The organism is Akkermansiaceae bacterium, assembly GCA_017798145.1.
GTDB lineage: Bacteria > Verrucomicrobiota > Verrucomicrobiia > Verrucomicrobiales > Akkermansiaceae > Luteolibacter.
In genome coordinates, this window is record CP059069.1 from 3,682,645 (window position 1) to 3,739,378 (window position 56,734).

54 protein-coding genes (2 of these 54 running past the window's edge) are annotated in these 56,734 nt (G+C 61.8%); 17 read left to right on the plus strand and 37 right to left on the minus strand.

What is annotated here, in order from left to right; all coding sequences use genetic code 11:
* Positions 1-456 carry the 3' portion of a hypothetical protein gene (locus HZ994_15795; protein ID QTN33711.1) on the plus strand. Its footprint begins 27 nt before the window's first position, so the window shows 456 of its 483 coding nt (coding positions 28-483); the start codon falls outside the window, past its left edge; its stop codon occupies positions 454-456.
* Here HZ994_15795 and HZ994_15800 read toward each other — a convergent pair.
* From HZ994_15800 to rpsN, 5 genes are all read right to left on the minus strand, one after another.
* Positions 392-1,738, minus strand: a complete 1,347-nt coding sequence (locus tag HZ994_15800) for an MATE family efflux transporter (protein QTN33712.1) — start codon at positions 1,736-1,738, stop codon at positions 392-394. The two genes, HZ994_15795 and HZ994_15800, sit on opposite strands and share 65 nt — an antisense overlap.
* A gap of 41 nt (positions 1,739-1,779) precedes the next feature.
* On the minus strand, positions 1,780-2,406 hold the full coding sequence (locus tag HZ994_15805) for a DUF4126 domain-containing protein (GenBank protein QTN33713.1): 627 nt from the start codon (positions 2,404-2,406) through the stop codon (positions 1,780-1,782).
* 448 nt (positions 2,407-2,854) lie between these two features.
* Positions 2,855-4,291, minus strand: coding sequence for an HlyC/CorC family transporter (locus HZ994_15810; protein ID QTN33714.1), 1,437 nt, complete (start codon positions 4,289-4,291; stop codon positions 2,855-2,857).
* 7 nt (positions 4,292-4,298) lie between these two features.
* Positions 4,299-4,559, minus strand: a complete 261-nt coding sequence (locus tag HZ994_15815) for a zinc ribbon domain-containing protein (GenBank protein ID QTN33715.1) — start codon at positions 4,557-4,559, stop codon at positions 4,299-4,301.
* A gap of 75 nt (positions 4,560-4,634) precedes the next feature.
* Entirely contained in the window at positions 4,635-4,904 is a 270-nt protein-coding gene (gene rpsN, locus HZ994_15820) for a 30S ribosomal protein S14 (GenBank protein ID QTN33716.1), read from the minus strand.
* Between the two features lie 159 nt (positions 4,905-5,063).
* Between rpsN and HZ994_15825 the strand changes: the two genes are divergently transcribed.
* The 3 genes from HZ994_15825 (at position 5,064) to HZ994_15835 (ending at position 8,726) form a co-directional block, all read left to right on the plus strand.
* A complete protein-coding gene (locus HZ994_15825) occupies positions 5,064-6,239 on the plus strand; it encodes a VWA domain-containing protein (GenBank protein ID QTN33717.1) in 1,176 nt (391 codons plus the stop codon).
* A gap of 73 nt (positions 6,240-6,312) precedes the next feature.
* Complete coding sequence (locus tag HZ994_15830) at positions 6,313-7,014, plus strand: response regulator transcription factor (protein QTN34424.1); 702 nt, start codon at positions 6,313-6,315, stop codon at positions 7,012-7,014.
* Entirely contained in the window at positions 7,011-8,726 is a 1,716-nt protein-coding gene (locus tag HZ994_15835) for a HAMP domain-containing histidine kinase (protein ID QTN33718.1), read from the plus strand. The genes HZ994_15830 and HZ994_15835 overlap by 4 nt, the downstream gene beginning before the upstream one ends.
* A 134-nt stretch (positions 8,727-8,860) precedes the next feature.
* Here HZ994_15835 and prfB read toward each other — a convergent pair.
* A protein-coding gene (gene prfB / locus HZ994_15840; protein QTN33719.1) for a peptide chain release factor 2 occupies positions 8,861-10,001 on the minus strand; the annotation gives its coding sequence in 2 pieces (ribosomal slippage) (positions 8,861-9,916 and positions 9,918-10,001; 1,140 coding nt in all).
* 446 nt (positions 10,002-10,447) lie between these two features.
* Here prfB and HZ994_15845 point away from each other — a divergent pair.
* The 3 genes from HZ994_15845 to HZ994_15855 are packed head-to-tail and all read left to right on the plus strand — an operon-like array spanning position 10,448 to position 13,213.
* Complete coding sequence (locus HZ994_15845) at positions 10,448-10,714, plus strand: HPr family phosphocarrier protein (GenBank protein ID QTN33720.1); 267 nt, start codon at positions 10,448-10,450, stop codon at positions 10,712-10,714.
* Positions 10,715-10,730: 16 nt separating this feature from the next.
* Positions 10,731-11,825 (plus strand): 3-isopropylmalate dehydrogenase, encoded by a 1,095-nt coding sequence (gene leuB / locus HZ994_15850; GenBank protein ID QTN33721.1) that lies wholly within the window; start codon positions 10,731-10,733, stop codon positions 11,823-11,825.
* A gap of 56 nt (positions 11,826-11,881) precedes the next feature.
* Positions 11,882-13,213, plus strand: coding sequence for an efflux transporter outer membrane subunit (locus HZ994_15855; protein QTN33722.1), 1,332 nt, complete (start codon positions 11,882-11,884; stop codon positions 13,211-13,213).
* Between the two features lie 141 nt (positions 13,214-13,354).
* Here the strand turns inward: HZ994_15855 and HZ994_15860 are convergent, their stop codons facing one another.
* From HZ994_15860 to HZ994_15910, 11 genes are all read right to left on the minus strand, one after another.
* Positions 13,355-14,311: a hypothetical protein gene (locus HZ994_15860; GenBank protein QTN33723.1), complete on the minus strand. Its 957-nt coding sequence runs from the start codon at positions 14,309-14,311 to the stop codon at positions 13,355-13,357.
* 9 nt (positions 14,312-14,320) lie between these two features.
* Positions 14,321-15,559, minus strand: a complete 1,239-nt coding sequence (locus HZ994_15865; GenBank protein QTN33724.1) for a VCBS repeat-containing protein — start codon at positions 15,557-15,559, stop codon at positions 14,321-14,323.
* A 39-nt stretch (positions 15,560-15,598) separates the two neighbouring features.
* A complete protein-coding gene (locus tag HZ994_15870) occupies positions 15,599-16,552 on the minus strand; it encodes a hypothetical protein (protein ID QTN33725.1) in 954 nt (317 codons plus the stop codon).
* A 56-nt stretch (positions 16,553-16,608) separates the two neighbouring features.
* A complete protein-coding gene (locus tag HZ994_15875) occupies positions 16,609-17,034 on the minus strand; it encodes a transcriptional repressor (GenBank protein ID QTN33726.1) in 426 nt (141 codons plus the stop codon).
* A gap of 52 nt (positions 17,035-17,086) precedes the next feature.
* Positions 17,087-18,268 carry a hypothetical protein gene (locus HZ994_15880; GenBank protein ID QTN33727.1) on the minus strand — a complete coding sequence of 394 codons (1,182 nt, stop codon included), beginning with the start codon at positions 18,266-18,268 and terminating at the stop codon, positions 17,087-17,089.
* A gap of 13 nt (positions 18,269-18,281) precedes the next feature.
* The gene (gene ruvB, locus HZ994_15885; GenBank protein ID QTN33728.1) at positions 18,282-19,310 is read right to left on the minus strand and encodes a Holliday junction branch migration DNA helicase RuvB; all 1,029 of its coding nucleotides are present in this window, start codon (positions 19,308-19,310) and stop codon (positions 18,282-18,284) included.
* A 44-nt stretch (positions 19,311-19,354) separates the two neighbouring features.
* Positions 19,355-19,741: a globin gene (locus HZ994_15890; GenBank protein ID QTN33729.1), complete on the minus strand. Its 387-nt coding sequence runs from the start codon at positions 19,739-19,741 to the stop codon at positions 19,355-19,357.
* 70 nt (positions 19,742-19,811) lie between these two features.
* Positions 19,812-20,558: a DUF2071 domain-containing protein gene (locus HZ994_15895; GenBank protein QTN33730.1), complete on the minus strand. Its 747-nt coding sequence runs from the start codon at positions 20,556-20,558 to the stop codon at positions 19,812-19,814.
* Between the two features lie 70 nt (positions 20,559-20,628).
* On the minus strand, positions 20,629-21,660 hold the full coding sequence (locus HZ994_15900) for a stilbene synthase (GenBank protein ID QTN33731.1): 1,032 nt from the start codon (positions 21,658-21,660) through the stop codon (positions 20,629-20,631).
* A gap of 26 nt (positions 21,661-21,686) precedes the next feature.
* Complete coding sequence (locus HZ994_15905) at positions 21,687-22,688, minus strand: hypothetical protein (GenBank protein QTN33732.1); 1,002 nt, start codon at positions 22,686-22,688, stop codon at positions 21,687-21,689.
* Between the two features lie 38 nt (positions 22,689-22,726).
* On the minus strand, positions 22,727-23,368 hold the full coding sequence (locus HZ994_15910; GenBank protein QTN33733.1) for a hypothetical protein: 642 nt from the start codon (positions 23,366-23,368) through the stop codon (positions 22,727-22,729).
* A 50-nt stretch (positions 23,369-23,418) separates the two neighbouring features.
* Here HZ994_15910 and HZ994_15915 point away from each other — a divergent pair, with 50 nt between their 5' ends.
* A complete protein-coding gene (locus HZ994_15915) occupies positions 23,419-24,021 on the plus strand; it encodes an MBL fold metallo-hydrolase (protein QTN33734.1) in 603 nt (200 codons plus the stop codon).
* A gap of 10 nt (positions 24,022-24,031) precedes the next feature.
* Here HZ994_15915 and HZ994_15920 read toward each other — a convergent pair whose 3' ends face one another.
* The 10 genes from HZ994_15920 to HZ994_15965 form a co-directional block, all read right to left on the minus strand.
* Positions 24,032-26,509 carry a hypothetical protein gene (locus HZ994_15920; protein ID QTN33735.1) on the minus strand — a complete coding sequence of 826 codons (2,478 nt, stop codon included), beginning with the start codon at positions 26,507-26,509 and terminating at the stop codon, positions 24,032-24,034.
* A 15-nt stretch (positions 26,510-26,524) separates the two neighbouring features.
* A complete protein-coding gene (gene radC / locus HZ994_15925; protein QTN33736.1) occupies positions 26,525-27,217 on the minus strand; it encodes a DNA repair protein RadC in 693 nt (230 codons plus the stop codon).
* Between the two features lie 97 nt (positions 27,218-27,314).
* Complete coding sequence (locus HZ994_15930; protein ID QTN33737.1) at positions 27,315-28,196, minus strand: YicC family protein; 882 nt, start codon at positions 28,194-28,196, stop codon at positions 27,315-27,317.
* Positions 28,197-28,253: 57 nt separating this feature from the next.
* A complete protein-coding gene (gene recJ, locus HZ994_15935) occupies positions 28,254-29,951 on the minus strand; it encodes a single-stranded-DNA-specific exonuclease RecJ (GenBank protein ID QTN33738.1) in 1,698 nt (565 codons plus the stop codon).
* Between the two features lie 54 nt (positions 29,952-30,005).
* Positions 30,006-30,326, minus strand: a complete 321-nt coding sequence (gene nuoK / locus HZ994_15940; GenBank protein QTN33739.1) for an NADH-quinone oxidoreductase subunit NuoK — start codon at positions 30,324-30,326, stop codon at positions 30,006-30,008.
* A gap of 3 nt (positions 30,327-30,329) precedes the next feature.
* Entirely contained in the window at positions 30,330-30,896 is a 567-nt protein-coding gene (locus HZ994_15945) for an NADH-quinone oxidoreductase subunit J (GenBank protein ID QTN33740.1), read from the minus strand.
* A gap of 26 nt (positions 30,897-30,922) precedes the next feature.
* Positions 30,923-31,336, minus strand: coding sequence for a four helix bundle protein (locus HZ994_15950; GenBank protein QTN33741.1), 414 nt, complete (start codon positions 31,334-31,336; stop codon positions 30,923-30,925).
* 34 nt (positions 31,337-31,370) lie between these two features.
* Positions 31,371-31,937, minus strand: a complete 567-nt coding sequence (locus HZ994_15955) for an NADH-quinone oxidoreductase subunit I (GenBank protein ID QTN33742.1) — start codon at positions 31,935-31,937, stop codon at positions 31,371-31,373.
* Positions 31,938-31,982: 45 nt separating this feature from the next.
* Positions 31,983-33,248 carry an NADH-quinone oxidoreductase subunit H gene (locus HZ994_15960; protein QTN33743.1) on the minus strand — a complete coding sequence of 422 codons (1,266 nt, stop codon included), beginning with the start codon at positions 33,246-33,248 and terminating at the stop codon, positions 31,983-31,985.
* Between the two features lie 34 nt (positions 33,249-33,282).
* Complete coding sequence (locus tag HZ994_15965; GenBank protein QTN33744.1) at positions 33,283-35,040, minus strand: molybdopterin-dependent oxidoreductase; 1,758 nt, start codon at positions 35,038-35,040, stop codon at positions 33,283-33,285.
* Between the two features lie 235 nt (positions 35,041-35,275).
* On the opposite strand from HZ994_15965, the gene HZ994_15970 reads away from it, so the two are divergent.
* Entirely contained in the window at positions 35,276-37,081 is a 1,806-nt protein-coding gene (locus HZ994_15970) for a DUF4139 domain-containing protein (protein ID QTN33745.1), read from the plus strand.
* 458 nt (positions 37,082-37,539) lie between these two features.
* Here the strand turns inward: HZ994_15970 and HZ994_15975 are convergent, their stop codons facing one another.
* Positions 37,540-37,881: a hypothetical protein gene (locus HZ994_15975; protein QTN33746.1), complete on the minus strand. Its 342-nt coding sequence runs from the start codon at positions 37,879-37,881 to the stop codon at positions 37,540-37,542.
* Positions 37,882-37,978: 97 nt separating this feature from the next.
* On the opposite strand from HZ994_15975, the gene HZ994_15980 reads away from it, so the two are divergent.
* The 5 genes from HZ994_15980 (at position 37,979) to HZ994_16000 (ending at position 41,274) form a co-directional block, all read left to right on the plus strand.
* A complete protein-coding gene (locus HZ994_15980) occupies positions 37,979-38,716 on the plus strand; it encodes a TlyA family RNA methyltransferase (protein QTN33747.1) in 738 nt (245 codons plus the stop codon).
* 98 nt (positions 38,717-38,814) lie between these two features.
* Entirely contained in the window at positions 38,815-39,339 is a 525-nt protein-coding gene (locus tag HZ994_15985; protein ID QTN33748.1) for a hypothetical protein, read from the plus strand.
* A gap of 182 nt (positions 39,340-39,521) precedes the next feature.
* Positions 39,522-40,055 carry an RNA polymerase sigma factor gene (locus tag HZ994_15990; GenBank protein QTN33749.1) on the plus strand — a complete coding sequence of 178 codons (534 nt, stop codon included), beginning with the start codon at positions 39,522-39,524 and terminating at the stop codon, positions 40,053-40,055.
* A gap of 37 nt (positions 40,056-40,092) precedes the next feature.
* Entirely contained in the window at positions 40,093-40,518 is a 426-nt protein-coding gene (locus tag HZ994_15995) for a hypothetical protein (GenBank protein ID QTN33750.1), read from the plus strand.
* A 6-nt stretch (positions 40,519-40,524) separates the two neighbouring features.
* A complete protein-coding gene (locus HZ994_16000) occupies positions 40,525-41,274 on the plus strand; it encodes a PDZ domain-containing protein (GenBank protein QTN33751.1) in 750 nt (249 codons plus the stop codon).
* A gap of 21 nt (positions 41,275-41,295) precedes the next feature.
* Here the strand turns inward: HZ994_16000 and HZ994_16005 are convergent, their stop codons facing one another.
* The 4 genes from HZ994_16005 to lipA form a co-directional block, all read right to left on the minus strand.
* Positions 41,296-43,368 carry a hypothetical protein gene (locus tag HZ994_16005; GenBank protein ID QTN33752.1) on the minus strand — a complete coding sequence of 691 codons (2,073 nt, stop codon included), beginning with the start codon at positions 43,366-43,368 and terminating at the stop codon, positions 41,296-41,298.
* A gap of 48 nt (positions 43,369-43,416) precedes the next feature.
* Entirely contained in the window at positions 43,417-44,202 is a 786-nt protein-coding gene (locus HZ994_16010) for a hypothetical protein (protein ID QTN33753.1), read from the minus strand.
* A 118-nt stretch (positions 44,203-44,320) separates the two neighbouring features.
* Positions 44,321-44,782, minus strand: a complete 462-nt coding sequence (locus tag HZ994_16015; protein QTN33754.1) for an EVE domain-containing protein — start codon at positions 44,780-44,782, stop codon at positions 44,321-44,323.
* 71 nt (positions 44,783-44,853) lie between these two features.
* The gene (lipA, locus tag HZ994_16020) at positions 44,854-45,861 is read right to left on the minus strand and encodes a lipoyl synthase (protein QTN33755.1); all 1,008 of its coding nucleotides are present in this window, start codon (positions 45,859-45,861) and stop codon (positions 44,854-44,856) included.
* Positions 45,862-45,963: 102 nt separating this feature from the next.
* On the opposite strand from lipA, the gene HZ994_16025 reads away from it, so the two are divergent.
* Together HZ994_16025 and HZ994_16030 are read left to right on the plus strand one after the other, a co-directional pair.
* Complete coding sequence (locus tag HZ994_16025) at positions 45,964-46,776, plus strand: glutamate racemase (protein ID QTN33756.1); 813 nt, start codon at positions 45,964-45,966, stop codon at positions 46,774-46,776.
* A complete protein-coding gene (locus tag HZ994_16030) occupies positions 46,773-47,282 on the plus strand; it encodes a hypothetical protein (protein QTN33757.1) in 510 nt (169 codons plus the stop codon). Before HZ994_16025 ends, HZ994_16030 begins: the two co-directional genes overlap by 4 nt.
* Before the next feature lie 57 nt (positions 47,283-47,339).
* On the opposite strand, the gene HZ994_16035 is transcribed toward HZ994_16030, so the two are convergent.
* The 3 genes from HZ994_16035 to HZ994_16045 all read right to left on the minus strand — a co-directional run bounded on the left by HZ994_16035 (position 47,340) and on the right by HZ994_16045 (position 51,065).
* Complete coding sequence (locus tag HZ994_16035; GenBank protein QTN33758.1) at positions 47,340-49,262, minus strand: amidophosphoribosyltransferase; 1,923 nt, start codon at positions 49,260-49,262, stop codon at positions 47,340-47,342.
* A 36-nt stretch (positions 49,263-49,298) separates the two neighbouring features.
* Positions 49,299-50,294 (minus strand): phosphoribosylformylglycinamidine cyclo-ligase, encoded by a 996-nt coding sequence (purM, locus tag HZ994_16040; protein ID QTN33759.1) that lies wholly within the window; start codon positions 50,292-50,294, stop codon positions 49,299-49,301.
* Positions 50,295-50,438: 144 nt separating this feature from the next.
* Positions 50,439-51,065, minus strand: coding sequence for a TIGR04282 family arsenosugar biosynthesis glycosyltransferase (locus HZ994_16045; protein QTN33760.1), 627 nt, complete (start codon positions 51,063-51,065; stop codon positions 50,439-50,441).
* 166 nt (positions 51,066-51,231) lie between these two features.
* On the opposite strand from HZ994_16045, the gene HZ994_16050 reads away from it, so the two are divergent.
* Positions 51,232-54,378, plus strand: a complete 3,147-nt coding sequence (locus HZ994_16050; protein QTN34425.1) for an efflux RND transporter permease subunit — start codon at positions 51,232-51,234, stop codon at positions 54,376-54,378.
* A gap of 24 nt (positions 54,379-54,402) precedes the next feature.
* Here HZ994_16050 and HZ994_16055 read toward each other — a convergent pair whose 3' ends face one another.
* Both HZ994_16055 and HZ994_16060 read right to left on the minus strand, forming a co-directional pair.
* The gene (locus tag HZ994_16055) at positions 54,403-55,659 is read right to left on the minus strand and encodes a DUF1552 domain-containing protein (GenBank protein ID QTN33761.1); all 1,257 of its coding nucleotides are present in this window, start codon (positions 55,657-55,659) and stop codon (positions 54,403-54,405) included.
* 18 nt (positions 55,660-55,677) lie between these two features.
* A protein-coding gene (locus HZ994_16060; GenBank protein QTN33762.1) for a DUF1592 domain-containing protein crosses the window boundary here: on the minus strand, positions 55,678-56,734 show its end. Its footprint extends 1,346 nt past the window's final position; only the last 1,057 of its 2,403 coding nucleotides appear in the window; its start codon lies beyond the right edge, outside the window; it ends in the stop codon at positions 55,678-55,680.

Genomic DNA, 56,734 nt, shown 5'->3' on the forward strand with positions numbered 1-56,734 from the left:
GCACGGTTCGAGCGCGGCGAGATCGACCGAATGGAATTCCAGGCGCTGATGTCCATCCACCAGCGCGAGCTGCTCCGCGAGATCGACGAGGATCATCAAAATCCCCTCGCAGCATGGCTGGAATCCAGGCTCGCGAAGGCATCGGTGAAAAAACTCCTGATAAACCACACCGCTTTCCAGATCCGCGAGGTGCTCGTCGCACTGTCGGAGGCCGAAAATTTCCCGCTGGCAAAATACATCTGGAACGCCGCCCACCCGGATATCCCGCTGCACTGCTTTTTCAGAATCCGCAGGGATCCGGTTTTCCAAATCCTCTCAATCAGCAGCGAGGGCGACACGGTGGAAGTCCATCTTGAAATCCATCGCACCCGCAACCGCGAGCGAATCACCCTCACGCGGGATGAGCGGTGGCGGCTCTTGGCGCCGTCTTTCCCCAAAGCCGCGGCCCGAGGGTGATGCAGGCGACGAGCAGCCCAACCGCAAGCCCGCACCAGACGCCGACGGCACCGAAATCGAATTTCATGGAAAGCAGCACCGCCACCGGCAGGCCGATGATCCAGTAGGCCACAAATCCCATGAGCGCAGGCACGTGCGCATCGTGCAAGCCCCTGAGCATTGAGACCGATCCGACCTGAAGGCTGTCGAAAAGTTGGAACACGCCGACCACGATCAGGATTTTCGCGGAGAGAGCGATCACCGGTGCCTCGTCGATGAAAAGCGAGGATACCCATGTCCCGAGAATCAGGAAAAACGCCGCGCCGATCGCCGCCCAGCATGCGCCGAGCCACCAACCGGAAACCACGATCTTGCGCAGCCTGTGATGCTGGCCGGCGCCGTTTGCGGAGCCGATGCGGACGCTCAGCGCCATGGAAAGCCCGAGCGGGACCATGAATGCCGTCGCCGCGCACATCAGCGCGACCTGATGCGCGGCCATCGCCGTCTCGCCGAAGCGCCCCATCATCAGGCCTGCGGCGGAGAATGCGGAAACCTCGCAAATCATCTGGATGCTCGCGGGGAAACCGATGCCGAGGAATTTCCGGATCTCGGCAAGCACAGGCGGCTTGAACCAGTGGAACGGCGTCCATTCCCTCATGCCTTTTCCCCGGTAGAGCCATACGAACATCCCGATCAGGATCGCGGTCCGCGAGATGAACGTGGCCCATGCCGCGCCCTCCAGCCCCATCGCCGGGCAACCGAGTTTTCCGAAGATCATCACCCAGTTCAGGAACACATTCAGGACCACGCCCCACAGGAAAATCCAGAAGGGCGGCCACGGCCTGTCGAGGGCGTCTGCATGGTTTTTCAATGCCATCGACATCAGGCCGGGGATCATGGAGAGCATGATAATGCGGAAATACCCGCCCGTTTTTTCCACCACGTCTTCCGGCTGGCCGAAGCCTCCGAGGTTCAGCGAAACGGCGGACATCAGCAGGAAAAGGAGAATGCCAAGTGCGGTCGCGACATACATCCCGTGGCGGCAGCTTGCCCGCCCGGCCGCATGATCGCCCGCGCCGCTTGCACCTGCAGTGAAAACCGAGACAGATGTGAGCACACCGATCCCGAACACGAAGGGAACGTAGAAAAGCGAGTTCGCGAAGGTCAGCACCGCCATTTCCGTGACGCCGAGGCGGCCTATCATCATGGTGTCCGCCACGCCCAGCAGCATCTGGCTCACCTGCCCGATCACCAGCGGGAAAGCCAGCTTCAGGGTCAGGCGGGATTCGTTGAGGAGAGACATGCCGCCATGCCCTTAGCCCCGGCTCGGTGCGTTGTCACCCGTTATGACGGAGTTGGGTCCGGATCGCCGGGGCGTCTCCGGTTCCGGAAATTTCTCCAAACCGCCCGCAGGCTGCCGAAGGTTCTCCGGATGATCACGATCGCGATGGCCAGCACGATCACAAAAACGAAGAGCGCTGCCACAGGAGCCAGCGCCGTCAGCGTCAGCCCGCCGAGCACCAGCCCATCCTCCGCGACACTCGCGACACTGTTGGAAACCGGCTCCGGCGACATGTTGACGAGCAGCCGTGTCCCCGCCTTCGCACCGTGCATGGTCAGCGAGGCTACGCCGGAAAGCAGTCCGCCGATGGCGAGCAGGGCCGGATTCATCTCCCCGAGAGCCGCCATGCCGAGCAGGATGCCACCCACAGGCCGCAGCACCGTGTGCACCGCATCCCAGGCGCTGTCCAGCCACGGCACCTTGTCCGCCAAAAACTCGATCACCATCAGCACGCCCGCCACGCCAAGCACCCATTCGTTGCCCAGCACCGCCAGGCCTTCGTGCGCGGCGGAAAGCTCGATCCAGTTGAAACGGATCGCCAGCCCGGCGACGAAGGCAGTCAGGTAAAGGTTGATCCCCGCCAGCGATGCCAGGCCGAGAGCGGTGCCGAGGTGTCCAAAAATTTCCATTCCCCGCCAATATGCAGCTACCCCGGCGGGACGCGAGCCGAAACCGTATCAGCATACCGGATGAACATGGCCATGTTCACGGTTGGCCGATTTTCCGATGGCTACGAATCGCCGGATCCCACCCACGGTTTGTTCAATTCCTTCCCGCGCCACAACATTACGAAGGCGAGGAGCGCTCCGCAAGCTGCGGCAAGCCCCATTTTCCGGGCGGAATGTTTCACTCGGATGAGATGGCCGACCTCTGCGCTATTTGCCTGATTCCTCAGATATTGGACGTTATCCCGGCTCGTTCAGACATCTTCGGAGTATTCCACGAACACATCCATCGTTGCACCCGGCGGCACCGCCGTGCTCAGATAATATCCATGCGCCGCAAGACAAGCGTCCGAAACCATCGCCGCACCGGGCCTCATTCCAATCCTCATTTTCCCGATCCCTCGGTCAACATCTACGCCACCTCAACCTCGGCTTCGCCACTCTCGGCGTTATCCTCCTCTTCCTCAAGCTTGCGGAAATGGATCTGGCCAACGCGGCGGCCGTCCGTGCTGGTGACCTTGGCCTCGTAGCCTAGGATTTCCAACGTCTCGCCGACCTCGGGGAAACGCTCGAGCTGCTGGGTGATGTAGCCGCCGACCGTGGTGACCTCGCCGCTCTCCAGGTATAGCTCCTCCACGTGGCCTTCTAGGTCGTTGAGCGTCATCGATCCCTCGACGACGAATTCCTCGTCGTTGACTCGGATGAACGAGGAATGCTCGTTGTCGAACTCGTCCTGGATGTCGCCGACGAGCTCCTCCATCACATTGTCGAGGAAAACCAGGCCGACCGGCGTGCCGAACTCATCGACGGCCATGGCAAGGTGGGCGTGCTCCTTGAGGAAAAATTTCAGCAACGAATCGAGCGGCATGGTGTCGGGCACCATTTTCAGCTCCCGCTTGATCCGCATCAGGTCGGGATCGGGGTCGTTCATCAGCTTGAAGAGATCCTTGATGTGGATCAGGCCGATGGCCTGGTCGAGGTGCCCCTTGACCAGCGGGAAACGCGTGTGCTTGCTGCGTATCGCGATATCGAGGGTTTTCTCGAAAGGCTCGTCCGCATCCAGCACGATGACCTCGTTGCGCGGGGTCATCACGTCTCGTACCCAGAGTTCGTTGAGCTCCAGCGCGTTGATCAGGATTTCGCGCTCGGTGTCGGTCACTTCCTTGAATTTCCCGGAATGGGTGACAAGGATCGCAAGCTCCTCGGCGGAATGGACATGCTCGCCCTCGCTGATCGGATCGATGCGGAAAATGTTCTTCAGCAGCATGTTGGCCGTTCCTTGGAAAAACCGGATGACCAGGTAGAAGGTCTTGTAGAAAACGTGGAGCGGCCCGACCAGCAGCATGGTGGTGCCGAGCGAGCGGCGGATCGCGATGGATTTGGGCAGAAGCTCGCCGACGACGACGTGGAGGAAGGTGAAGGAGGCGATGGCCAGGACAAACGAGATGACAGAGACCGGGCTGAACGTGAGCCCGATGAACGAGGCTTTCTCCGGCATGCCCATCATGAATAGCAGTGGCGAAATCATCGCCTCCACGAACGGCTCCCCGAGGAACCCGAGCGCCAGGGATGCGATCGTGATCCCGAGCTGGTTCGCCGAAAGGTAGCCGTCGAGGTTTTTCACGACGTGCACGGCACGCGCGGTGTCCGCGCCGGTTTCCTTGCCGTGGGTCTCAAGCTGGCTCGGGCGGACTTTCACGATGGCGAATTCGGAAGCCACGAAAAACGCGTTGAGCAGAAGGAAGAAAACGATACCCAGGAGGTAAAAGAGCGCCTGCCCGAAACTCGGGAAATCGTGGGAGGCGGCCGCGCTGGCGATCAGCGGGGAGATGGGGAAAAGTTCGCTCATCGGATGGTCACAGCTTTTCGTAAACCCCTTGGTCGCGCTTCTCCAGCACGGTGAATCCCGCCTTTTTCGCGTCCGAAACCGAAAGCGGTTTCGAAACCCGCGGGGTGTTGACCTGCGAGATCACCTTTTTCACGGGGTTCTTGCAAATCAGGCACTTCACGAGCGCCTCACGATCCGAAGGACGCCTCAGCTCGAATCCGCGCCTGCAGATCCGGCAAGATCGCTCGGGATCGTCGGGGGCTTCGGAAACGTATTCGTAGATTGGCATTTGGTGGACGCAGGGATCGGGTGGTTTCCGACCCGCGTCATGGTCAAGCGGCAAGCATAGCCGCAGACCGGCTGCTTACCAGCTCGATTTCGTCACTCCCGGAAGCAGCCCTGCGGAGGCGTATTCGCGGAATGTGATACGGGAAAGGCGGAAGCGGCGGAGGAACGCACGGCGGCGGCCGGTGATCTCGCAGCGGTTCACGATTCGGGTAGGGCTGGCATCGCGCGGAAGCATCGAGAGACCGACGTAATCCTTCTCTGCCTTCAGCTTGTGCCTCAGGTCTGCATATTTCTCGACGGTCTTTGCTTTGCGCTTGTTGCGGGCGATCCAACTTTTCTTAGCCATAATTCGGGGCGCGGTAGATATCCCACCCAGCCCCCATTGCAAGCCCAAACTTGCCATTTCCCCCAAAAACAACAGCAAAGGCGCGGTTTCGGGGCAATATCGGTTTTTACAGTGGCTTTACGGACAAGGGGCAGGAGGTGGGGTTATCAAGGTTCCGTCATGAAAACACCAGCATACCTCGCCCTCGCGGCGCTAACCACATTCACCACGTTCAGCGCCGCAAAGCCAGCCCCGGATCCGCGCATCCCCGAGAAACCGCAGGTTGACCCGCCCGCTGTGGACGGACAGGAAAAGAACCGCATCCAGATCGCCATCCTGCTCGACACTTCCAACAGCATGGACGGCCTCATCGACCAGGCGAAGACCCAGCTCTGGAAAATCGTCAACACCTTCATCCACGCAAGGCGCGACGGCAAGTCGCCATCCGTCGAGGTCGCCCTCTACGAATACGGCAACAACGACAACGCCGCCGGGAACGACTACATCCGCCTCGTCAGCCCGATGTCCCGCGATCTCGATGCCCTCAGCAAGGAACTCTTCGCCCTGAAAACCAACGGCGGTGAGGAATACTGCGGTGCCGTTGTCCAGCGCGCCCTTGGCGATCTCGCATGGGACACCCGCGAGAGCACCTACAAGGTCATTTTCATCGCGGGCAACGAGCCTTTCACACAGGGCAGGGTCGATGCAAAGGCCGCCTGCAAGGAAGCCCTCGCCAAGGACATCATCGTGAACACCATCCACTGCGGCAGCCGCCAGGAAGGGATAGACGGCTCATGGCATGAAGGCTCCGCCCTCGCTGGCGGGGATTTCCTCGTCATCGACCAAGACAAGGCCATCGCCCACATCGATGCACCGCAGGATAAAAAAATCGCGGAACTCAGCGGGAAGCTCAACGATACCTACCTCGGCTACGGGAAACGCCGCGAGTTGGCGGCCGCAAACCAGCTCCTCGCAGATGAGGAGGCCACGAAAAACGCCAAGGCGGGAGCCGATGTGCAGCGCTCCGTCTTCAAGGCGAATTCCGTCTATTCGAACTCAGGCTGGGATCTCGTCGATGCTCTCCGCGAGAAGAAAGTCGATCCCGCGAAGCTAGATGCAAAGGATCTCCCCGAGGAAATGCGCGACCTCGCCCCCGCCGCCCGCCAAGGATACATAGAGAAAGCCGCAGCAAGCCGCGCCGTTATCCAGGCGGAGATCAATGCCCTGAACATGCAGCGCGAGGATTTCATCGCCACCAAGCTGAAGGAAAACGCCGGTGCCAAGACGCTGGATCAAGCCATGATCGAGGCCACCCGCAAGCAGGCCGCATCGCGCGGATACAAATTCGGGAAATAACCCGCAATACCACAAACCGGGGAACGCGTTCTTGCGGCGCGTTCCCCTAACTGCTTTCCTAGTCAAGAGAATGATCGCTTCCCCGACAATCCTCGTCATCGAGGACGATCCCGCCGTCCGCACCGGCATCGTCGATACCCTGGAATACGCCGGATACACGACGCTTGAGGCAGCCGATGGCCACGAGGGCATGAAGCTCGCGATGCAGGCGACCTATCGCCTGCTCCTCTTGGACATCGTCATGCCCGGCCCCTCCGGTTTCGAGATCCTGGCGGCACTGAAAAAAACCAGGCCGGGCCAGGCGGTGATCATGCTGTCGGCGCGCGGGGAGGAACAGGACCGGGTGCGCGGCCTGGTGAACGGCGCGGACGATTATGTGGTGAAGCCTTTCAGCATGAAGGAGCTGCTCGCCCGCGTCGATGCAGTCCTGCGCCGCACCCATGAGCGCAACTCGCCAGCCGCCAAGCATGTCATCCTCGGCGCGACCATAGACCTCGGCGAAAGCCGCATCCATTTCCCCGATGGGAAAAGGGAAGACCTCAGCGAAAGGGAATGCGACCTCCTCCGCTATCTGCTCGATGCCGGCGGACGCACCGTCACCCGCGCGGAAATCCTGCGCCATGTATGGAACCTAGATCCCGAGCGGATCGAGACGCGCACCATCGACATGCACATGGCCCACCTGCGGGCGAAGCTCGGGGACGGGATCGCCGCATGCATCATCACCGAGCGCGGCAAGGGCTATCGTTTCGTCAATCCGGAGGCATCCCCATGAGAAACCGCAACTGCTGGGTCTGGATCGCCTTTGCCTGCTGCGCCTGCCTCGTGGTCGGTGCAATGCTCTGGCTGACCCGGAGTGTCATCAAAACGGAGAACGACAGGGCGCTCGCCGAGATCCGTGCCGAACTCCAGGAACGCGTCCGCCTCTCACTGTGGAGGATGGATTCGCTGGGTGCATCCATCTTGCTGGAGGAAAATTCCATCCCGCCGCAGGTTTTCCTGGATGGCACCAAGACCGCGCTGCCCGTGACCGTGCGCTTCGAGACACCGGACGGCGCCGCCTTCAGAGGCATCGGCCCGGAGAAGAAACTGATGGAAATCGGGATACACCTGAGCGGGCTGATCACCGATTTCAAAGCCGCCGAGCCGCAGGATGTGGCAGAAGGGGCGAGTGACAAGAAGAGCACGCCCGCACCGCCGGAAGAGCATGTGTCTCAGCTGCAAAGCAAGATCCGCGGCGGCTGGGAAGCGCAGGCCAACGCAAACATCGCCGAAAAGGCGAACCGCGAGCGCTTGCTCGGGGACAACATCTACAAAGGACAGTCCGGCTATTCGGTGGCCGAAGATGCGGCCGGGAAAGCGAAGCAGGGCTCACCTTCGCCGGAGGAAATGCCGAAACCGCTTTCCCAGGCATTGCCCAGCATCAGCGAGATTCCGAACCCGACGGGAAATTTCAAGGCCACGTGGTTCGAGGGATCGCTCTACCTGATCAGGCGCGGGATGAACATGCAGTCGTTCGCGCAGGGGATCCTGGTGGATGAAGCCGCATTGCGCGGCCTTCTGCTCTCCGAGGCAACCCAATTGCTTCCGCAAGCCAGCCTCGCCCCCGCTACGAACGGCGCGGGCGATTCCTTCAACCTCGCATCGCTCCCCTTCCGGCTCTCCCCCGGGAACCTGGCCTCCATCGAGGAAAACAGCATCCCGCGCAGCATCTCCGTATCTCTGCTCGCAGGATGGCTCGCAGCCATGGTCGCCCTGCTCGCCGCGTTCCTCCTCATCGCGAACGTGATGAAACTCAGCGAACGCCGCGCCTCCTTCGTCTCCGCGGTCACCCACGAGCTGCGCACCCCGCTGACCACCTTCCGCCTCTATTCCGACATGCTCAGCACCGGCGCGGTGCGGGAGGAGAAGCGCCCGGCCTACCTCAACGTCCTTTCCCGCGAGGCGGACAGGCTCTCCCACCTCGTCGAGAACGTCCTGGCATTCTCCAAGATCGAACGCGGCAGCGCGCGCAGCGATGTCTCGGAGACGGATCTCAACGCCTTGCTCGAAAGCTTCGCCGAGCGCTTCTCCACGCGCCTGGATTCCGCCGGGCTGAGCCTCGATCTCCGGCTCGCGGAGCCGGTCAGGGTCAAGCTCGACGCATCGGCGCTCGAGCACATCCTTTTCAACCTCATCGACAACGCCGCGAAGTACGCCGCCTTCTCCGAGCCGTCCCTTGTCACCCTCGAGACGAAAACCGGGAAAAAGAATGCAAGGATAAGCATCTCGGACCACGGGCCGGGCATCAGCGGGGCGGAGTGCCGCAGGATCTTCCGCCCCTTCCACAAATCCGCGAAACAGGCCGCCGAGACCAAGCCCGGAGTCGGCCTCGGCCTGGCGCTCTCGAAGCGCCTTGCAGGCTCCATGGGCGGCGCACTCTCCTGTCACAAACGCCCGGATGGGAAACCCGGGGCTGTCTTTTCCCTGACCTTGCCGAGGGAGTAGCGGCCGCAGGCCACGATCTGCGGAATGGGGGCGAGACCCGGGAGGAGGGGAACCGCGATTTGGAAATCGAGACCCGCCCGGCGATTCACCCTGGAACCCCGCTGCCGCAATAACCGAATCGCAGCCCGCTCCGATCAATCCTCCTCATCCTTCGCGCCCTTGACCCGGACTTTTCCGCGGAGCTTGGCCTCGATGAAATTGTCGATGTCGCCGTCCATGACGTCCTGGATGTTGCCGCTTTCCTCGCCGGTGCGGAGGTCGAGGACTTTCTGGTATGGCTGGAAGACGTAGGAGCGGATCTGGCTGCCCCATGAGACATCGCTTTTCTCGCCGTAAACGGCCTCGGCCTCGGCGGCGCGCTTGTCCTCCTCGATCTGGAACAGCTTCGCCTTGAGGATCTGGTAGGCGAGCTCCTTGTTCGCGCCCTGGGTGCGGGAGGCGGTGGACTTGATGAGTATCCCAGTCGGAAGGTGGCGGAGCAGGACGCCGGTCTCGACCTTGTTGACGTTCTGGCCGCCCTTGCCGCCGGAGCGCATGGTGCTGATCTCAATGTCCTTGTCGTTGATCTCGATCTTGATCTTGTCGTCGATCTCCGGGGTGGCATCGATGGAGGCGAAGGAGGTGTGCCTTTTCCCTGCGGAGTCGAAGGGCGAGATGCGGACGAGACGGTGGACGCCGCGCTCGTTCTTGAGGAAGCCGAAGGCGTTCTCCCCGCTGATCTTGACCGTCGAGGAGCGGAGGCCTGCGCCATCGCCGTCCTCCCAGTCGAGGGTCTCCACCTTGTAGCCCTTGCCCTCGGCCCAGCGGGTGTACATGCGGTGTAGCATCTGCGCCCAGTCGCAGGCCTCTGTGCCGCCGGCTCCCGCCTGGATGACGAGGTAGCAGTTGGCCTCGTCGTTGGGGCGGTTGAGGAGGGTGAGCAGCTCGAACTCGCGGATGTCCTTGTCCAGGCTGGCGGCCCCGGCGATGGCTTCCCTGGCGAGATCCTCGTCGTCGAATTCCTTGGCGAGTGAAACGCCCTCGATGACGTCCTTGCTGCGGCCTTCCAGTGCAAGGAAGGCCGCTAGCTTCTTTTTCATTCCGGCGGCCTCCTCGGAAACGGAACGCGCCTTGTCCGTGTCGTTCCAGAAATCCGGGGCACCCATCGCCTCCTCCAGCGTCTGGATCTTGTTTTCCAATGCGGGGACGTCAAAGATACCTCCTGAGTTTTGACAGGCGGCTCTGGAAGCCGTCCGTGTCAAGCGCCAGGAGGTCAGCGGTTGGGAGTGAGGACATGGGACGGCAGGAAAGCGCAGGCGGCTCCCGACCGCAAACCTTTATTGCAGCGGAAAGGGGGAGCCCGATCAGCGGGTCTTCCGGAATCGCCGGAGAAGGGAGATTTGGGCACAATGAGAGAAGCGGAAGCGTCTTGGAGGTTTTCATGGGATCAGTGGTGATCAGCCCGGCTTCCATGGGTGGACGGGGAGTTGATAGCCTGTGCCGGGACGTCCGCGATGGCCTCGGGAGCTTCCCGTGGGAGGCCCCTTGGGCATTCAACACCGCCTGGCGGATGATTTGTCAAGGCCACGCCCCCTGCTGAGGACGATTCACCCAAGCGTTTCAGGGTGGGGGGTGACAAGGGGTTTCGGGAATGGGGGCTAGCACCCGCCAAATATGGTTGAAAATTTACCTTGGAGGTTTGGGCTCCTCCTTTCTACCCTCCCGCACCGCGACCCACGATTATGGCACAGAAAGATTTCACGATTCAGAACAAGCTTGGCATCCATGCCCGCCCTGCGGCGCAATTCGTCAAGATGGCGAATCGTTTCAAATGCGACATCTCCGTCGAGAAGGACGGCGAGGAAGTGGACGGCAAAAGCATCATGGGTCTCATGATGCTCGCTGCTGGCCACGGCTCCGTGATCGTCGTCAGCGCCGAGGGCGAGGACGAGACCGCCGCCCTCGAGGCCATCGGCGACCTGATCAACAGGAAGTTCGAGGAGGATTGACCCCCATTTCAGTTTTATGTCGAAGATAACGATTCTATCCGGCGACGGCATCGGCCCGGAGGTGATGGTCCAGGCGCTGCGCGTGCTGGTTGCGGTGGAGGGGAAATTCGGTTTCAGCGTGGAGCGCTCCGAGCACCTTGTCGGCGGTGCTGCCATCGACGATGGCGGCCACCCGCTGCCCGAGGCGACCGTGAAAGCCAGCGAGGCTGCGGATGCCATCCTCTTTGGTTCCGTCGGCGGCCCGAAATGGGAGAACCTTCCGCCTGAGATCCAGCCGGAGCGCGGCGCACTCCTTCCGCTGCGCAAGCACTTCGGCCTCTTCGCGAACCTCCGCCCCGGCGTCTGCCTTCCCGCCCTGACCGATGCGTCGCCCGTGAAACAGGAGCTCATCAAGGACGGCTTCGATGTCCTCTGCGTACGCGAGCTCACCGGCGGCGTCTACTTCGGCTCCCCGAAAGGTCGCCACGAGGAGAACGGCGAGCCCGTAGCCCTTGACACAATGATCTACAAGAAGAGCGAGATAGCCCGCATCGCCCGGGTCGCCTTCACCGCCGCCATGGGCCGCGACAAGCGCCTGCTCTCCGTGGACAAGGCAAACGTCCTTGCCTCATCCGTGCTCTGGCGCGAGACGGTGATCGAGATTTCCAAGGAATTCCCTGAGGTCAAACTGGAGCACATGTACGTGGACAACGCCGCGATGCAGCTGATCCGCCGCCCCGGCTCCTTCGACGTGCTCGTCACGGAAAACCTTTTCGGCGACATCCTCTCCGACGAGATGGCGATGATCTCCGGCTCCCTCGGGATGCTGCCCTCCGCCTCGCTCGGGAAACAGAAGGAAGACGGCCTCTACTTCGGCCTCTACGAACCCTCCGGCGGCTCCGCCCCGGACATCGCCGGACAGGGCATCGCCAACCCCATCGCCCAGATCCTTTCGCTCGCCATGCTGCTGCGCTTCTCCCTCGGCAAAGCCGAAGCCGCAGACGCCATCGAGGCCGCCGTCGCCAAAGCCATCGCCGACGGCTTCCGCACCGGCGACATCGCCACGGGAAAACCCGGCGAGCAAAAGGTCGGCACGGCGGAAATGGGCGACGCGATCATCGCACGCCTGTGAAAATCCGAATTCCAAATTTCAGATCCCAGATCCCCGGGATCTGTTTCCTGATTCCGGTGTTTCTTTTTTGGTCTTCCTGCGGTCTGCAATCGCCCACCGCCGACCTTTCCATCCGTACCCCCGGCAGCTGGGCCGCCGCCTCTTCGGGGAACGAAGGACGCATTTCCACCGGCTGGCTGTCCTCCTTTTCCGATCCCGGCCTGACCCGCAGCGTCAACGAGGCTTTGGCCCACAACCGTTCACTGAAAGCCGCAGCCGCCCGTCTCCGCGAGGCGAAGGAACAGACCATCATCGCCCGCGCAAGGCAGCTCCCGCAAGTCGATGCAGGGGCGAGCGGCAGGGCCACGGACAGTGGAAGTGAAAGCTACGGGCTGAACCTGGCCGCATCATGGGAGCCCGATCTCTGGGGGCGTCTCCGCGATCTGACGGCAGCCGCCGCAGCCGACGAACGCGCCGCCATCGAGGATTTCCGCGGCGCCCGCCTCTCGCTCGCCGCGAATGCCGCGAAGGCCTACGTGAACCTGATTTCCGCCGGGCAGCAGGTGGCCGACGCGCAGTTCACCCTCGATTCCTTCGAGAAAAACCTCCGCATCATCGAGCGCAACTACAAGGCGACCGGCGAGGGCTCTCTCGATATCCAGTTCGCCCGCACCAACGTATCGTCCGCCCAGCGATCCCTCGAAGCACGCAAGCTCGATCGCGAGGATGCCGCCCGCACGCTGGAAGTGCTTCAGGGAAAATATCCAGGCGGGCTTTCCCAGGCCAAGCGGGCGCTGCCGAACCTTCCCGGCTCCGTCCCCGCAGGCATTCCCGCAGGACTCATCGAGCGCCGCCCGGATCTCGCCGCCGCCCGCGCGGCCATCTTCGCCTCCGCAAAGCGTGCCGATGCCGCCCGCAAAAGCCTGCTCCCGGATTTCTCCCTCACCGGCGCCGGCGGCGCGGCGGGCGCGCGGCTCTCCGACCTACTCAACGCCGATTTCCTCGCCTCCTCCATTTCCTCACGGGTCGATCAGGTGCTCTCCGACGGCGGCGCCCTCAAGGCCGATGCACGCGCAGCCCTCGCGCGCAACGACCGGCTCGTCAACGAGTACGCCCAGCTCGCCCTGGAAGCTTTCAGTGAGGTCGAGGCCACCCTCGCAGCCGACCGTTCGCTGGCCATCCAGGAGAAATTTCTCAACGATGAGGTCAAGCAGGCGGAACTCGCCGAGAAGCAGGCGAACCGCGACTACGCAGAGGGCGTCAACCCGAACATCCTCTCCGTGCTCGAAGCCCAGCGCCGCGCCAACAACGCCCGCTCCGCGATCATCCGCCTCCGCAACCAGCGCCTCCAGAACCGATTCGACCTCCACCTCGCCCTCGGGGGGGATTTCGCGACGCAACCGGAGTGAACGGCTGCCGGGAGACAAGCAATAACCTCCGGGAATGAGGATCCCTCGCGTTGGGGCGCGATGAACTCGAATGCCAAAATCGCGGCGCCTGATGAGTGGCGTCCAAAAAGGCCTTGAGCTTGCCAACAGGTTTTCCCAGTCCTACCCAGGTTCCGTCACCTTCAGCTTCTCGTCCCTGTGCTCCTTGAGCAGCACATCGAGCCGGGGCTCAATCTCTTCCTTGCTGCCCATGACCATCCAGTAGCGGTATCCCAGGACGGACTTCGGGGCGATTTTCAGCTTGCCGATGGGAGCCAGGTGCATGCAGGGGGAGTCTGTCGGCTTCGCATTCGGGTTGTAGGCTCCGTGCGGGCCGAAGTTCCAGTGCTGGTCGGCCGTCGGGCTGAACACGGCGATGCCCTGTCCTGCGTCCGTGAAACAGGCCATGATGTTGAGCGGCGGCTGCGCCTTGCCCCATGGCGGGCCGGGTGGCTGGCTGACCTTCTCCCATTTGCCATCGCCAAGATACATCTCGACGTTGCGGAAACGGCTGGTGAAGTAGCAGGCGGGAAGCTCCTGATGGCGGGGCACCGCATCACCCCACCTGTCGTTTTCCATGCGCTTGCAGATCAGGCGGTTGCTGACCAACACCACGTTTGGCATGTCTTCCAAGAATTCGGTGCTTTGCTCCATCAGCGCCTCCGCCTCCTCGTCGGGCATGTCCCAAAGCTTCGGGACGGTCTCGGAATGGAGCCTGCCTTCAACGGTTTTCCGGAATTCCGTGACCCGCGCCCATGAATTCACCCCGCCACCCTGGATGGGGTTCCATGTCCAAGGGCTCCAGCTCTTGGATTGGCCATCCGCTTGCCGGTCGAGGCTTCTTCCTGCGTAGTAGGATTGCTGGAGGAGCCGGCCGGGATCGTGGATGTTGATCGTGTTTTCCGGATGCCCTACCCACGAAAGCCAGGTGATCGCCGCACCCATCGAGCGGTCGATTCCGACCTTCACGACCTGGTTATCGATGTGGAGGAGATCGGGTTCTGGTCTTTGCGGCTTGGCTTCAAGGGAGAGCGAAAGGAGCAGCGCCACCGTGCAGGCAGGAAAGGAAATGGACTTCATTGACGGCGCTTACTTTTGGAAGTGCACAAAACACCCCTTCTTGTTCCCCACGACGACATCCGGTTTCCCGTCGCCGTTGACATCGGCGGCCATGACCTGGCAGCCGATGCCGCTGTTGTCATCGATGATCTCGGCGGTGTAGGTGGCCTTGCCGTCCTTGCGGGTGAGGAGGAAGGCGTAGAGGACGGCGGGTTCGCCAGGTTCCGCATCGCCTTTCGGGCCGTGGGCCCAGAAGCGCTTGCCGGAGATGATGTCCATGGCTCCATCGCCGTTCATATCCGCGAGATCGATGGCGTGCGGCTGGGTGAAGGCGACCCCGGTGGAGCCTTTTTCGTCTGGTGTGTCGATGAGCTGGTGACGCTTCCATGATCCGTCTCCCGTTTGCTCGAACCATGCGAGACCGTAGCCGTGGGCGTCGAGTGAGGTGATGACATCGGTGCGGCCGTCTGCGTTCACGTCGTATCCGAACATCTGTGCGCCGCCCTTGGTGGCGAAGGGTGCGTCATGGCGTTTCCAGGGAGACTTCCCGTCCCAATCGGCGGGTTGTTCCAGCCAGCCCTTGGCCTCGATGATGTCTGTCAGGCCGTCGCCGTTGATATCGCCGTGGCCGATGCCGTGGGTGAAGCGCTGGTAGGATTTCTTGTCCTCCGGCGTGATGGCGTTCCATTTCCAGACGGCAGTTGGGTTCGCGGGATCCTGGGTCGCATAGCCTATGGTTCCGTTGCTCATGCACAGGAGATCCGGGCGTCCGTCGCCATCGATGTCGGCGAGCATCGGGGATTCGTTGTCGGTGACGGCGAGCGCGGTATGGCGTGGCCACGGATTGCCGCTTTCACCGGGGTTCTCATACCAGAAGGTTTCCTTCCCGGGGAAGCCGATGACCAAATAGTCGGGGCGTCCGTCGGCGTTGAAATCGCCGGAGTAGGAGAGAAAGTTGTCGGAGTAGGCGTTCTTATTGCTGATTTCGCCTTCGAAACCGGGGATTTTCTCGCCCTCCATCTCGAAGTTTTTTGTGGCGGGATAGATGGTGTGTGTGGTCTTGAAGTCGGGGCCTTGGAACCAGTAGGGGCCCGATAGGACATCCGTTTTCCCGTCGCCATTCACATCCGCCACGCAGGCACCCTCCGCCCAGAAATAGCGGGAGAGCTGGTGCTTCTCCCATTTCCCTGTGAGCGGGGCGGGCTTGGTGGAAATGACGGCGGTTGCGGCACCCGCGGCGGCAAGGAGAGGGAAGATGAGGGGTTTCATGGCTTTCGATTGCAGCAAACCGTCATCAGCACATCCGGATCATTCCGCTGCGGCGACATCCCAGCGCAGGATGCGGCCCCATTTGTTCCACTCGGTGGTGACGACGTTGCCGTCCTTGTCGAAGGTGCAGCCGTGCGGGGAGGTGGTGATGCCTTCGCGCCATTTCTCAGGGGCGACGTTGTTGGTGTTGAACTCCTTGGGGTTGTCGTTCGGGCCGAGGCGCTTCACAAGCTTGCCTTCCTTGTCGAAGATGCTGACGCCGCTGGAGAGCTGGGCGACGGCGGCGAGATCACCGTGGAAATCGACGGTGCAGGGCTTGAGGACGCCGGTGGCGAAGACGGAGATGAAATTGCCTTCGAGGTCGATGTGGACGAGCCGGTCGTTGGAGCGGTCGCAGACGAGGACGCGGGCGGGCTCGTAGCGGGTGTCGAAGGCGAACTTGTGGGCGGTGGAGAATTTCCATGGCTCGCCTTTGCCGGCGACGGTGGTTTTGAATTTCCCGTCCGCGCCGAAGATGAAGATGCGGTCGGAGCGGTATCCGTCGATGACCCAGATGTCGCCGTTAGGCGCCTTGTCGGCGTGGGTGAGGGCGAATTTGTCGCCGATTTCCTGGGGGAATGCGGATAGCGGGATCTCGAGGAGAACCTCGCCGTCGGTGCCGAGCTTGAGGACGGCGGTCTTGGGGTCGCCGAGGCAGGCGGCGTAGATGACATCCTTGCCGTCTTCCCGGACGATGGTGAAGCCGTGGTGGTTGTTGCGGGCGTTGGGGAGGTTGCGGAGATATTTGCCCTCGGCGGAATAGACCTGGATTCCGCTTTTCTCGCCGCCGACAACGGAGACGTAGAAATTTCCGGCGGAATCGACATCGATCTCGCCGTGGGAGTCTCCCACATGTTCGAGGCCTTCGGGTGTTTCCAGCCAGTCCTTGTGGTGATGGTATTCGTGGGCGGATGCGAGTGCGGCGAGTGCGGCGAGGAGTAGGATCGGTTTCATTGATTCGTTGGGATGGGGGAGCGTGGCAAGGGCGAGCCGGACTTGGAAGGGGAATTTCAGGCGCATTTCGGGCAGGTGCCGAAAAACTCGAGTTCATGATACAGCCCTTGGTAGCCGGTTTTTTCGCGGATCTCGTCCTCGAGATCGTGCACGGGGCAGGGGGCTTTGATGGCCTCGATCTTGCCGCAGCCGGTGCAGATGAGGTAGTCGCTGTGCTTCCCCGGTTGGAGCAGGGTGAAGTAGGCGGCACGTTCGTGCAGTCCGAGGCGGCGTATGATTGCGTTTTCCGTGAGCCTCTGCAGCAGGCGGTACACGGTGGCCTTGTCGCATTGGTCAACGAGGCGCGGGGATGCGGAGAGCTCGGCGAGGGTCATGGGTCGCTGTGCCTCGACAAGTGTTGCCAGCAGTTCCTCGAGCGCCTTTGTCCGGCGCAGTCCGACCTCGCGGCAGCGTTCGATGGTATGTTTGATGGTTTGTTGCATCCCTCCGGAAGGGTAGCGGCGGCTTCGGCGAAGGGAAGGGGAAATGCCCCTGTCATTTGCCCATGGCGAGTATGGCCTCGGCGAAGGCCTTGCCCATCACCGCGAAGGTCTTCGCGCAGCCGAGGTAATGGTAGCCCGCATTGGATGCGCCTCTCGCGCGCAGCGCCATTTCCTCGGGCGAGATCTGCTCGGCCTCATATTGTTTCATGTATGCCTTCTGGTCGGCGTACGACATCGAACCATCCTTGTTCGGGGTGTTCCTATTCCTGGATTTCAGGAGGTGTGCCATCTGTTTGATCTTCCCGTATTTCGCATCGATCTCGCCGAGTTTCTCATCCCAGAACGGGCCGGTCGCCACGGCGGTGACATTGCCCTTGAATTCCGGCATCGAGGCGGGAGCGGCCATCGCCTCGCGGAATTGCAGGTTGTCGCCGCCCGGATTTTTCCCGCCGACACCCATCACGCCGATGACGAAGGGCATTTTCGGTGCGCCGAGATCCTTGCGGACATCGCGGATGAAATCGGCCATCCACTCGCTGTATTTCGCGAAACGGTTGTCCTTGCTGCCGGGAGGGAGCGATGGGTAGACCTCGCGGTTGACCATGTCGTTGAAGCCCTGGAACCAGACGAAGCCAGCGATCTCGTAGCCGTCCTTCTCGTTGTAATCCGGGACGACACGCTTGATGTCGCCGAGCACGCTTTTCACGTGGGAGGTCATCAGGCGGTAGTAGTGGCCGGATTTCGCCTCCGGGTTGCGGTCTTTCTCGATGTCCTGCGGGGTGCGCGGATAGACGCCTGCACTTGGCGGGCGGTAATCGTAGAACAAGGATTTCCCGCCCCATGCGGTCTTGATGATGAGCACGGGTTCCTCGAAAGCCTCGTCCATCGTGATCCCGAAGGTGAATTCCGGGCCTATCTTCCCGCCGTCCTCCGCAGGGTTGCGGCGCGATCCATAACCGGTGGTCAGCTTGCCGAAGCCCTCGCCGTTGTCATCCCCCTTGCCGGTGAGATAGGAGATCCATGCCCCATCGCATACATGCGGTGAGCCATCGGGGTTTCGCATCTTTTTCAGCAGGGGGGCGGTTGCGGGATCGTCGCCGATGTAGTCGAAGGTCTCGATTTTGGCGTGGCCCTCCATGTTGGATTGGCCGGCGAGGATGAAAACTTTCAGCGGTCTCGCGGAGGCGGTGGCGACCAGGGCCAGTGCCGTGATGAGGATGGATGCGGATTTCATGGTTTTTCGTGGTTCAGAAAAGTTTCGCCTGCGGGTCTTCCGGTTTCGGCGGGAGCGGTGCGCCTATCTTTGCATACGCGGCGGGCATGGCCGTCCTTCCGCGCGGGGTGCGCTGGACGAAGCCCTGCATGATGAGGAAAGGTTCGTGGACTTCCTCAAGGGTCGCGGCGTCCTCGCCACAGGCGACCGCCACCGAATTCAGCCCCACAGGCCCGCCTCCGAACTTGTAGATGATGGCTTCGAGGATGCGCTTGTCCATTTCATCGAGGCCGTCGGCATCGATCTCGATCATGGCGAGCGCACCCACGGCGTTTTCCGCATCGATGATGCCACCTCCGCGTACCTGGGCGAAGTCCCGAACCCAGCGCAGCAGGGCGTTGGCGACACGCGGGGTGCCGCGCGAGCGCGATGCGACCTCCAGCGCACCCTGGCGGTGGATTTCCACATCTAACAGTCCGGCGGAGCGCTCGATGATGTCGGCGAGTTCCTCGCGGGTGTAGTAGTCGAGGCGGTTGATGAGGCCGAAGCGCGAGCGCAGCGGGGCGGTGAGCATCCCGGAGCGGGTGGTTGCGCCGACGAGGGTGAAGCGCGGCAGGTTGATCTGTATCGAGCGGGCTGAGGGGCCGGAGTCGATGATGATGTCGAGCCGGTAGTCCTCCATCGCGGGGTAGAGGTATTCCTCGATGGCCGGGTGGAGGCGGTGGATCTCGTCGATGAAAAGGATGTCGCCTTTCTGGATGTTCGTGAGGATACCGGCGAGATCGCCCGCCTTCTCGATCTGCGGGCCGGAGGTTGTGTGCATCTGTGTGCCTGCGGCCTTGGCAATTAGGTTGGCGAGCGTGGTTTTCCCCAAGCCGGGTGGGCCGGAGAGGAGTACGTGGTCTAGCACATCGCCGCGCCGTTTCGCCGCCTCAAGCATGAGCAGGATGCGATCCTTGACCTTTTCCTGGCCGATGAATTCGGAGAAGGCCGGGGGGCGGAGCGAGACATCGAAGGGGGTGTCGGGCGCTTCGGCGGTCTGCTGGTAAAAGTTCTCTGGCATGTGGGGCGGGCATTTCTAATGCAAAGACGCGGGCGCGAAAAGGTTCATGTTTCCGGCTGGTTGCGCATGAAATCCGCGACCTGCGCGAAGAGGGAATCGAGGAATGAGCGGGCGAAGGGGGGGACTTTCGTCTCGTCCATGGCCTCTGCCATGAGCTGGAGCCAGCGGTCGCGCTCGGCGATGCCGATCCTGAAGGGCATGTGGCGCATCCGCAGGCGGGGGTGGCCGCGCTTTTCCATGTAGGCATCGGAGGCGCCGAGGCGGAAGAGCATGAAGTCGGCAAGGCGCTCCTCGGAGCCCTCCCAATCGTCGGCGGGATACATGGGGCCGATGAGGTCGTCGATGCGGACGCGGCGGTAGAAGGCGGCGACCATGGCGCGGATGCCGTCTTCGCCACAGGCCTTGATCACATCTTGTTCGGTAGGGGTCATGGGGAGCTGGGCGTTTGCAGGGTTGATGGGAAAGGTCTCATCATGTCCGTGTCGCGCAGCTTGGCAAGGGTCACGGGATTTTCCTGAGGGGAAACACGCTTACCTCCACGGGCTGTGCACAGAGCATGGAGGTGGGATGGGTTTCGGGTTGGGGGAAGCCGTTGAGGGCGAAGGGGGTGGTCGCGCAGGTGGCCTGCGGCATGGGTGAGATGAGGTAGGGGGCGTGGTGCACCATGCCGCTGTGGAGTTGGCCGTTTCGATCAACGGAGAAGAGGCGGTAGCGCTCGACGAGGAACCATTCGAGCGAGCCCTCGGCCGCCGTGGCGGGGGAGGAGGGCTGCGAGGGATAGGTGAAAAGGGCTTGGGGAAGCGTGCTCTTTTTCCGGAGGCTGCAGTAGCGGATGTTTCCCGATTCCACGCAGGAGGACATGCGGGCGTGCTCGTAGGGGAGATGGAAGAAACGGCGGGCGATCTCCACGGCGAGGGGCTGGTTGCAATCGAGCGAGAAGAACCAGACTCCGGGGTTGCCGTGTTTGTCGAAGACATAGGTGCGGAGGTTGAGCTCGTGGAACCATGAGAGCCAAGGCAGCGGCGGAAGGCCGGCCGGCCGGACGCGCTGCATGAGGAAGGGGACGATGCCGAGCCATGCCTTGCCATCGTAGGTGTCTACGCGGAGGCCGGTCGGGATGCGTTCCCGGATGACTGTCGGATCGACGGGCCAGTGGAAGAAACCGAGTCCTGCCCAGAGCTGTTTCATGACGGGGAGGCCGGAGGGGCGGGAGCGCTGGGCGAGGCGTTGTGCTGGGGTGGGATGCATGCTGGTTGAGGATTGTGTCAGGCCGCCAAGGATGATGAGTCCGCCTGGCTGGAGCCATTGGTTCCGGTCCCTAGGTTCTTGAGAGATGGCAGGAGTGGGCGGCGAAGCCGGCACCGAAGGCGGTGAGCCAGAGCGAGGTGTCGGCGGGTTGGGTGCGGAGGCGTTCCTCCAGCGCGAAGAGGAGCGAGGGGCTGGACATGTTGCCGTGGTTGGCGAGGACTTGGCGGGTTTCGGTAAGGTGGAAGCCGGGGATGGCGGTCTCGATGGCCTCGATGACATCGCGGCCGCCGGAGTGGGCGAGGATCTGGTCAGGGGATTTTTGGCGGCGTTCGTAGAGTTTCGAAACGGCGGATGCTGCGAGTTCGGGGACGCTGCGGTGGAGCTGGTTCTTGAGTTTTCCGCCGGAGTTCGCAAAGCGGATTTTCTCGCGCTCGGCGGGTATGTGGTGGGTGTCGAAGCCGTGGAATTCCCAGGCTGCTCCGCTTGCGTTCTCGCCGCATAGGATGGCGGCGGCGGCGCCATCGCCGAAGAGGCAGAGGGAGATGAGGACGCCGGGATCGTCGTCGATGTAGAAGGCGGCGGATGAGATTTCCATGGCGACCACGGCGGCGCGGTGGGTGGGGTTTGCGGCGAGGTAGCCGTGGGCGGCGCGGAGGGTGGGGATGGCGGCGCCGCAGCCAAGGCCGACGAGATCGCAGAGATAGGCGTCGGCGCGGAGCCCTGCGATTTCCGCAACATGGCTGGACGGGCCGGGGCAGAGATAACCGGTGCAGGTGCAGAGGAATAGGGCGTCGATTTCATCGGCCCGGATGCCGGCTTTTGCGAGGGCGCTTGTCAGGGCGGCGGCGGAGAGTTTCGGGGCTTCGTGTTCGAAGGAGCGGTTGAGCTGTTCGGCGTCTTTTCGGAAGATGTGGGTGAGGTCGGGGGAGGTGAAGCGGCGTTGGGCGATGCCGGAGGAGGGGTTGGTGAGGATTTTTTCCAACAGGGAAAGGGAGCGGGGCTTGAGTTTCCCGATGTCGGGATGGGATTGGAGGGCGAGCCATGTCTCCGCCTGGGTGAATGCGTGGGGAGGGTTGGCGGTGGCGAGGCTTGTTAGAAACATGGCTTGGTGATGGTCTTGTCCAGTGGCTAGCGGACGAGGTGGAGGATGGGGTTGATGGGGGCGATTTTGAGGAAATGGCGGGCGGCGGGGCGGAAGAGCAGGGGGTGGAGGAATCTTGCGGCGTGGAGGCGTTTCTGGAAACGGCTGCGGAGGGCGTGGGCGATCCGTTCGCAGGTGGTGGGCCAGTTTGTTTTTGCCTTGGCGTAATCCACCAGGTGGGGGAGGGCGGTTTCCGCGGACTGGAAGGCCATGGTCATGCCGTTGCCGGTGAAGGGCGGGATGATGGAATGGGAGTCGCCGAGCGCGAGGATGCCGGGAGTGGGTGGCTGAAGGCCGAGCGCGAAGCCCGCTATGGCGGTGAAGGAGTCCGGTTTCCAATCGGCGTTTTCGAGAGCCGCCGCGAGAGCCGTGTTGCCGTTTTTCCGGAGATAGGCGGGGAGCAGGTCCCTGTGGCTTGCGCTGATGCTGCGGTCTGCGCGGAACAGCCCGCAGACGTTGGTCCATCCGTTTTCGACCGGGGTGATGCCGAGGTATCCGGTGGGGCCGCTGTGCATTTCTAGGTGGGCGCCGGTTGGGATGTTGCGGACATGCGCCTTTAGGCCGATCCATTTTCCACGGGTGGGACGTCGGCCTGCGGTCCGGACGGTGGCGGGTTTCCCAGGCTCGGTGTGTTGGCGGGAGAGGGTGCGGATTTCCGCCCCGAGTCCTTTGGCGAGTTGTTGGAGGCGGTTGTCGAGGAGGTGGCGGGAGATGCCGAGGGCTGGTTCTGGCAGCTTGTTTTCGCGCAGCAGGCGATTACCCGCGAACCATGCGACATCGGTGTGGCGGAGTGCGTCTTCCAGTGGCTCCGATATGCCGAGGGTTTCGATGGTTTGCCGTGAGATTCCGGAGATGAACTCACCGCAGACGCGGTGGCGCGGGTAGGTGCCGGCCTCGTGCAGGATCACGGGGACGCCTCGGTTCCGGAGGGCGATCGCGAGGGACAGCCCGGTGAGGCCGCCTCCGTGAATTTTTATGGTTTCGGTCAAGCCATTGACCCTAACACCGCTTTGCCATCAGGCGAGGGCTAGTTTCGCAGGATCACCATGCGGATGGATCCGCGGCAATGCGCGGTTTCCGAAATTTGATAATGTTTCCGGTCAATACGCAGCGCATCAGGCAGCTCCCCGGGGCGGAAGCCCGCCTCGATGCTCACCCGCATGTCGTGGCGGGTGATGGGGTGGATGAATGGGGTGGCGAGTTTCCCCATGAGGAGCGGGAAACTTGCGCGGAGCGGCTCGCTGAAAAGCAGGATGCCGAAGCCGCGCATCCATGTTCCGAGAGTGGCTAGCTGTGCTTCGGTGAAGTGGTGGAGGAAGAGGTTCGCGATGAGCACGCCGCCATGTGCGGGAGGGGCTTGTGCGAAAATGTCGCCCCGGTGCCATGAGATGTTTTCCGCCAGATGCGCGGGGCGGGGGGCGAGATCGTAGGCGGAGATTTCCGCCCGGGGATGAAGTTTGGAGATTTTGGAAAGCAGTAACCCATCGCCCGCGCCGATCTCGGTGATATGGGCGGGATGATCCGGGATCTTGCGGATGATCCACCGGTCGTTTCCCATGAAACAATTTATCCGTGCGAGGTCGCGGCGGGAGCGGATCGCGCCGGGGTCGTCGTGCGGGATGCTGTCGAGGAGTTCGGGGGTGAGCCTGCGGGAGGATAGGTCTGGCATTTCCGGGGAAGCGTGTTTGCAAAGGGAAGCGTTCCGTAGCAGAAACGGCCATGAAAATTTCCTCCTACACCGGCGGCATGGCGCAGACGAACGGATATCTGGTGGAGACGCCGGATGGGAATTTCCTGGTCGATGCGCCGGAAGGGATCTCCGGTTGGCTCGATGAAAAAGGGGTGCGCATCGATGCGCTTTACCTGACCCACCAGCATTACGATCACGTGGAGGATGTGGCGCTGGTCCGGGCGAAGGGCGCAAAAGTCCATGCCTGGGCACATTACTCGAAGGATCTCACGCTGGAATTGCTCGGTGCGCCATGGATTCCCGCAGTGGAGCCCTATCAGGTGGACGGCCTGATTCCGGAAGGGGTGGGCCGGTATTTCGGCGCGGATGATGTCAGGGCGGCACATGTTCCGGGTCACTCGCCGGACAGCGTGATCCTGTATCTCCCCGGCGCCGGGGTTGTGTTCGCGGGGGACGCGCTTTTCGCAGGTTCCGTGGGCCGCTGCGACCTGCCGGGCGGTAGCTTCGAGCTTCTTCTTTCCGGGATACGCAGGGAGCTGCTGACTCTCCCGGACGAGACAAAAGTCCTCCCCGGCCACGGCGGGGCGACGACGATAGGCCGGGAAAAGGCGGGCAACGGATTCCTGAAGTGAGGTGCGGAAATCACTCCGGCACGACGAGCGCCCTGGGCGGGGCTTTGAGAAGGATCTCCTTCTGTGCTTCCGGCGGGGAGGTGAAATGGACGTTTTCCCAATCCGGCCTGCCGAGCAGGCCGGTGCCGCGGAACTGGAAGAGGCCGTAGAAGGGGCGCAGCGGCAGGGTGAGCAGGCCTAACAGGCCGCGTGCGTTCAGGCGTATCGTGAAGTCGATGGTCTTGGCGGCGAGATCGACCTCGCCGTCGCCCGCAAAGGTGACGGATGTTGTGGCCGTCTGGAAATCACGGGTGCGGAGGATGCCGTCCTTGATGTCGAAGGTGAAGAAGGCCGACTTGGCGCGCTCGAAACCCATGCGTTTGTCGTTGAGGACGGCTGCCATCACCGGGGAGAGCGGGCCGAAGACTGGCACGGAAAACAGTGCGGCGTCCTCCAGGCCCATGAGACCTTGCCCGGACATTGTCCTGGCATCCGCCCCGGTGATGCCGAATTCGATGCGCCCGGTGACAAGCCCCCCGCCCTCCATTTCGAAATCGTAGGCGGTGGCCAGCGCGGGCATCGAGAGCTTGGACCAGCTCAGTTCTCCGCCGAAGCGGGATTTCCCGGAGTGGAGGAGATCGCCCGCCACCGTGCCATCGAAGGCGCCCAGGGAAAGGCCGGAGATGGCGACCGTATCTCCCTTGATCGAGACGGTCGCCTCCGGTTCGCTCACCGTGATGTCCTCCCCGAGAAACTTGTAATCCGCCTTTCCCGAGGTGCTGAATTTCACCGTGAGATCGGTGCGGCCCTGAGGGGTGACATCGACGACGCCGGAGCCGCTCAGGGAGGGCGGGCGGTGGAAGCGGTACTGCTCGAGGTCATCGGCGATCTTCGGTGCGAAGAAACGGACCATGGGCGCCGCCCAGATATCACCGGACACGGCCTCGACACCTATGGTCTTGCTGGGTGCGTCGTAGCGGATCCTGCCGACCGAGGCGGTTCCCTCGCGTGGCCCGCCGTGGGCTTTTCGCAAGGGGTAACGGGAGTAGTCAAAGGTCACGCTGCCATCGTGAAAGTCGAGTTCACCGTGGTTGACCCGGAACGAACAGCCGGCGGACTTCACCGGCACGCCCCTGTAGGAGAGGTTGCGGACGGTGCCGTGGCCCTTGTAGTCCCAGGCGTGGCGATCCTTGAGGTCGAAGGAACCCTCGAGGAAAATCTCGGTGGAAGGGTTTTCGTTTTCGGTGAAATCCCCGATGACGATCTCAAGCGGTTGCCCTGGGAAAAACGGCTTGAAGAGCGGCGCGGGCAGGGTGGAGTGCAGGGCGAGCCGCGCCTTGCTGTCCTGCACCAAGAGCTTGGCCTCCGCCGCCCCGTCCGGGCGGGTGAGCTTGAGATCCCGCAGGAACAGGTCCCCGTCCTGCCATGAGAACCATGTTTCGAGCGAGTCGAAGGAAACGCCGCGGAACATCACGGATTCGCAGAGAGCATGGCCGGTGAGGTGCACGGATGGCGCGGAATCCTCATGGAGATCGAAATCGCCGGCCGCCTGGAGACGCTGGCCGCCGCCGATGAGCAGATCGACGCCGATGGGCGCGGAGAGCCATGATTTCAGCAGGCGGGGGATATCGATGGAGGACTCGATGTCAAAGCGCCCCTCCTTGGATCCCAGCCGATAATCGGCGTGGCCGGAAATATTCCCCCTGGCATCCTGTGCGGAGAAAGAGCTGACCGTGAGCAAATATCCGTCGAGCGAGCCGCGGCCGCTGAGGTTTTCCAGGCGGTATTGCTGTTTCTCCACGGAGGCCGCCTCGATGCGGAAGTCGGCCTTGATGCTGGCCTTGTCCTTGAGGTTTCCGTTGATATCGACGTGCACCTTGGGCTGGGTTTCCGTTCCGAAATCCCATTGCTTGAGCTCGCTGAGTATCCTTGCGATCACCTCCCTGCGCCGTCCCTCGTTTTTCTCATCCTCGGAGCGGCTTCCCGATCCGGTGCCGCCTCGCAGCCTTGCGGCGACGGTGACGCCGACGCCGCCCACCTCGCCGCGCCCGTCGCGGATCTCGATGGCGTTGTCCTCCGTCACCATGATGGTGCCGTAGATCCCGGTGAAGCCCAGCGAGTCTCCGGAAGGTTTTTTCGGATCCACGGGGAGCAGCAGCCGGGCGTTCCTGAGGACGGCTTTCCTGATCCTGAATTCGCCTCCCGCGAGTTTCGCGTAATCGAGCGCCAGCTCCGCGCGCTCCAGCCGCGAGATTTCATGGATGCGCTCCGGTTCCGCGAAGATACGGACGTTCTGGGCGATGACGCCGCGCAGCGGGACATAGGTGAGGGCGGCGATCTTGACGTGCACCCCGTGCTTGGAAATCTCCTGCTCGATGGCCTCCCGCCATTCGTCGGGCAGGCCGGTCTTGTTCGCCCAGTACAGGCCTGCTCCGCATAGCGGGATGAGCGCGAACAGGATCAGCCAGACGGCTGTCCGGAGATTGTGCACGATGTGGAAACGGAGCATGGCGTGGAGGACGCGCTAAGGTATCACACCTGCCGCGCGAAAGGAAAAGAAAGCGGAGCGCCCGGGGGCGGGGCGGCCGATGATCAGATGGTCGATGAGCTTGATCTGCATGATCTCCGCCGCCTTGACGAGTCCCTCGGTGATCCTGTGGTCGGCTCGGCTCGGGGATGGGTCGCCGGAGGGGTGGTTGTGGATGAGGATGAATCCGTAGGCGTTGCGCGAAATCACGGGACGCATGATTTCGCGCGGATGTGCGGTGGTTTCGTTCACCGTGCCGATCGATACCGTGGTCGTGCTGGTGTGCTCCAGGCGTGAGTTCACCGTCACTACGACGGCGTTTTCATTGGGGAGATTGCCGAGTTGGTGAGCAAAGTGGTCATAGATCAGATCCGGGGAGTCGAGCGGAAGTGACTTGATCTTTTCGCGCGAAAGGCGGCTGCCGAGCTCGAAGGCGGCGGCCAGCTTGCATGCCTTCGCAAGCCCGATGCCCTTGTTGTTCATGTATTCGGAAACGGGCAGCCTGCGGAGTTCCTGGAGCCCGCCGTATTTCTCCAGCAAGTCGCCGGCCACCTGGATCACGTTGCGCCCTTTGTGGCCGGAGCCCAGGAAAATGGCCATCAGCTCCTCGTTGCTCAGCGAGGCAACACCGTACTTGTCGATCTTCTCGCGGGGAAGATCGTGGTCTCCGGATTCGTTGAGCAGGGACATGATTGGGCAAATGCTAAAAGGCTGGAAACTGAAATGCTAAGATAAGGCAGTGATAAATCGGAGGGCGGCGAGTAAATCTCATTTCAGTTTTCAGCTTTCACTCAATGTTCTGGATCTGCTCGCGGAGCTTCTCCAGTTCTGTTTTGGCCTCGACGACGGTCTGCGCGATGAGCGCGTCGTTGGCCTTGGATCCGATGGTGTTGAACTCGCGGAAAAGTTCCTGGCAGAGGAAATCGAGCGAGCGTCCCGAGGGCTCGGTGGAGTGGAGGTATTCGTGGAACTTCGCGAAGTGCGAGTGGAGCCGGGTAAGTTCCTCGGAAATGTCGCAGCGGTCGGCGAAAAGCGCGATCTCGCGCACCAAGCGTTCGTCATCCATTTCCAGCGGGAGGCCTAGATCGGAAAGCCGTTTCAGCAGCAGTTCGCGCTGGCGTGCGGGACGGGAAGGGGCATGGCCCGCAATCGTCTGCGTGAAAGCCATGAGCTGGCCGAGGCGGGCGAGGAAATCTTCCTGCAGGTGCTTGCCCTCGGCGGCGCGCATGGAGTTGAGGTTTGCGATCGCCTGCCCCAATGCGGGTGAAATCGCCTCCCATGCCTGCTCGTGATCGATCGCATCGGACTCTCCGATCTCCAGGATCCCGGGTTGGCGCAGGAAGTCCGTCGGTGTTGGCAACAGCTGCCGTCCGATGATGAGCGAAAGGTCGGAGAACGCCGATTCGAAGGATCTGGCCAAGGCGGGGCTGATCCGGATCTGGTCGGAAACGGCTCCTTCCGGCTTTTCCAGCTTGATCGCGAGTTGCACGCGCCCGCGCGAGATGTGGGGGAGGATCGCCTGCCTGACGCTGCTCTCCAGAGTCTGAAGCGCGCGCGGGAGGTTGACGACGATTTCCGCCTGCTTCCGGTTGATCGAGGATGCCTCGACGCTGGCCGTCCATTCGTCCGTGCTGTGGGTTCCGCGGCCGAAGCCGGTCATCGATTGCATGGAAGCGATTCAAGGGGCACCCGGACGGCTTGTCGATGGCGGACTTGTGGACGGCAATCAGGCGCCCGTTGCCGCCATTACGCCCTGCATGATGATCTGCAGCGTTGTCTTCCCCCGGAAGGTGTTGCGGTCGATTGTGAACGCGATGTCCCACGGCGGATCCGGCAATGCGTGCTCGCCGCCGCCGAAGAAGACCGCGTCCTGTTCATGATAACCCTGCCGCAGTGTCAGGCGGAGGTGCTTGTTTTTCATGTGGAAGGGCGGGCGGCTGAGCTCGACGTTGCGCGAAACGAACACCGGTTGGGGGTTTGCATTTCCGAAGGGCTGGAGCAGCTCGTAGCTTTTGAGGAAATCGAGGGAGAGCTGGGAAAACGGGATCTCCGCATCGTAGATGAGGCGTGGGCTGCGCTCTTCCTCGGTGGTGCTGGCCAGCACATACTCGGCGAGGTTCGTACGGAAACGATTCATGTTTTCCTCATGGATGGAGAGTCCGGCGGCCATCGCATGCCCGCCACCGGCGATCAGATCGCTTTGGCAGGCACGGATCGCATTGACCAGCGAGACTCCCTCGATGCTCCTGCCCGATCCCTTGCCTATCCCCTCGCCGTCGATGGCGATGACGAAGGTGGGCTTGTGGTATTGGCGCATCAGGCGGGAGGCGACGATGCCGACCACGCCGTGGTGCCAGTCGCGCGAGCCGATCACAATGACGGGATCCTTCGCCGGATCGAAGCCGCCGGAAAGCTGCTCGACGGCTTCCTTGCGGATCAGGCTTTCGTGCTCCTGCCGCTGGCGGTTGTAGGCATCGAGTTTTTCCGCAAGCTCCCCGGCGGTCACCCGGCAATCGGTGTTCAGGGTTGCCAGAGCATCCTCGGGGAAATCCATGCGCCCCGCCGCATTGATGCGCGGGCCGATGCGGAACCCGACGTCCATGGATGTAGCCTTGCCGTTCATTCCGGTGATATCCTGGAGTGCGCGCAGGCCGGGGTTGAGGGTGGAGGGAAGCGCTTTGAGGCCGTGGCGGACGAGCAGCCGGTTTTCGCCGACAAGCGGGACGATGTCGGCGATGGTTGCCACCGCGACGAGATCGAGAAGGTCTTTGAGATCCAGGTCGGCGGGTCTGGTTTTGAGGAGCGCATGGCCGATTTTGAAGACCACCCCGGCGGCGCAGAGATAGGTGAAGTCAGTGCCGCATTTCGGGTTCACCAGTGCGCAGCAATCCGGCCTTCCGGCAGGATCCGGCTCGTGATGATCCGCAATGACGACATCGATCCCCATTTCCCGCAGGTGGGCGACTTCCTTGACGGAGACCGTGCCGCAATCGACGGAGATGAGCAGATCCGGCTTGGTGCCTTCGGAGAGGCAACGGTCTATGGCTGCAAAACTAAGGCCGTATCCCTCTGCGCCTCGGCGTGGGATGAAAGGCCTGGGCTTGAGTCCGTATGCCTGGAGGATTTTCGTCATCAAGGTGATCGCGGAAACGCCATCGACATCGTAGTCGCCGTAGATGCAGACATTTTCCCTGGCATCGATTGCCTTGAGGATGCGTTCCACGGCGGGCTGCATGTCGGGCATGAGGAAGGGATCGCTGAGATCCCTGAGCTTCGGATGGAGAAAGGTTTCGATCTCATCCTCCGGGACCCCTCGCTGGTTCACGAGGTGCCGCAGGATCGCGGGGAAATCATTTTCATCCGCGCGCGAGCCCGGATCGAAGGGCTCGCCGCGTAGGATCCATCGGAAAGCCGTTGCACGCATACTGTTGCGGGGAGCTTGCACCCCGCAGCCCGACGAGACAAGGGCGGAAAGAAATCAGCCTTTCAGCGAGACCAGCTCATCGGTGTGGATGGTCTGGCGGGCGCGGTAGAGGGCGACGATGATGGCGAGCCCCACGGCGACCTCGGCGGCCGCGACGGTGATGACGAAGAAGACCAGCATCTGGCCGTTGTAGTCGGGCAGGCCGTTATCGGCGACATTGAAACGGGAGAAGGCCACCAGCGTCAGGTTCGCGGCGGAGAGCATAAGCTCCAGGCACATGAAGACGATGATGATGTTGCGGCGTAGCACGACCCCGGCGAGGCCGATGGAAAACAGCAGGCCGGAGACGAGGAGATAGTCGTTTAGGGAGGGCATGTCTCAGTTTGTTTGCCGTTTCGAGAGGACGACGACGCCGACGGTGGCGACGAGGAGCAGGACTCCGAGGATCTGGAGCGGGAGGTTGTATTCCGTGAAGAGGGTGTGGCCGATCAAGTGGACGTCGGGGAGGTTTCCGCCTTCGAGGGATTGGTTGATCTTGGTGCCCTTTGGGAAAGAATCGGCGGCGGCGGCGAGGGAGGCCTTGTCGAGCGCGGGTGCGATCTGGTTCGGCAGCTTGTTGGAAAGCACCCCGACGAGCTGGATGAAGAAAGCGCCCACCAGCACCAGGCCGGCGGCGAGCGGGGCCAAGCTTTCCGAGCGTTTCTTCTCATCCTTGAGGTCGAGCAGCATGATGATGAAAAGGAACAGCACCATGATCGCGCCGGAATAGACGAGGATCTGGATCACGCCGACGAAGAAGGCGGAGAGGCCGATGAAAAGGGCGGCGAGGCCGACGAAGGAGGTCACCATCGCGAGTGCACTGGAGACCGGATTGCGGAAGGCGATCACCGCGCATGCGCCAATGAGCATGATCGTGGAGAAGAGCCAAAATAAATATGAGGGCATTGGATGATTGGAGATTGGATATTGGGTTATGACGCCGGTGGGATGATGGGCTTGTCGCTGGGCTTGGCAGAGCGTTTGAGCCATGACATGTAACCGTTGAGAATTCGGAGCGTCTTGTTGAAATTTTCCCGTCCTGCTTGGTAAAGCTCATCTTCAATCAGGGAATCGTCATGACAGGTGATGAACTGATCCAAAACCTCGTTGAGCGAGCCTCTTGCCTGAGAGCAGAAACGATAGTTGTCCAGAAAGTGAAAGCGCCCGTGACCTTCGGCAATGTTGTGGGTGACGGAACGGGAAGCACGTTTGATCTGGTCACAAAGGCTGAACTCCCTCGATTTGATCAAAAGTGGGGCAATCTTTCGGAACACGAAAATCCTGAGCTCACGGCCTGCTTTCCAAGCCTCCAGTTCTTCAAACGTTCGTGTGGTTTCCTCGTCCATCCTCAATTATCAAATCTCCAATTCCCAATGTCCCTTACTTTAGTTCATTCCACTTGTTGACGAGTCCGACGCGGACGCCGCCGATTTCGTAGAGCTTCTTTTTGTTGTGAACCATGTCCTTGCGGGAGGTTCCGGTGATGAGGTAGTCCTTGCGGAGGTAGATGGCCTGCTCGGGGCAGACTTCCTCGCACATGCCGCAGTAGATGCAGCGGATCATGTCGATGTCGAACTCCAGCGGGCGCTTCTCGACCTTCGCCCACTTGTCGTCGGAGGGGATTTCAGAAGGGGTGATCTTGATTGCCTTGGGCGGGCAGATGAATTCGCAGAGCTGGCAGGAAACGCAGCGTTCGCGGCCCTGCTCATCGGTGACGAGGGTGGGGGCGCCGCGGTAGTATTCCGGCATGTGTTCGTCCCAGCGCTGCTCGGGGAACTGCATGGTCACGCCGAGACCCGAGGAAGCGAGGCCTTCCGCGCCGTAGGATTTCCCTCGCAGCGATTTCACCGCGTGCTTCATCGTCAGGAAAAATCCCTTGATGAGCGCGCCGAAGTAGATCTTTTCTCCGGCGTCGAGTTTCGGGCGGGTGAGCTTGATGGTGGGCATTGGGGTAAACGCTGAGATTTTGAAAACTGAAATGCTGAAACTGGATCAGGCGCGGAGGACTTTGGCTGGTGGCTCGGAGAACTTGGCTACCCAGATGATGGCGGCGGTGACTGTTACCAGGAGGAAAAAGCCGACGGCTATGATGACCTGGTTGAGTCCCGGGGCGGCGATGATGAGTGCGGCGAGGAAGACGTTGATGAGCGCGGCTTCGAAGAAGATCACCCAGCCGAGCTTCATGAGCTGGTCGTAGCGGAAGCGCGGCACCGTCCAGCGGACGAGGATGAAGAACAGGATGAAGGCGAGGAGCTTGGTGAGGAAGATTCCGACGTGGATGAAGCCGCCGATGCGGAAGTCGCCAATGGAGAAGTTTGCGATTGCGGCATCCATGCCGAAGCCCGCAGACCAGCCTCCGAGGAAAAGGGTGATGATGAGTGCGGAGCCGATCACCATGGCCGCATATTCGCCCATGAAGAACATCGCGAATTTCATCGAGGAATATTCCGTGTGGTAGCCGCCGACAAGTTCCGTCTCGCACTCGGGAAGGTCGAAGGGCATGCGGTTGGTTTCCGCGAAGATCGAGACGGTGAAGATCAGGAACGCGATGAAGGCGGGGATTAGGAAAAGCCATGCGGAATAGTCGCCGCCGTTGTTCCATGGTGCCGACTCACCCCAGAACGGCAGCAGGAGCCAGCCGTTGTCAGCCTGGTGCTGGACGATGTCGTTCAGGTTGAGCGTTCCGAAATACAGCAGGACGGGGATCACCGAGAGGCCGAGGCAGATTTCGTAGGAAATCATCTGGGCGGTGGAGCGCACGCCGCCGATGAAGGGAAATTTCGAATTCGATGACCATCCGGCTAGGGTGATGCCATAGACCGTGAGCGAGGAGATCGCGAACACGAACAGCGGGCCGACATCGAGATCGGCGATGACGAGTTTCTCGGTGCGTCCGAAGAGGGTGACATCCGGCCCGAAGGGGACGACGCAAACGGTGATGAGCGCCGGGACGACCGTGAGGGCGGGGGCGAGCCAGTAGAAGGCTTTCCTCACATGGTCGGGAGTGAAATCCTCTTTCAGGAAGAGCTTGATGCCATCCGCGATGGGCTGGATGAGCCCGAAGAAATGGAAATCCTTCTTTGCCCCGAAAAGCGTCAACGGGATCCCGACCCGGTTCGGGCCGACACGGTCCTGGATGATCGCGGAGAAGCGGCGCTCGAAATAAACGGAGAGCGGCACCAAGGGGAGCACCACCAGGAAGGTGAAGAACACGACCTTGGTGACGATGATCGCGAGGTTGATGGCGAGTTCGGGCATTGCTTGAAAAAGTGGAAAGTGATCAGTGGAAGAATCACCCATTGATGATCCCGGAGGCGGCGCGGGCGCGTTCGTTCTTGAGGAGCGGGATTTCGTAGCCGGTTTCGGTGACGACCGTGCCGAGGGCGCCGATTTTGGATAGGGTCAGGCCGTCGAATTGGGTGGTTGCGGCGGCGGTTGCCTTGAAAACGTCCTCGATCATGTGGAGGCCGGATTTTTCCCCGGTGATGGCGGCACTTAGGTCGCGGAGGATCTCCCAGTCGTCGCGGCACTGTCCCTGGGGCTCGACGGCGCGGTTGAGGCGCTGGAGGCGGCCGGTGAGGTTGACCATGGATCCGCGTTTCTCGGCGAAGGCGGCTCCGGGGAGCACCACATCGCTGGAATCGGCGGTCGGGCCGGCGAGGAGCTGGATGGAGGCGATGAATTCCGGCTTGGCGAGGTCTTCGGCGGTGAAGCCCGGCTCTGCGGTGAGATCCTCACCGAGGACGAGGAGTGCCTTGATCGAACCGTTGCGGACACCGTCGCGGATACCGGCGAGAGGTGCGGATGGGTCAGCGGAGCCCCAGACGAGTTTCGCGCCGGTGGTGTTCGGGTTGCGGTCGGCGGCGATGAGCAGGCCGTCGTTTTCCCCCTCGCGGGCGATGGTGGTGAAGTTGGCGGTCTTGAGATCCCCGGCGAGGGCGCGGACGAGGAAGAGCTCCTCGTTGGTCATGCGCGCGGAGGCGATGATGGCGATTTCCGACGGATCGTATTTCGAGAGGCTCTCCGCTGTTTTCGCGATCGCCTCCGGCCAGGCGGCGGGGCGGTGGGTGCCGTTTTCCTTGATGAGGACTTCGGTGAGGCGGGTGTCGCCGTCGATGTAGTGGAAGTTGAGGCGGTGGGAGTCCGGCATCCAGTTCGAGTTCACCGCGTCGTTCTGGCGGGGCGTGATGCGGTGGATCGTGTTGCCGCGGGTATGGATGATGATGTTCGTCCCGGTGCCGCAGTTCACGTCGATGGATGGCGTTTCCTTCAGGAACCACACGCGCATCTGGAAACGGAAATCGTTCGAGGTCAGCGCGCCGACGGGGCAGATGTCGGCGGTGTTGAGCGAGTAGTTGTTGTCCAGCAGTTTCCCCGGATGGACGGTGAGAGTGGTGTGGGTGCCGCGCTGGGTGAAGCCGAGCACCGGATCGCCGGCGACCTCGTCCATGAAGCGGATGCAGCGCGAGCACATGATGCAGCGTTCGTCATCCAGCCGGATGCGCGGGCCGATATCGACGTTCTTCGGCTTTTTCACCTTCATGTCCACGAAGCGCGAGACTCCGCGGCCGAAGCCGACGGATTGCTCCTGGAGGCGGCACTCGCCTGCCTGGTCGCAGATCGGGCAATCGAGCGGGTGGTTGATGAGGAGGAATTCCATCACGCCCTCGCGGCATTTCTCGACGAGCTCGCCGGAGGTGCGGATGCCCATGTTTTCCGCGACGGTGTTGGCGCAGGAAATCGCGGGGCGGGGCATCCAGCCGATGGGCTGGTAGCCGTTTTCGTCGTAAGTGGGATCCTGGCCGGGCGCGGGGCGGGGCGGCATCCCCATCTGCACCATGCACATCCGGCAGTTGCCCGGCACGGATAGCTTCGGGTGGTAGCAGTAGTAGGGGACGTCCTTCTTGACGTAGCGGCAGGCCTCGATCATCCGCATCCCTTTCGGGAACTGGTGCCAGACACCGTCGATCTGGACATTGACCATGCCTTTTTCGGCGGCGATGTCCTTTGGAAGTTTGGCTTCAGCGGTGGCCGTGGGGGTGTCGCTCATGACTGGGGAAAAATACGCGGATTCATGGCCCGGCAGGCCTGCGCGGACTATGTCGGGGCAAATCCGGCGGGGCAAGTGTGCTTTGTGAAATTTTTCACAAAGTCCGGGCGTGATGGGCAAAGCTGAGACGCTGAAAACCGAAATGCTGAAAAGGGGAGCCCACCGGAGCCGCCAAATATTGATTTTCATTGAGGTTTGCTGGGGATCATATCAGATGGACACAAATCAGACAGTCATGAAAACCCCTATCTCCGCAATTCTCTGGACGCTCTCCGTATCGTTCCTCGCCGCGCAGGATGCCTCGCCACCTGCCGGCCCCGCCCCCGTCACCGGGAAAATCAGCGAGATCACACTTTACCAGGGCACCGCAGTCGTCTCGCGGCTGGTGGAGATCCCGGCAGACAAGACCGGCTCCTTCGAAATCGTGATCGGTCCGCTGCCATCCGCCACCGATGCCTCCTCCGTCCACGCGGATCAGGCGAAAGGGGTCACCGTCCGCTCCGTTGCCTGCCGCAGCCGCCCGCCGGAGGAGGCCGCGAAGCTCCAGGGCCGGGCGGGCGAGGTCACCGATGCGATCGACGCCCTTGAGGTGAAGACCGCGATCGCCAAGAACGAGATCGCCCTGCGCCGCATCCGCCAGAACTACCTCAAGGACCTGCAGAATTTCGTCGCCCCCGCCGCCGCGCAGGAGATGACCCATGGTGTCATCCAGTCGAAGGAGATCGAGGCCGTCACCCAGATGCATTTCCGCGAGTATGAAAAGGCCTCCCAGGAAATCATGAAGCTCGACCTCGAGATCCAGGAGGACGCGAAGGCTCTCGAACTGCTGGAAAAGGAAAAGGCCACCCTCGCCGCCGGGCCGCCCGTCACTTACGATGCGGTCGTCTATCTCGACAAGCCCGCCGCCGGGCCGGCCAGCATCAGCCTGAACTACTTCGTCGGCGATTGCGGCTGGTCTCCGGTTTACAATGTCCGCGGCGACACCGCCTCCAAGGGCGTGACCGTTGAGTTCAACGCCCTCATCTTCCAGGTCAGCGGCGAGGACTGGAAGGACGTGAAAGTCGCCCTCTCCACCGCATCGCCCAAGACCAGCGCCTACAATCCGCGCCTCTCCCCGCTCTACGTCGATGTCTCGACGGGCGGCGGCGCCCAGGGCGGCAACGCCGACTCCTACAAATCCGCAGTCCAGGAAAAGAACGTGGCCATCAAGTCGCAGTTCCTCGGCAAGTCCACGGATGAGATCGCCAGCCAGAACTTCCGCGCAAACGATTCCGCCGCCAGCGTGCAGCTCATCGAGCTTTCCGAGCGGCTCAGCGAGCTGCGCCTCATGGATCAGGGAGGCGAGGAGGATCTCAGCATCCGCTACGAGCTTGCCACGCCGATCAGCGTCATCAGCCGCCGGGATGCGCAGATGGTCCCCGTCCTGCAGCACCAGGCACCCGCGAATTTCTACCACATCGCCGTGCCCATCCTGACGAACTCCGTCTTCCGTGAGGCCGAGCTGGCGAACGCCACCGGCCGCGACCTCCTCGGAGGCCAGGTGAATGTTTTCCTGGACGGCGAATTCAAGGGTCGCACCGAGATCCCGAGCATCGCCCGCGGGCGCACCTTCACCCTCGGCTTCGGCGTCGATGGCCAGGTGAAAGCCCGCCGCACCCTCGTGGACCGGCGCGATGATGTGCAGGGCGGCAACCGCCGGGTCTCCGTCAGCTCCGAGATCATCATCGACAACTTCAAGCAGGAGCCCGTGAAAATCCGCCTCCGCGAGCGCATGCCCTACATGGAGGACACCACCAACCTCCGCGTTTCCGTCGGCGAAATGAGCCAGGAGCTCAGCACCGATGCGGACTACCTCCGCTACGAGAAACCCAAAGGCATACTCCGCTGGGATCTTGATGCGCCTCCCGGCTCCCTCGATAAATCCACCTCCCTCAAATACACTTACTCCCTCGAGTTCGACAAGAGCCTCACGCTCCGCGACATCAACAAGGAGCAGAAACAGCGCGCCCAGCAGGAGTTCCTGAAGGAATACAAGAAATAGGCCATTCGGGCGCTCGCCGAGCCGGCCGCATCTCAAGGCAGTTTTGAGGGAGAGCAAGCGATGGATGGCAAAGGTCGTGAGATCCCAACCATCATTCTCCGCATGCCATGCCATTTGCCAAAATGAGTCGCCGGAACATCGCCGCGAATGTCGCGGCGAATTTCCATCCCGGCAGGGATGACGGCTTGTAGCCGGGCCTTGGGCGCGGCGACACCCCCGGATTTCCGGCGGCATGATCCGCACCCCGGTCAGGGGTGCAGGCGGCTCCCCATGGCCGGCACGCCCGGCTGGCACACCTCCGGCGTGCAATGAATGGTTTCCACCCCCATCCGGGGGTGGCGCTCGTCCCTCGCCCAGCCATCGCCGAGGGCTCACTCAGCCCCGTGTCGTCTTCCGGAAATTTTTTTGGCAATCAGTCCAGGCGCCCCTCGCTAGCCTGCGTCACCACGCGACTTGGCTCAATCCCTGATATGGGCGTTGGAGCTGCGGGGGTAGGTGATGGTTACAGAGTTGTTGGGGGGGATTGTGAAGGAAGCTTGGCCGGGAACTGCGACGTCGAGGTCGGTGTGGTGGGTATTGGTGACGTGAAGGATGAGGAAAGGGTCGCCGGGGTCTTCGGTCGCTTGGAAGGAGTGGGAGGTTTTCGCGCTGTTGACATCGAGCATCGTCGGGGTGAACGACTGGATGTTGATGGGGAGGCCATCGTCGTTGGCGATGATGGTGGTTACCGCCCAGGTTCCGAGGACGAGTTCGGCGGTCAGGCTCAGCGCGACAGTGGAGGTGAATGTGATTTCGATCATGGCGATACGCTGATAGCGAAAGCGCGTCTGGTTGGGTAGCAGGATTTCGGGGGAAAGGTGCTGGTGGAAAAGGGGAATTCTGGCTTTGATTTCCGCCGTGAGGAAAGACCGACTGGATGCCCTGCTTTTCAACCGCGGGTTGTGCGATTCCCGTGAGCAGGGGAAACGCCTTGTGCTGGCGGGGGAGGTGAAGGTGGATGGCCATGTGGTGGACAAGCCGGCGGAGCGTTTTTCCGAGGAGGCGGTGGTGGAGATCAGGGAGAAGCCGCGCTTCGTCGGGCGCGGGGGGCTGAAACTTGAGGGGGCGCTCATCCATTTCGGGATCGATGTGACGGGCTGGACTTGCCTGGATGTCGGTGCCTCGACGGGCGGTTTCACGGATTGCCTGCTGCAGCGGGGGGCGGCGAGGGTCCATGCGGTCGATGTCGGGACGAACCAGTTGGTTTGGAAATTGAGGAACGATCCGCGGGTGGTCTCGAGGGAGAGATTCAACGCCCGCCACATGGAGGAGGTGGATCTGGGCGAGAAGGTGCGGCTGGCGGTGATGGACCTTTCCTTCATTTCCCTGACCAAGGTTCTCCCGGCGGTGTTCCGCGTGCTGGAGGAGGGCGGGGAGCTGGTCTGCCTGATCAAGCCGCAGTTTGAGCTGGAGCGGGAGGACGTCGGGAAGGGCGGGATCGTGCGGGACGAGGGATTGCGGGAGCGCGCCGTGGAGAAAATCCGGGCTTTCGTGACCGAGGAACACGGTCGTGAATGGCTCGGCGTAGTCCCGGCAAGCATTTCCGGGACGGACGGAAACCAGGAATTCCTGGCTTGGATCGGGAGGAAAATTTGAGAAAAAACGAATAAAATCCTCTGGCGTGTGTCTCGTTATGGACTACGGTCACGCCGGATATTGATCCAAACCAACCAAGCCAAACCAAAATAGAAACCATGAAATTACTACTGACAGCGTTCTGCGCAGCCATGATCACCACTCCGCTCGCCTTTGCTGGCGACAAGTGCGAGAAGAAGAAGTGCGACAAGGAGAAGGAGGAATCCACCCTCGTCGCCGAGAAGTGCAAGAAGAAGTGCGACAAGGAGGAGGAGGAGTCCACCCTCGTCGCCGAGAAGTGCAAGAAGAAGTGCGACAAGGAGGAGGAGGAGTCCACCCTCGTCGCCGAGAAGTGCAAGAAGAAGTGCGACAAGGAGGAGGAGGAGTCCACCCTCGTCGCCGAGAAGTGCAAGAAGAAGTGCGACAAGGAGGAGGAGGAGTCCACGCTCGTCGCCGAGAAGTGCAAAAAGAAGTGCGACAAGGAGGAAGAGGAGTCCACCCTCCTCGCTCATTGCGGCAAATGCGGCAAAGGCGACAAGCACGAAAAGGAAAAGGAAGAGGAAAAGAAAGAAGGCACGCTCCTCGCCGAGAAGTGCAAGAAGAAGTGCGACGGTGAGAAGGAAGAGTCCACTCTCCTTGCCTGATACGCAGCACGTAACAATCAAACAAAAAAAGCCGCCGGTGACATCCGTCGGCTTTTTTTTGTGCAACAGGGCAGGCCAGACCCCAGCCCGGAAGCCCTTCCGATGTCCGGCCCCGATCCAGGGCGGCCGTGAAAAATTGGGGAGACAATTGCCAGGCGGTGGGGCATTTTACCGGGGAAGACATGGGGAGCCTCTCGCACGCGTGGAAGCAATGGCTGGCCGAAAACGGCCCGCGCCTGCTTCTTTTTGCAAGGGGCTGGGGAAAGACCAGGGAGGATGCCGAGGATCTGGTGCAGGAAGCGGTGCTGAAGATGTGGCACTACCAGCAACTCGAAAACCGCGGCGGCGGCCCGCCCGACCTGCCGCTGGTGTTTTCAACGATCCGCTTCGCCGGGCTGATGCTGCACCGCTCGGAAAAACGCCGCCGCAAGCGTGAGGAATCCATCCTGTATCTGAACGATTTCCAGGATGTGTGGCTGGATCCGGTGCTTGAGGAGGACGAGGAGGCGCTGTTGCTGCGCGAGGCCGTGCAAAACCTGAGCGGCAAGCTGCGCGAGGTGGTGGTGATGAAGACATGGGGCGGCCTGACCTTTGCGCAGATTTCCGAGACGCTTGCCATTTCCCCCAACACGGCGGCTTCGCGATACCGATATGCGCTGGAGCAACTCTCGGCCACGATGAAAAAAGTAAAGGAGGAACGGAGTGCCGGAGCCTGATCCATACAGGGATACAGAGGATGCCCTGATGCGGCTGATGCCTGCCGGGCTCAGCTGCGCTGCGCAGTCTGAGATCGAGTCCCGGCTGGAGGAACTCTGCGGTGATGGGAAGCTGTCTGCGGCGGCTACCCCTGGATTTTCCCGGTGGATTGCGGCAGCCGGGATCGCGGCGGCGCTTGTCTGCGGCTTCGCGCTTTTCCCCCGCGACGGGGCGGTTCCGCAGTCCGTGAAAATTCCCGATAACATTGCCGAGGAACCGGAATTCGTAGTGCTCAATGAATCCGACCGCGTGGAAGAGGTCAGAGATGAGGGGCTATTCGTGGATTCCGGCGGCTCGGCGGTCAGGAAAGTCCGGGTGAGGTTTATCGGGGAAAGAAGGGTGCGGGACGAGGAAACCGGCATCGTCGTGACCCTTTTGGAGCCGCGCGAGGAGATGTTTCTCCTGCCTGTCAGCACTTTCTGAGAAGATATGCGCAACTCCCTCCGTCTTCTGGCCGTGGCTTTTCTGGCTGCATCCCCCGGGTTCTCCCAGGAGGCGAAGCCGGTCGACGCACCGCCGGAATCGGCCGCCGCAGCCTGGCTGGGTCTCGGTGTTTCCAAGCCGGACGACACCACGACGACCCAACTGCCGGCTCTACCGCCCGGGATCGGCTTCGTCGTGAGCCAGTTGGTCGAGGGTGGGCCGGCTGAGAAGGCCGGTATCCGGAAGCTCGATCTTCTCTGGAAAATGGGCGAGCAGATGCTCGTGAACGAAGGCCAACTGGCGACCTTGCTCCGCCTCGCAACGCCCGGGGAAGAGATTACGGTTTCTGTTTTCCGCGAGGGCAAATCGCTCGATCTCAAGGTCAAGCTCGGTGTGGGCAAGGTTTCGGACGAAGCACAGATCAGGCGGATGCTGGCGGATTCGGTGATGCGGAGCGACGACGGCGCCCTGAGGGTGGTGGATCTTGAGGGAAAGAAGGCGATGGTTTCCAACGAGATGGGAAGCGCGGAGGTTTCGCGGGTGAGCGAGGGCGATTCGGTCCGGATCCTTGATGCCGAGGGGAAACTGATTTATGAGTGCATCCTTCGGGGGCGTCATGAGCTATCCACCGTGCCCAATGTCTGGAGGCGCCAAGTGTGCGCGATGAGGCGCGGGCTGGATCATGCGCTAAGCGAAAGTGCAGCCCCATTGCGCAGCCCAAGGCCGCGAATCGTACCGCCTCCGGCAGAGCCTTGAGAATGATGGAGTCCGCTTTGGCTAGGGCACGGGGGTGGTGGTGACACTGAGCCTGAGGAACCGGTATCCGGTTGAGAACGGGGCGGTGGCTGTAACGGCATTCTCGGCACCGGGAGTTCCTTGGTCTATGCCTTCCGTGCTCCAACCGAGCAGATCCGCGGATCCTTCGACCGAATAACTCACATCGTTGCGGATCTTCGGATAGGTGAGCCTCAGCTCCGAGGGAGGCGTGCCGGATGTGGCGGCAATCGGATTCGAGCCGCTGCCGGAGTCCGAAGGGTTTGTGCCGATCGCATACTCGACGAGGTTTGGAACCCCATCGCCGTCCGCGTCATCCTTTTCACCGCGCAGTCCGGGCGGCAGATCGAGGAGTATCATCGCATCGGAAAACGCCGAGCCGGATGAGAGTGCCGTGAAGCTCCTTTCAACGGGAGCCGCCGCCTGGTAGGAAACGCCGTTGAAAAATCCACCCGGCTGGGTCGCGACGATCCGCACGAGCCCCGGTGCGCGGGGTGTGAAAATGTTGCGGTTGATGCCGGTGAACACCCCGTTTCCTTCGACCAACGCGAGGGTTACGGGCAGGCCGGAACTCGAGGTGACAAAGACGAGCTGCCCCTCACCGGCCTTTGCGGTGATGAGCTGGGGGAAGCTGATGGTCTGAGGAGTATCCGGATTCACCGCAGGGCTGATGCTGAAAAAGCCGTCCACCGGTGTTGCCGGCTCATAGATGTCATTTCCCGGCTGTCTCGCCCTGACAGAGAAATTTCCCGTGCCGCCTGTCGGCGTGAGCAGGTTGCCGCTCGCCGTTACCGGGCCGCTCAGGACTTCATAGACTATGGGCAATCCGGAGGAGGCGACCGCTCCTGGGTCGAACGGGACGGAATTTGCGGGAAAGGCTGTGCCGCCGGGAAAGGTGATGGTCTGCGCAAGTCCCTCAACCGGCACAGTACGGCTGCGCTCGACAGGTGCGTAGAGCGCGTTCCCCGGATGTGACATCCGATAAGACACAATGCCGCGGATCCCGTCGAAGGTCAGGGTATTTCCGGAAATGCTGCCGGGGCCGGAAAGAACTTCGAAGGCGAGGGGAAGGCCGGAGTCCAGGGAGTCGTTGAGGGTCAGCGGGGGGCTGGCAATGGTTTGGTTGGCGTAGGGGGATCCGAGAAAGGACTGCCGGACTTTGCAAAGCCCGAGGCTGGAGGTGATGCCTGCGCCATCGGTCGTGGCGGCTTTGATGACGCCCGTTGCCTTCGACTCGAAAGAGGAAAGCGCTGTGCCGGTGCTTCCGCCGAACTCCGTGATTTGCACTTCGGTGAAGAGGGTGGCGGTCACCTCGAGATACTCGTTTTCCGGCAGGACGATATCGATGAATCCACTCCCGCTGCCGCCAAGGCTGTTCCAGGCTCCGTTACCGTTGCCGAAGACGCTGACGACGTTGTTGCTGATCAGCGTGCTGGTGTTGTTCTGCGCGTGAAGGACATCGAAATTCCCGAATTGGGTCGCTTGGGTCTGGTTGTTGTTTTTGCGTTTCCGGACTGCTACGATCTCGAAGAACGTCCGTCCTTGGTTTCTCCAAATCCTGCCTGCCGGGAAGGTTCCGGCGAGCGCGGACTGCAGGGAAGCCGTGAGCCTCACGGTGGCGGAAGTCGCTCCGGGCAGCGGTGTGACTTCGATGCGGTCACGGTTCACCTTGAGGCTCGTTCGGGAGTATGGGCGCTGATAATTGAAGGTGTAAGAAGGAACCGGGCTGGTGACATTGGTGAGGTTCAGGCTTGTTGTAGCCTCTCCATAAAGTGTGAGCCCCTGGCCCTGATCGGTGCCGTCCGTGCTGCTGGCCCTATAGAACCCGCTCCTCCGGAAAGCCGACCCTGCGACCTCGTTCTGGCTCATGTCCGAGAATTCCTGAGGGAGTTGGAACGGAGCCGTGAAAGTCTGGACGATGGGCAGGGTGGTGCCGTTGCTGCCGGTTGCGAGGGAAAATTCGTAGGGTGCATTTTGCGCCGCCAAGCGTGAGATGCCTCCGAACAGCAGTGGGATGAACAGGGTAAGCGGGCTTATGCGCGGCGAGATCCGGGGCAGGGATAAAGGGCGGTTCATCGGATGTTTCTGGAGGTTGGACGGTTTCGTGTAAATAGGCATGTATGCCTATGCGATTTCGATCCAGCTGCCAAAGCGGGAGATGAGCTGGAAGCGGTTCGTCGCGGAAAGTTTCTTGAGTAGGTTGGAAACGTGGTGGTCTGTAGTGCGCTTGGAGATGCCGAGCTGGGCGGCGATCTCGTGATTCCCCAGGCCTTGGCAGATCATGCGCAGTATGGTCATTTCCCTCGGCGTGATCCGCTTGGCCAGATGCCCTCCAATGTCCTCTGCAAGCTGTGCCTGCTTTTCCATCTCCATATCGATCGCATAAAGCCTGGCAACCAGATGTCCCCTGAGGAGCGAGGCCTTGAGGTGCTGCGCACGGCTTGCAAGGTTCGGAAAGTGATAGGTCAGGACGACCCCGCGCCCGCTTTTGATGAAGACGTGCATGACCAGCTGGTCAACGATGCCGAGTTCTTTCGCGACGCAGCGATAGAAGGGGAGCTTCCGGAATTCCTGATCAGGGAGACCCTCCCTCATCCGCTCCACGGTATCGACATAGCGTGCCTTTCCCGTGCTGAAATCGATGTAGCGTTGGAATGTGGGATGTGTTGGGAGGGTGCGGTAGAGCGAATCCAGCACAAGGCCAACGGCCTCCGCGTGCGAGGCGGATGTACCCACCCTGGTCAGGGTCATCTTCTCGTCGTGTTCATTCCAGTTGGCGAAATGGGAGCCCAGGAACGCGGGCAAACGGTGCAGGGCGTAATCCTCGAAGCCGGGAAAATCCCGGATTTCCTGGATCTCCCGGATTATCTTTTCAAACTCATCACGGTCTCCTTCGGTCAGGTCAAGCACACGGAATCAACTGTTAGGGATCCTCGGATTCTCATCCGGTTTTGCATTCTTGCAATCCACTATTTCCATCAAGTTTACGGGCGTCGGAAGCGTGTGCGGATCCCGTGAGCGGCGGAGCTCAGATCTTGCAGCCCGCGAGTTTCAGGGCGCGGGTGAAATGCTTTTTTTCGACGGGTGTGATGGAGAGGCGGGTGCCTTTCTGGCAGACGAGCATTTCGGAAAGGACTTTGTCGGCCTTGATTGCCTCCAGGGGTAGCAGCTCATTGAAGGTGGCGACGTGTTCGAAATCGACGAGATACCAGCGGGGCTTTTCCTCGGTTGCCTTGGGATCGTGGTATTCGCCGTTTTTCTCGAACTGGGTGGGATCCGGATAGGAGGCGGAGGCCACTTTTGCGACACCGGCGATGCCGGGGGGCTTGGCGTTCGAGTGGTAGAAAAGGGCGAGGTCGCCCACTTTCATGTCGCGCCACATGAAGTTGCGCGCCTGGTAGTTGCGCACGCCCGACCACGGCTCCTGATCGACCTTTTCGAGATCCTGTATGGAGAAAACGTCGGGTTCGGATTTGATGAGCCAGGGCATGGGGGTGAATGCTTGAAACGAAAACGCCGAGAAACTGAAATCAGGGAAAAGATCTGCGAAATTCGAGCATCTCAGATTTTCAGCGTTTCAGCTTTTACTATCCGCAGGACCGGCAGGTGTTCCGGGCCAAGCTCCAGGCCGTTGGCGGCGCGGAGATCGGTTTCGATGGCCTGGAGAACATCGAGCTCGGGGCGGAAATCGGCGGCGTGGTAGGAGGAGCGGACGAGCGGGCCGGAGGCGCAGTGGCGGAAGCCTTTGGCGATGGCGATCTGCTTGTATTGAGCGAACTGATCCGGGTGGATGTATTCGATGACAGGCAGGTGCTTCGGAGTGGGGCGCAGGTATTGGCCGAGGGTGAGGACGGTGACATCGTGTTCCAGCAGGTCGTCCATGGCACGGAGGATTTCCTCGTGGCGCTCGCCGAGGCCGAGCATGATGCCGGATTTGGTGGCGACGTGGCCGTTGACCATCTGCTTGGCCTTCTTCAGGACGGTGAGGGAGCGCTGGTATTTCGCGCGGGAGCGTACGAGCGGGGTGAGGCGCTCAACGGTTTCGAGGTTGTGGTTGAAGATGTGCGGGCGGGCGTCCATGACCATCTGCAGCGCCCAGTCGCGGTCGTTGAAATCGGGGACGAGGACTTCGATGATGATCTCCGGGTTCACCTCGCGGACGGCGCGGATGGTTTCGCGGAAATGCTCCGCTCCGCCATCCTTGAGATCGTCGCGGGCGACGGCGGTGATGACGATGTGGCGGAGGTTCATCCGGCTGGTGGCCTCCGCGATGCGGGCGGGTTCGTCGGATTCGAGTGCGTCGGGTTTCGCCGTTTTCACGGCGCAGAAGCCGCAGGCGCGGGTGCATTTGTCACCGGCGATCATGAAGGTCGCGGTGCCCTGGCCCCAGCATTCCCAGCGGTTCGGGCACTGGGCTTCCTCGCAGACGGTGACAAGCTTGAGATCTGTGATCAGGGACTTCGTAGACCAGAAGGCCGGGTTGTTGGGCAGGCGCACCTTGATCCAATCGGGCTTGCGCTCCCGGTGGAGGGTGGGATCCATGTTCATTTTCGGGCCGCAGGCGGACATGTGGTGGAGGCTAAATTTTAAACTCGAAACTTCAACCCCCAAGAAGAGGTTTCTGGGGTTGCTTCCGGAATTGGGATTGATGATTTCCGCCGGCGGTAAAGGATGGCCGCCGTGAACGACGCGGCTTTGGGATTTTTCGATTCGGGTGTGGGCGGTTTGACCGTGGTGCGGGCGGTGCAGGATCTCTTGCCGGGTGAGGATGTGGTTTATCTCGGCGATACGGCGCGCTTGCCCTATGGCTCAAAAAGCCCGGAGACGATACGGCAGTTCGCGGCGGAGGATGTGGATTTCCTGCTCTCCAAGGGGGTGAAGGCGATCGTGGTGGCCTGCAATACGGCGACGGCCCATGCCCTGCCGAACTTCTGGGAGAGCTGCCCGGTGCCGGTGATGGGTGTGATCGCTCCGGGGGTGGAGGCGGTGTTGGCGGACAAGGACGCGGAGCGAATCGGGATCATCGCGACGCGGGGAACCATCCAATCCCATGCCTACCAGCATGCGCTGGCGACGCGGAAGCGCGGGCTGATGATCCACGGGGTCGCGGCGCCTCTGCTGGTGCCGCTCATCGAGGAGAACTGGATTTCCGAGGAGGTGACGAAGGAGGTGCTGCGGAAATACCTGGAACCGCTCATCGCGAAGGGGATCGATACCCTGATGCTGGCCTGCACGCACTACCCGCTGCTGGTGCCGGTGCTGGAGGAGATTTTGCCGGATGATGTGCGGCTGGTGGATTCCGCGACGACCTGCGCGGAGCAGCTCAAGGGGATGCTGGAGGCGAAGGACTTGCTGAACCGGAAGACGGATGAGGGCAAGCTGGAGATTTACCTGACCGACCTTTCGGAGCAGTTCGAGGAGCTGGCGAAGCGGTTCTTGCGAAGGCCGACAGGGAAGGTGCGGCGCGCGGTGTTGGGCGGTTGAAACTTCAAGCCCTGAATTTCGACTGCCGGGAAGATTGGCTTCGCTACCGGCTTGATTGGAAAAGGATTTCCGGGGACGAATCGGACATGTCGGTTTATCTCAGGATGATGGTGATCCTTGCGGCTTTCGCCGTGGGGGCTTTTTCTGATGATACCAATGGGGCTGTTCGCGATCCGGGTTTTCATCCCTTGCCGGTTGTCATTGTTTTTGTGATGGCGGCCTTTTTCGCCATCTTTGGGGGAGGTCTGGGTGTGGTGTTTGCAGGAAGATCTGCTCCCTTGGCGAGACCCGGCCTTTCGGTGCCGTTTTTCACGAGGGGGCATCCTCTCCAGTTCTTTTATTTCACGGGGTTCATTTTTCTGGCCGCAGGACTTGGGTTTACGGCCAGGGGGATTCGGGCAGGGTTTTCCCTGGACGGCTTTCTGGTGATGGGGGCCGGCCTGGGGATGCTGGCGGGATGCCGTGCGGTGATGGCGGTTTTCCGGAGGCGCTTCGCCTCCGTGTAGGGCGCGGCCAGCCTGGATGATGTGGCCCAGGCATCCTTTGGGAGGTGGAGATCTTGCTTACAGCAGGTCGTAGCTGCGGCCGCCGACGCCTTCGTGCCAGCGAATGTAGGCGCGGTTGACCATGGCGAAGCCGCCGGGGGTGGGGTAGTCGCCGGTGAAATACCAGTCGCCGCAGGGCCCCTTGATGGAAGCGTGCAGGTTTTCGATGGATTGGTAGATTACCTCGACCTCGCCGCTCCACTCGATGTCCTCGGGATAGACCATGCGGCTGATCTCGGCGGAGATTTCCTCGGGGGTGAAGGCTTCGTAGACGCCTTGGACGCGGTTGCGGCGCTCGGCGGCGGGCTTTTTCAGCTCCTCCTTGCATTCGTCGTAGATGCGGTCGAGGAGGTGCTGGCGGCCGGCCCGGCGGTGGAGGGCGACGGCGGCGTTGAAGGCGATGAACTTGCCCAGTTCCGACATGTCGATGCCGTAGCAATCCGGGTAGCGTATCTGCGGGGCGGTGGAGCAGATGACGATCTTCGACGGCTTGGTGCGGGCGAGGATTTTCAGGATGGATTTCTTCAGCGTGGTGCCGCGGACAATGGAATCGTCGAGCACGACGAGGTTGTCACCGGGTTTCACCGCGCCGTAGGTGATGTCATAGACGTGGGAGACGAGCTGGTCGCGGCCTTTCTCTTGGGAGATGAAGGTGCGCATCTTGATGTCCTTGTGGGCGATCTTCTCACCGCGTGGCCAGTTGCGGAGAATGAGCTCATCGACCTTTTCCGGGGTCAGGGTTCCGGCGGCTGCGCCTTCGAGTATGGCCATGCGCACCTGCTGGCGGCGATAGAGGCGGAGGCCGTCCATCATGCCGTGGTAGGCGGTCTCGGCGGTGTTCGGGATGAAGGAGAAGACGGTTTTCTCGAACGCTTCTCCGATGGAGGCGACGACCTGATCGACGAGGGCGGAGCCCATGGCCTTGCGCTCGCGGTAGATCTGCGGGTCGTTGCCGCGGGAGAAATAGATTTTCTCGAAGGAGCAGGGGGTGAATTTCTGCGGGGTGTGGAACTGGGTGTCGGAAAATGTTCCGTCCGCCTTGATGACGATGACGGAGCCCGGATCGAGGGCCTTGACCTGATCGGCCTCGGCTTCGAAGACGGTCATGAGCGGCACGCGCTCGGAGGCGAAGGCGATGACATCATCGGTGATGAGCATGTGGCAGGGGCGGATGCCGCGCGGGTCGCGCATGACGAACATGTCCCCGTTGCCGACCGCACCGCAGATTGCGTAGCCTCCGTCCCATGGCTCGGCGGATTGGGCGATGATGTCCGGGATGTCGAGCGCGGCGGAAATGTGATCGGGGATCTCGGCTCCGGGCATCCCCTGGTCGCGGAGCTTGTGGTAGAGGTTGGTGTGCGCCTCGTCGAGGTGGTAGCCGATCTCCTCAAGGACCGTCTGGGTGTCGGTGCCGAAGACCGGGTGCTGGCCCCGCTGGATGAGCGTGTCGTTGAGCTCGGCGGCGTTGGTCATGTTGAAATTCCCCATGACCATGAGGGTGCGAGTGGGCCAGTTGCTGCGGCGCAGGTATGGATGGCAGGAGCCTTCGTCGAACTCGCCGCTGGTGCCGTAGCGCAGGTGACCCATGAGGATCTCCCCGCCGAAGTCGAAGTTCGCCTTGACGCTGTCCGGGTTGTGCTTATCCAGCTTTTCCTTGCGGTGCATCTTGAAGAAGGATTTCACCTCCTTGCGGAAAATCTGAGCAAGGGCGTCGGCCTCGATACCGCGCCTGCGGTGGACGTAGGGTTTGCCGATGGGCATATCGAGCTTCACGCAGCCGATGCCGGTGCCGTCCTGGCCTCGGTTGTGCTGCTTCTCCATGAGGAGGAACAGCTTGTTCATGCCCCACAGGCAGGTGCCGTAGCGGTCGTGATAGTACGCAAGCGGCTTGCGAAGCCGGACAGCGGCGATGCCGCATTCGTGGTTTAGGTGGTCGCTCAAAATTTCAAATTCTAGAATTCAAAGCCTAGGGAAGACTCATGGGGCGACTTGCACGCGTACACCCTCAGTGGCGTTCATTGTCCCAAGGATGTGGCCGCCTGGGCCGGCTTTCAGGGCGGAATCGACATCTGCTTCCGCGACGATGGCGACCCAGCCTATGCCCATGTTGAAGGTGTGGAAACGGTCTTCGGCATCGACCTGGTCGAGGAGTTTCTCGATGCCGGGGAGGTTCCACTTCGGGATGGTGAGATCGGCCCCCATGCCGACGAAGAGGCGTTCGAGGTTTTCAGGGAGGCCGCCGCCGGTGATGTGGGACATCGCTTTGGGCTTGATCCCGGATTTCTTGAGGTCGTTGACGACATCGTCATAAAGGCGGGTCGGCTCCAACCATGCGGAAAGCTCCTCCTCGGTGACTACGCCAGGCCCAATTTCCTTGAGGGCGCGGCGGACGAGCGACCAGCCGTTGGCGTGGATGCTGTTCGACTCGTAGCCGATGAGGACATCGCCGAGGGCGAGGGTGGTGGGGTCGATGAGATCCTTTTTCTCCGCGCAGCCGATGCAGAAGCCGGAAAGCTCGAGCACATCCACGGGGACGATGCCGGGCATTTCGGCGGTTTCGCCGCCGGCGAGGATGCAGTTGCAGGCTTCGAGGTAATCGGCCATTCCGCCGATCACGCGGGTGATCTTCTCCTCGTCGAGGGCGGCGATGCCGATGTAGTCGAGGAAGAGCAGGGGGTCGCCGCCGGTGGTGAGGATGTCGTTGACCGACATGGCGACGAGATCCTTGCCGGCGGTTTCGAGCATGTCATTTTCAAGCAGGAGCTCCAGTTTCGTGCCGACGCCGTCGCAGCCTGTGACAATGACCGGCTGGTCGTATTCGGATAGGTCGTAGCAGGCGGCGAAAAGTCCGAATGCGCCTAGCAGCTTGCGGTTGCGCTGGGTGCGTTTCACGTGCCCCTTGATGTCCCCGACGAGTGATGCGGCTCTCCGCGTGTCAACTCCTGCCTGCTGATAAGTGAGCTTGCCTGCCATTGGTGTGCCCGGGTTCTAGGCAGGCCAGGGGAGGGGGTCACGCAGAAAAGCGCGTTTCCGGGCGATTGGGGGGGGTGCAGCGGCGGGGGGGCATCGGGAAAGCGGCTTGCATGGCATGGGGTGATGCCCCGCGGCTGTGATATCTCAGCGATTTTCAAGCGCGGCCTTTGCGCCGGGAATGTCTTCCGGGACATCCACGTCCGGTAGCGGGCTCAGCAGGTGAAAGGTAAGCCCGGCCTTCCGGGCGGCCTCGCAGGATTGAGGAAGCACGAGTTCCGTGCCCCATGAAATCCCTTGGAAGACCGCAGGCTCGAGTTTCGCCATCCCGATGAGGTAGTAGCCGCCATCAAGCGCCGGGCCGAAAACGAGATCGTGTTTTCCGAGGGATGAAGCGGCTTCCTCAAGCGCGGCCTGATCCATCTCCGGGCAGTCCGTGCCCACGATGAGCACCTTTTCCGCCCCGGCCGCGAATTCCTCCCCGGCCGCGATCCTCATTCGTTCCCCCAGATCGCCGTCCGCTTGCTGCCGAAAATGGAATTCGCCATCGGCAAGCCAACACTTCGCCTCCGTGGTGGTTCCGCCGGTGAAACAGATCGTCATCTTGCGCCCTTGTCCGGCGCTGCAAAAAGAAGCGGCGCGTGAGATGCAGTGGCGTGCGAGACGGCCGTGGAAATCCATGGCGCCAATCGCCCCGAGAGCCGGGATGAGGCGTGTTTTCACAAAGCCCTCCGCAGGCAGGCGTGTCATCACGATCAGGGACAGTGCGGGCATCTTGGGCGACAGTGACGAAGATCTGCCGTAGCTCCAATCAGAATCAGCGGGTGGGAATGGGTTTGCAAACCCGGCGAGTGCGGGCAACTTGGGTTGGTCTTGTCCATGGACTCTGGCCGCGCATGCAAGGATGCGGCTGTCGTTTGGCATTGGCATCAGGTTTCCCATCATTTCCGTTTTGAACAGACATCCATTCATCACCTGGTTCGCATCGAATCCCGTTGTCGCGAACATCCTGATGTTGTCCATCCTTGGGGCGGGCGTTTTCACGGCGCTCAATGTCAGGAAAGAGGGTTTCCCCGCCTTCGCGGCGGAGTCCGTGACCATCACGGTGCCGATCCGCGGGGGGACTCCGGAAAACGTCGAGCGCGGTGTTGCGATCCGCATCGAGGAGTCGCTGAAATCGGTCAACGGCATCGAGGAGATCCGCTCGGAGAGCACGGACAGCCTTGCGACGGTGACCGTCGAGGCGGTCGAGGGCTATCCGATCAACAAGCTGCTCGACGATGTGAAGATCCAGGTCGATGCGATCCCGAGTTTCCCGGAACAGGCGGAGAAGCCGGTGGTGAAGGAAAACAAGCGCAGCAACCAGGTTCTCTGGATCGAGATCTATGGCGATGCGACAGAAACGGTGCGAAAAGAGACGGCGCGGAAGATCCGCGACAAGCTGCTCGCCCAGTCGGCGATCTCGCTGGTGGAGACCTTCGGAGCGCGCGATTACGAGATTTCCATCGAGCCATCCGAGCAGCAGCTCCGCAGATACGGCCTGACTTTCCGCGAGTTGGCGGATGCGGTCTCGGCGAATTCCGTGGATCTCGGCGGCGGCGATGTCCGCTCCGACCGGGGCGACATTTCCCTGCGCGCCCGCGATCAGGCATACCGCAAGGCGGATTTCGAGAGCATCCCCGTCAGGACGGATCCGGACGGCGCCCGGATTTTCGTGAGGGATGTGGCGCAAGTGCGCGACGGCTTCGTGGACCAGAAATTCCTCAACCGTTTCCGCGGCCAGCCGACGACGAGCCTCAACGTCGTCACCGAGGGCAACGACGACATCATCAAGGCGGTGCAGCAGGCGCGGGAGGTGGTCGATGGCCTTGAGGATCTGCCGGAGGGGGTGGAGGTTGCCCACTGGCTGGATGGCTCCACGAAGATCAAGGACAGGCTGATCCTGCTCGGGAAAAACGGCGGTCTCGGCGTCCTGCTGGTGCTCGGCATCCTGATGCTTTTCCTCAACCTCCGTCTGGCCTTCTGGGTCGCCATCGGCATCCCGGTCTCACTGGCCGGTGCGGTGACGCTGTTCCCCATTCCCGGCCTCGATCTCTCCGTGAACATCATTTCCGCCTTCGGGTTCCTGGTGGTGCTCGGGATCGTGGTGGACGATGCGATCGTCATCGGCGAGTCGATCTACTCGGAAAAGGAGGCGAAGGGCGACGGCGATGGGGACGCGATCGCCACCACGGTCATGGGCGTAAGCCGGGTGGTCACTCCGGCGACCTTCGGGGTAATCACCACCATCGCCGCCTTCCTGCCGCTGACCCAGGTGAGCGGGCGGCTTGGAAACGTGTTCGGCCAGATCGCGACGACCGTGATCTTCTGCCTGATCTTTTCCCTGATCGAATCGAAACTCATCCTCCCCGCCCACCTCGCCCACATCAATGTCCACCGGAAGCCGGGGAATCCCATCACGAAGGCGTTCACCCGTTTCCAGAAAGCCATATCCAACTGCTTGAGAAGCCTCGTCCTCAGGGTCTATCTCCCCGCCGTGAAGCGCGCCATGCCATGGCGCTACGCGGTGCTCGCCACCTTCATCGCCATCTTCATCCTGGTGATCGGGCTGTTTCCCGCAGGCCAGCTGCGCTTCGTGTTTTTCCCGAACATCTACAACGACGATGCAAGTGCGAACCTGAGCCTGGAACAGGGTCAGTCCGTCGATTACCTCCACAGCCAGGCGCAACGCATCGCTGACGAGGCACGGAAGCTCGGCGAGCGTTATGAAAGGGAGATAGGCCAGAATCCGTTTGTGGAAATCCAGGTCGCCGCAAGCACGAACACGGATGCATCGATAGCCGTGGAGCTGACCCGCTCGACCACCCGCGAGTCGCTGCCCTCGGAACAGATCGTCAAGGACTGGCGGGAAGCGGTCGGCAGCGTGGCGGGCGCGCGCTCGCTGACCTTCAAGGCCACTGCCGGTCCGCCGGGCGGGGATCTTGCGATCAACCTGGAGAGCGAGGATCTCGCGGAGCTTGAGAAGGCGGCCAAGGAGCTTTCCGATGAGGTCGCGACCTACCCCGGCACCTTCGACATCAGCGACAGTTTCAAATCGGGCAAGCCGGAGATCACCTACTCGGTCACGCCGGAGGGTGAAGCGGCGGGCTTCACGAGGCGGGATCTCGCGGAGGGTGTGCGGGATGCGTTCTTCGGGCGCGAGGCGCAGCGGGTGCAGCGCGGGCGCGACGAGCTGCGGGTGATGGTGCGCTACCCTCAGGATGAGCGGGATTCCCTGGAGACCCTGCGCGAAATGCGGGTCCGCGCACCGGATGGATCTGCGGTGCCTTTCCCTGTCATCGCGGACACCGAGTTCGGAAATGCGCTGGCATCCATCGAACGCATCGACAACAAGCGCGTTGTCACCATCCAGGGCTCCGTCAACAAGGCGCTGACCTCCTCCGACGAGGTGGTGACGCGGCTTGAGGAGAAATTCTTCCCTGAGTTCCTCGCGAAATATCCGTCCATCTCCATCACCGAGAGCGGCGAGGTGGAGCAGCGGAAAAAATCCATCGGCTCCCTGCTCACCGGCTTTGTCTTCTCCATCGTGTTCATCTACGTGCTCATCGCGATCCCGCTGCGCAGCTACCTCAAGCCGCTCATCATCATGTCGGTGATCCCCTTCGGCATCATCGGCGCACTGCTCGGCCATTACATGATGGGCCTGCCGATCTCCATCCTTTCGGTGTTCGGGATCCTGGCACTTTCGGGGGTGGTGGTGAACGATTCGCTGGTGCTCGTCTGCGCGGTGAACGACCTCCAGGATGAGGGCAAACCGCTGGCGGAAGCGGTGACCATGGCGGGCGTGGACCGTTTCCGCGCCATCCTGCTCACCTCCCTGACAACCTTCTTCGGCCTCGCGCCCCTGCTTCTGGAAACACAAGTCCAGGCACAGTTCCTGAAACCCATGGCCGCCTCGCTGGCCTTCGGGATCGCCTTCGCAACACTCATCACCCTGTTCCTGCTGCCCATGCTCTTCCTCATCGTGAATGATGTGAGGAAACTCCTCAGGGCATACCTCGGATTGGAGCGAAAAGCGATGCAGTAGGGAACCCGGACCCGGGGGATTTCGCTACGCTTTCCCCAAGCCGCTCATCGTGCCGGTGGAGGTGGCGAAATGGCCGCATTCCAAGCCAAGGTTTTGCAACATGCTCAGGTAGAGGTTGGGCAAGGGGTAGTTGTCTGTCTGGGAAAAGGCGAGGTGGTGGCCATGCGTGAAGCCGCCCCCTGCGAAGAGGACGGGCATGTTGCGGTTGTCGTGGGAGGAGGCGTTGCCGAGGTTCGAGGTGAGGAGAACCATGGTGTCATCGAGCAGCTCGTGCTTTTTGAGCTCACGGAGGAAATTCCCCCAGTTATCGACGGTGGTTTTTTCCACGATGGCGAGCTGCTCGAGTTTTTTCGGGTTCTGGCCGTGGTGGGAAAGGGAGTGGTAGGCCTCCTCGACTCCATCGAGGGCGCGGACGTTGTTTCCGGCGCAGTGGAGGGTGACGAAACGGGTGGAGTCGGTGCGGAGGGCGAGGGCGACGACATCGAGCATGGCGCGCATCTGGTCGGGGGCGCTGTTGTTGTCAGCCTGCGCCGGCGGGGCGCCGACCTTGGGCTTCGGGCGGCTGACCCATTTCTCGTTGGCTTCGAGCCTGGTCTCTAGCTCGCGGACGGATGTGAGCCATTCGTCCATTTTCTCACGGTCACCCTGGCCGAGCTGGCGGCCGAGGGCTTTGGTCTCGTCCCGCACGATGTCGAGGATGGACTGGCCGCGCCCGTTGATCTCGGACTGGCGCTGTTTCGCGGCAGGGGTGTCCTCGGTGAAAAGCCGGGCGAAAAGTTCGCGGGCATCGTCGATGGCGGGGATCATCGCGCCGTTTTCGGTGTAGGAGGGGGAGCGCGATCCGCGGGTGTTGAGAACCAGTGACGGGAAACGGGTCTGGTGGCCGAGGTGCTTTGCCATGAGCTGGTCCAGGGACACCGTGTTCGCCTTGGCGGAGTTCCGTTCCATCGGGCAGGCGGAGAAAATGGATGCCTCGGCCGCGTGGCCGCCCTTGACGCCGGGGTGGGAGGTTCCTGAGATGACGGTGAAATCCTCGCGCAGATCCTGGATGTCCTTGAGATACGGGGAGGGCATGTATCCGCGGCCTTTGCCCTTCGGGATCAGCAGCGGGTTGTGCAGTCCGAGTGCGAGCGAAACCCCGACGAATCGGCGCGGATTCACAGGGGCTCTGGAGGCGGCGAATGCGGGCACCATCGCATCGAGCATCGGCAGGCAAAGCGCGATGCCGGCCCGCTTGAGGACGGTGCGGCGCGAAAGTGATTTTCCGGTGGAGATGTGCATGCCGTGGGCTGTGCGGGGTTATTTTTCGAGGAAAAGCTGGCTGGTGAGGGTTGCCTTCAGAAGCGTGCGCAGACCATAGCCATTGTTACGGGCTTGCTGGGTGATTTTTTTCAGAACGTCCTTGTCGCTGAAACGGATCTCCCCGCCCGTGCCGTAGCGCAGGAGCTGGCCTACGAAGGCTTCGGCGAGCATCTCCGGCCGGGCAAGCTGGATCTCCCGCCACCCGTCGAAATCCGCGAAATCGCGTCCCTCCGGGGTGGTTCCGCTCGGATCGATCCGGGCGGACTTTTTCGGCTTTCCGTAAAATTCCCGGACGCTGCCCACGGGATCGAAACCCTCCAGCGCGAAGCCTGCGGGATCGATCTTCGCATGGCACGAGGCGCAGGCGGCGGAGTCGCGGTGCTTGTCTAACAGATCGCGGACGGAGACCGCGCCCCTTGTGTCCGGCTCGATGGCGGGGATGTTCGGTGGCGGCGGGTCGATGTGGCGGCCGAGGATGCGCTCGTTGACGAAAACCCCGCGCACGACCGGCGAGGTGACCGAGCCGTCGGCGGTGACTTTCAGGATCGCCCCCTGGGTGAGCAGGCCGGAGCGCGAGCCCGGCGGAAGCGCGACCTTCTGCAAGCCCCCGCCCGGGCGCACCTTCAGCTTGCCGAGGCCGTAGTGGGTCTGGAGCCGGGTGTCGAGGAAAGCGAAATCCGATTTCAGGAAATTCCCAACCGGTAGGTCTTTCGCGATCATCTCGGAAACGAAAGCCCGGGTCTCTGCGGCCATTGCCTGTTGCAGGCCGGAATCGAAATCACGGAATCGCACGGGATCCGGCTGGGTGGCATCCATGTCGCGCAGCTCCAGCCATTGGTCGGTGAAGGAGGTGATGAAGCGCGATGATTTCGGATCGGCGAGCATGCGGTCGATCTGTGCGGAGATGACCGCAGGTTCCTGGAGTCCGCCGCTCCGCGCGAGCTCCAGTAGCTCCGCATCCGGGATGGATTTCCAAAGCATGTAGCTGAGTCGCGAAGCGATCGCATGGCCACCGAGCGAGCCGGGTGTCTCATGGAAGGTCAGGAAATTCGGC

What these genes read in the sequence shown, in the direction of transcription:
- HZ994_15920 (QTN33735.1), bottom strand. Translation starts at nt 26,509, where the DNA reads ATGCTCCGTTTCCACATCGTGCACAATCTCCGGACAGCCGTCTGGCTG.
- HZ994_15975 (QTN33746.1), bottom strand. Translation starts at nt 37,881, where the DNA reads ATGATCGAAATCACATTCACCTCCACTGTCGCGCTGAGCCTGACCGCC.
- HZ994_15965 (QTN33744.1), bottom strand. Translation starts at nt 35,040, where the DNA reads ATGAGCGACACCCCCACGGCCACCGCTGAAGCCAAACTTCCAAAGGAC.
- leuB (QTN33721.1), top strand. Translation starts at nt 10,731, where the DNA reads ATGTCGAAGATAACGATTCTATCCGGCGACGGCATCGGCCCGGAGGTG.
- nuoK (QTN33739.1), bottom strand. Translation starts at nt 30,326, where the DNA reads ATGCCCTCCCTAAACGACTATCTCCTCGTCTCCGGCCTGCTGTTTTCC.
- HZ994_15800 (QTN33712.1), bottom strand. Translation starts at nt 1,738, where the DNA reads ATGTCTCTCCTCAACGAATCCCGCCTGACCCTGAAGCTGGCTTTCCCG.
- HZ994_15810 (QTN33714.1), bottom strand. Translation starts at nt 4,291, where the DNA reads ATGAGCGAACTTTTCCCCATCTCCCCGCTGATCGCCAGCGCGGCCGCC.
- purM (QTN33759.1), bottom strand. Translation starts at nt 50,294, where the DNA reads ATGGCAGGCAAGCTCACTTATCAGCAGGCAGGAGTTGACACGCGGAGA.
- HZ994_15995 (QTN33750.1), top strand. Translation starts at nt 40,093, where the DNA reads ATGCCTGCCGGGCTCAGCTGCGCTGCGCAGTCTGAGATCGAGTCCCGG.
- HZ994_15950 (QTN33741.1), bottom strand. Translation starts at nt 31,336, where the DNA reads ATGGACGAGGAAACCACACGAACGTTTGAAGAACTGGAGGCTTGGAAA.
- HZ994_15990 (QTN33749.1), top strand. Translation starts at nt 39,522, where the DNA reads ATGGGGAGCCTCTCGCACGCGTGGAAGCAATGGCTGGCCGAAAACGGC.
- HZ994_16045 (QTN33760.1), bottom strand. Translation starts at nt 51,065, where the DNA reads ATGCCCGCACTGTCCCTGATCGTGATGACACGCCTGCCTGCGGAGGGC.
- HZ994_15900 (QTN33731.1), bottom strand. Translation starts at nt 21,660, where the DNA reads ATGTTTCTAACAAGCCTCGCCACCGCCAACCCTCCCCACGCATTCACC.
- HZ994_15815 (QTN33715.1), bottom strand. Translation starts at nt 4,559, where the DNA reads ATGCCAATCTACGAATACGTTTCCGAAGCCCCCGACGATCCCGAGCGA.
- HZ994_15945 (QTN33740.1), bottom strand. Translation starts at nt 30,896, where the DNA reads ATGCCCTCATATTTATTTTGGCTCTTCTCCACGATCATGCTCATTGGC.
- HZ994_15845 (QTN33720.1), top strand. Translation starts at nt 10,448, where the DNA reads ATGGCACAGAAAGATTTCACGATTCAGAACAAGCTTGGCATCCATGCC.
- HZ994_15825 (QTN33717.1), top strand. Translation starts at nt 5,064, where the DNA reads ATGAAAACACCAGCATACCTCGCCCTCGCGGCGCTAACCACATTCACC.
- HZ994_15955 (QTN33742.1), bottom strand. Translation starts at nt 31,937, where the DNA reads ATGCCCACCATCAAGCTCACCCGCCCGAAACTCGACGCCGGAGAAAAG.
- HZ994_16005 (QTN33752.1), bottom strand. Translation starts at nt 43,368, where the DNA reads ATGAACCGCCCTTTATCCCTGCCCCGGATCTCGCCGCGCATAAGCCCG.
- HZ994_15890 (QTN33729.1), bottom strand. Translation starts at nt 19,741, where the DNA reads ATGACCCCTACCGAACAAGATGTGATCAAGGCCTGTGGCGAAGACGGC.
- HZ994_16000 (QTN33751.1), top strand. Translation starts at nt 40,525, where the DNA reads ATGCGCAACTCCCTCCGTCTTCTGGCCGTGGCTTTTCTGGCTGCATCC.
- HZ994_15805 (QTN33713.1), bottom strand. Translation starts at nt 2,406, where the DNA reads ATGGAAATTTTTGGACACCTCGGCACCGCTCTCGGCCTGGCATCGCTG.
- rpsN (QTN33716.1), bottom strand. Translation starts at nt 4,904, where the DNA reads ATGGCTAAGAAAAGTTGGATCGCCCGCAACAAGCGCAAAGCAAAGACC.
- HZ994_15880 (QTN33727.1), bottom strand. Translation starts at nt 18,268, where the DNA reads ATGAAATCCGCATCCATCCTCATCACGGCACTGGCCCTGGTCGCCACC.
- HZ994_16025 (QTN33756.1), top strand. Translation starts at nt 45,964, where the DNA reads ATGGCCGCCGTGAACGACGCGGCTTTGGGATTTTTCGATTCGGGTGTG.
- HZ994_15960 (QTN33743.1), bottom strand. Translation starts at nt 33,248, where the DNA reads ATGCCCGAACTCGCCATCAACCTCGCGATCATCGTCACCAAGGTCGTG.
- recJ (QTN33738.1), bottom strand. Translation starts at nt 29,951, where the DNA reads ATGCGTGCAACGGCTTTCCGATGGATCCTACGCGGCGAGCCCTTCGAT.
- HZ994_15875 (QTN33726.1), bottom strand. Translation starts at nt 17,034, where the DNA reads ATGCAACAAACCATCAAACATACCATCGAACGCTGCCGCGAGGTCGGA.
- HZ994_16015 (QTN33754.1), bottom strand. Translation starts at nt 44,782, where the DNA reads ATGCCCTGGCTCATCAAATCCGAACCCGACGTTTTCTCCATACAGGAT.
- HZ994_16055 (QTN33761.1), bottom strand. Translation starts at nt 55,659, where the DNA reads ATGCACATCTCCACCGGAAAATCACTTTCGCGCCGCACCGTCCTCAAG.
- HZ994_15985 (QTN33748.1), top strand. Translation starts at nt 38,815, where the DNA reads ATGAAATTACTACTGACAGCGTTCTGCGCAGCCATGATCACCACTCCG.
- HZ994_15835 (QTN33718.1), top strand. Translation starts at nt 7,011, where the DNA reads ATGAGAAACCGCAACTGCTGGGTCTGGATCGCCTTTGCCTGCTGCGCC.
- HZ994_15865 (QTN33724.1), bottom strand. Translation starts at nt 15,559, where the DNA reads ATGAAACCCCTCATCTTCCCTCTCCTTGCCGCCGCGGGTGCCGCAACC.
- ruvB (QTN33728.1), bottom strand. Translation starts at nt 19,310, where the DNA reads ATGCCAGAGAACTTTTACCAGCAGACCGCCGAAGCGCCCGACACCCCC.
- HZ994_15930 (QTN33737.1), bottom strand. Translation starts at nt 28,196, where the DNA reads ATGCAATCGATGACCGGCTTCGGCCGCGGAACCCACAGCACGGACGAA.
- HZ994_15895 (QTN33730.1), bottom strand. Translation starts at nt 20,558, where the DNA reads ATGCATCCCACCCCAGCACAACGCCTCGCCCAGCGCTCCCGCCCCTCC.
- HZ994_15910 (QTN33733.1), bottom strand. Translation starts at nt 23,368, where the DNA reads ATGCCAGACCTATCCTCCCGCAGGCTCACCCCCGAACTCCTCGACAGC.
- HZ994_15860 (QTN33723.1), bottom strand. Translation starts at nt 14,311, where the DNA reads ATGAAGTCCATTTCCTTTCCTGCCTGCACGGTGGCGCTGCTCCTTTCG.
- HZ994_15915 (QTN33734.1), top strand. Translation starts at nt 23,419, where the DNA reads ATGAAAATTTCCTCCTACACCGGCGGCATGGCGCAGACGAACGGATAT.
- HZ994_15970 (QTN33745.1), top strand. Translation starts at nt 35,276, where the DNA reads ATGAAAACCCCTATCTCCGCAATTCTCTGGACGCTCTCCGTATCGTTC.
- radC (QTN33736.1), bottom strand. Translation starts at nt 27,217, where the DNA reads ATGTCCCTGCTCAACGAATCCGGAGACCACGATCTTCCCCGCGAGAAG.
- lipA (QTN33755.1), bottom strand. Translation starts at nt 45,861, where the DNA reads ATGTCCGCCTGCGGCCCGAAAATGAACATGGATCCCACCCTCCACCGG.
- HZ994_15870 (QTN33725.1), bottom strand. Translation starts at nt 16,552, where the DNA reads ATGAAACCGATCCTACTCCTCGCCGCACTCGCCGCACTCGCATCCGCC.